30 protein-coding genes and 1 tRNA gene (2 of these 31 cut by a window edge) are annotated in these 57,671 nt (G+C 48.6%); 28 read left to right on the forward strand and 3 right to left on the reverse strand.

The features are described 5' to 3' along the window. The 14 genes from QNM19_RS22380 to QNM19_RS22445 form a co-directional block, all read left to right on the forward strand. Positions 1-1,211 carry the 3' portion of an IscS subfamily cysteine desulfurase gene (locus tag QNM19_RS22380; protein WP_049864543.1) on the forward strand. Its footprint begins 4 nt before the window's first position, so 1,211 of the gene's 1,215 nt are visible here — the last part of the coding sequence; the start codon falls outside the window, past its left edge; the stop codon is at positions 1,209-1,211. A gap of 53 nt (positions 1,212-1,264) precedes the next feature. Further along, complete coding sequence (gene iscU / locus QNM19_RS22385) at positions 1,265-1,648, forward strand: Fe-S cluster assembly scaffold IscU (protein WP_010384017.1); 384 nt, start codon at positions 1,265-1,267, stop codon at positions 1,646-1,648. A 9-nt stretch (positions 1,649-1,657) separates the two neighbouring features. Then, positions 1,658-1,981, forward strand: coding sequence for an iron-sulfur cluster assembly protein IscA (iscA, locus tag QNM19_RS22390; RefSeq protein WP_010384020.1), 324 nt, complete (start codon positions 1,658-1,660; stop codon positions 1,979-1,981). A 63-nt stretch (positions 1,982-2,044) separates the two neighbouring features. Then, the gene (hscB, locus tag QNM19_RS22395; protein WP_049864542.1) at positions 2,045-2,569 is read left to right on the forward strand and encodes a co-chaperone HscB; all 525 of its coding nucleotides are present in this window, start codon (positions 2,045-2,047) and stop codon (positions 2,567-2,569) included. A 60-nt stretch (positions 2,570-2,629) separates the two neighbouring features. After that, positions 2,630-4,492, forward strand: a complete 1,863-nt coding sequence (gene hscA / locus QNM19_RS22400) for a Fe-S protein assembly chaperone HscA (RefSeq protein WP_049864541.1) — start codon at positions 2,630-2,632, stop codon at positions 4,490-4,492. Position 4,493: 1 nt separating this feature from the next. Continuing rightward, positions 4,494-4,832, forward strand: coding sequence for an ISC system 2Fe-2S type ferredoxin (gene fdx, locus QNM19_RS22405; RefSeq protein WP_010384025.1), 339 nt, complete (start codon positions 4,494-4,496; stop codon positions 4,830-4,832). Positions 4,833-4,892: 60 nt separating this feature from the next. Continuing rightward, complete coding sequence (locus tag QNM19_RS22410; RefSeq protein WP_049864540.1) at positions 4,893-6,323, forward strand: NAD-dependent succinate-semialdehyde dehydrogenase; 1,431 nt, start codon at positions 4,893-4,895, stop codon at positions 6,321-6,323. A gap of 245 nt (positions 6,324-6,568) precedes the next feature. Beyond that, a complete protein-coding gene (locus tag QNM19_RS22415; protein WP_049864539.1) occupies positions 6,569-7,453 on the forward strand; it encodes an NTP transferase domain-containing protein in 885 nt (294 codons plus the stop codon). A 43-nt stretch (positions 7,454-7,496) separates the two neighbouring features. Then, positions 7,497-8,570: a phosphotransferase enzyme family protein gene (locus QNM19_RS22420; protein ID WP_049864551.1), complete on the forward strand. Its 1,074-nt coding sequence runs from the start codon at positions 7,497-7,499 to the stop codon at positions 8,568-8,570. 154 nt (positions 8,571-8,724) lie between these two features. Then, positions 8,725-10,101 carry a Gfo/Idh/MocA family protein gene (locus QNM19_RS22425; protein WP_284027229.1) on the forward strand — a complete coding sequence of 459 codons (1,377 nt, stop codon included), beginning with the start codon at positions 8,725-8,727 and terminating at the stop codon, positions 10,099-10,101. 98 nt (positions 10,102-10,199) lie between these two features. Beyond that, on the forward strand, positions 10,200-10,736 hold the full coding sequence (locus QNM19_RS22430; protein WP_284027230.1) for a nuclear transport factor 2 family protein: 537 nt from the start codon (positions 10,200-10,202) through the stop codon (positions 10,734-10,736). Between the two features lie 30 nt (positions 10,737-10,766). Then, the gene (locus tag QNM19_RS22435; RefSeq protein ID WP_284027231.1) at positions 10,767-11,021 is read left to right on the forward strand and encodes a hypothetical protein; all 255 of its coding nucleotides are present in this window, start codon (positions 10,767-10,769) and stop codon (positions 11,019-11,021) included. Further along, positions 11,021-11,641, forward strand: coding sequence for a nicotinamide riboside transporter PnuC (gene pnuC, locus QNM19_RS22440; protein ID WP_049865158.1), 621 nt, complete (start codon positions 11,021-11,023; stop codon positions 11,639-11,641). The genes QNM19_RS22435 and pnuC overlap by 1 nt, the downstream gene beginning before the upstream one ends. After that, positions 11,628-12,425: a phosphotransferase gene (locus tag QNM19_RS22445; protein WP_049865156.1), complete on the forward strand. Its 798-nt coding sequence runs from the start codon at positions 11,628-11,630 to the stop codon at positions 12,423-12,425. The genes pnuC and QNM19_RS22445 overlap by 14 nt, the downstream gene beginning before the upstream one ends. 87 nt (positions 12,426-12,512) lie before the next feature. Here QNM19_RS22445 and QNM19_RS22450 read toward each other — a convergent pair whose 3' ends face one another. Further along, positions 12,513-12,695, reverse strand: a complete 183-nt coding sequence (locus QNM19_RS22450) for a helix-turn-helix domain-containing protein (protein WP_010384046.1) — start codon at positions 12,693-12,695, stop codon at positions 12,513-12,515. Positions 12,696-12,916: 221 nt separating this feature from the next. Here QNM19_RS22450 and QNM19_RS22455 point away from each other — a divergent pair. Further along, positions 12,917-12,991 (forward strand) — tRNA-Arg (locus tag QNM19_RS22455). Positions 12,992-13,026: 35 nt separating this feature from the next. Here the strand turns inward: QNM19_RS22455 and QNM19_RS22460 are convergent. Together QNM19_RS22460 and QNM19_RS22465 are read right to left on the reverse strand one after the other, a co-directional pair. Continuing rightward, positions 13,027-13,986, reverse strand: coding sequence for a zinc transporter ZntB (locus QNM19_RS22460; RefSeq protein ID WP_049865157.1), 960 nt, complete (start codon positions 13,984-13,986; stop codon positions 13,027-13,029). A 65-nt stretch (positions 13,987-14,051) separates the two neighbouring features. Beyond that, on the reverse strand, positions 14,052-14,792 hold the full coding sequence (locus tag QNM19_RS22465; RefSeq protein ID WP_284027232.1) for a thioesterase II family protein: 741 nt from the start codon (positions 14,790-14,792) through the stop codon (positions 14,052-14,054). 979 nt (positions 14,793-15,771) lie between these two features. On the opposite strand from QNM19_RS22465, the gene QNM19_RS22470 reads away from it, so the two are divergent. The 13 genes from QNM19_RS22470 to QNM19_RS22530 form a co-directional block, all read left to right on the forward strand. Next, a complete protein-coding gene (locus tag QNM19_RS22470; protein ID WP_049865155.1) occupies positions 15,772-16,686 on the forward strand; it encodes an ABC transporter ATP-binding protein in 915 nt (304 codons plus the stop codon). Then, positions 16,679-17,449, forward strand: coding sequence for a hypothetical protein (locus QNM19_RS22475; protein ID WP_049865154.1), 771 nt, complete (start codon positions 16,679-16,681; stop codon positions 17,447-17,449). Before QNM19_RS22470 ends, QNM19_RS22475 begins: the two co-directional genes overlap by 8 nt. A 35-nt stretch (positions 17,450-17,484) precedes the next feature. Continuing rightward, a complete protein-coding gene (locus QNM19_RS22480) occupies positions 17,485-17,688 on the forward strand; it encodes an MbtH family protein (protein ID WP_049865153.1) in 204 nt (67 codons plus the stop codon). A gap of 93 nt (positions 17,689-17,781) precedes the next feature. Next, on the forward strand, positions 17,782-18,570 hold the full coding sequence (locus QNM19_RS22485) for a thioesterase II family protein (protein WP_049865152.1): 789 nt from the start codon (positions 17,782-17,784) through the stop codon (positions 18,568-18,570). 125 nt (positions 18,571-18,695) lie between these two features. Then, positions 18,696-19,721, forward strand: coding sequence for a 4-hydroxy-2-oxovalerate aldolase (gene dmpG / locus QNM19_RS22490; protein ID WP_049865151.1), 1,026 nt, complete (start codon positions 18,696-18,698; stop codon positions 19,719-19,721). Further along, positions 19,718-20,611, forward strand: a complete 894-nt coding sequence (locus QNM19_RS22495; protein ID WP_284027233.1) for an acetaldehyde dehydrogenase (acetylating) — start codon at positions 19,718-19,720, stop codon at positions 20,609-20,611. The genes dmpG and QNM19_RS22495 overlap by 4 nt, the downstream gene beginning before the upstream one ends. 253 nt (positions 20,612-20,864) lie before the next feature. Further along, positions 20,865-27,284 (forward strand): non-ribosomal peptide synthetase, encoded by a 6,420-nt coding sequence (locus QNM19_RS22500; RefSeq protein WP_284027234.1) that lies wholly within the window; start codon positions 20,865-20,867, stop codon positions 27,282-27,284. Beyond that, a complete protein-coding gene (locus QNM19_RS22505) occupies positions 27,281-31,810 on the forward strand; it encodes a type I polyketide synthase (protein ID WP_284027235.1) in 4,530 nt (1,509 codons plus the stop codon). Before QNM19_RS22500 ends, QNM19_RS22505 begins: the two co-directional genes overlap by 4 nt. Before the next feature lie 62 nt (positions 31,811-31,872). After that, a complete protein-coding gene (locus QNM19_RS22510; protein ID WP_284027236.1) occupies positions 31,873-37,380 on the forward strand; it encodes an SDR family NAD(P)-dependent oxidoreductase in 5,508 nt (1,835 codons plus the stop codon). Beyond that, the gene (locus QNM19_RS22515; RefSeq protein WP_284027237.1) at positions 37,377-38,708 is read left to right on the forward strand and encodes an FAD-dependent oxidoreductase; all 1,332 of its coding nucleotides are present in this window, start codon (positions 37,377-37,379) and stop codon (positions 38,706-38,708) included. The genes QNM19_RS22510 and QNM19_RS22515 overlap by 4 nt, the downstream gene beginning before the upstream one ends. A gap of 80 nt (positions 38,709-38,788) precedes the next feature. Continuing rightward, positions 38,789-54,412, forward strand: coding sequence for a non-ribosomal peptide synthetase (locus QNM19_RS22520; RefSeq protein WP_284027238.1), 15,624 nt, complete (start codon positions 38,789-38,791; stop codon positions 54,410-54,412). Positions 54,413-54,414: 2 nt separating this feature from the next. Then, a complete protein-coding gene (locus tag QNM19_RS22525; RefSeq protein WP_284027239.1) occupies positions 54,415-56,895 on the forward strand; it encodes a condensation domain-containing protein in 2,481 nt (826 codons plus the stop codon). Then, positions 56,892-57,671, forward strand: the 5' end (the start) of a protein-coding gene (locus tag QNM19_RS22530) for a non-ribosomal peptide synthetase (protein ID WP_284027240.1). The gene runs 3,783 nt beyond the window's last position; the window shows 780 of its 4,563 coding nt (coding positions 1-780); its start codon is at positions 56,892-56,894; the stop codon falls past the right edge of the window. The genes QNM19_RS22525 and QNM19_RS22530 overlap by 4 nt, the downstream gene beginning before the upstream one ends.

Here is a 57,671-nt window from a genome sequence, read left to right on the forward strand (position 1 = left end):
AATTACCGATATATTTAGATTATGCAGCGACCACTCCGGTTGATCAGCGTGTTGCAGACGAGATGATGCAGTGCCTGACTATGGATGGTAATTTTGGTAATCCAGCCTCACGTTCGCACCGTTTTGGGTGGCAGGCAGAAGAGCTGATTGACCAGGCGCGTAATGATATCGCTGATTTAATCAACGCAGACCCGCGTGAAATTGTTTTCACTTCAGGGGCAACCGAATCAAACAACCTGGCAATCAAAGGTGCGGCTAACTTTTATCAAAAGAAAGGTAAGCACGTAATTACCGTGAAAACCGAGCACAAAGCTGTGCTGGATACCTGTCGAGAACTGGAGCGTCAGGGCTTCGAAGTCACCTATATGGAAGTCGAAGAAAACGGTTTGCTGGATCTGAAAAAGCTGGAAGCCGCAATTCGCGAAGATACCATTCTGATCAGCGTTATGCACGTTAACAATGAGCTGGGTGTGATTCAGGACATCGCTACCATCGGTGAGATGTGTCGCGAGCGCAAAATTATGTTCCATGTGGATGCTGCGCAAAGTGCCGGTAAAGTAAAGATCGACCTGCAACAGCTGAAAGTCGACTTTATGTCTTTCTCTGGTCACAAAGTATATGGCCCTAAAGGGATCGGTGCTTTGTACGTTCGTCGTAAGCCGCGTGCACGCCTTGAAGCGCAAATGCACGGTGGTGGTCATGAGCGTGGTATGCGTTCAGGTACACTGGCAACCCACCAAATCGTGGGCATGGGCTCTGCTTTCCGTGTGGCCAAAGAAGATTTCGAAAAAGATCATGCCCACATCAGCACGTTGCGTAAGCGTTTGCTGGACGGCGTGATGGATATGGAAGAAGTGTATTTCAATGGTGCCATTGACCAGTCAGTGCCAGGTATTGTTAACCTGAGCTTCAACTTTGTTGAAGGTGAGTCACTGTTGATGGCGGTTAAAGACATTGCCGTGTCATCAGGTTCAGCGTGTACATCAGCGAGCCTGGAGCCGTCTTACGTATTGCGCGCACTGGGCCGCAACGATGAACTGGCACACAGTTCAATCCGCTTCAGCATCGGTCGTTTTACCACTGAAGAAGAAATCGATTATACCGTTAAGCTCATCAAAGACTCGATTGGTCGTTTGCGTGAGATGTCACCGCTGTGGGAAATGTTCAAAGATGGCGTTGACTTAGATGCAGTTGAATGGGCACACCATTAAGCAAATCCGTGTATAGCAAGTTAATACTATAGGCAGGTAGTGAGGAAAGAATTATGGCGTACAGTAACAAAGTAATTGATCACGTGGAAAACCCACGTAACGTTGGTTCATTAGACAAGAATGATCCGAGTGTCGCAACGGGTATGGTTGGCGCACCGGCATGTGGCGACGTGATGAAGCTACAGATCAAAGTATCAGGTGAAGGCATCATCGAAGATGCAAAGTTCAAAACGTACGGCTGTGGTAGTGCTATCGCATCATCGTCGCTGGTTACTGAGTGGGTTAAAGGTAAAACACTGGATGAAGCAGGTGAAATCAAGAACACCGACATCAGTGCTGAACTAGAATTACCGCCAGTGAAAATCCACTGCTCAATTCTGGCAGAAGACGCAATTCAGGCTGCAATTGCAGACTACAAGAGTAAACAGGCGAAGTAAGAGATAACTATGGCAGTGACACTGACAGAGTCGGCAGCAGGCCGAGTACAGACTTTTTTAGCCAACCGTGGTAAAGGCATTGGGCTGAGAGTCGGCATTAAAACGACCGGCTGTTCAGGTCTTGCCTATGTACTTGAGTTTGTAGATGAACTGGACGAAGGCGATGAAGTTTTTGAAGAAAGGGGCGTCAAAATCATCGTCGATGCTAAGAGTCTGGTTTATATCGACGGCACTGAGCTGGACTACACGAAAGAAGGTTTGAACGAAGGGTTTAAGTTCATTAACCCGAATCAAAAGGACGAGTGTGGCTGCGGCGAAAGTTTCACCGTATAATCTCTTTTGTGACTAACAACTCTAAAGCCCTGCCTTGGTAGGGCTTTGCTGTATTGGATGCGTATGCGATATTTTGACTTATTCGATTTACCGGTCAGCTATCAGGTTGACCTGGCAGCTTTAAACCAGCGTTATTTAGATCTGCAACGTGCCGTTCACCCCGATAAGTTTGCCCACCTAGGTGAACGAGAAAAACTATTGGCGGTGCAAAAAACGGCTGAGATCAATGATGCTCTGGCGGTACTGAAACACCCAGTAAAGCGCGCTGAATACATGTTGAGCGAGCGTGGCGTTGATATCCGTGCTGAGCAACAAACCTTGCAAGATCCGGCGTTTTTGATGCAGCAAATGGAGCTGCGCGAGGCGCTGGAAGAGATTGCACACAGTACCGACCCAGAAGCAGAAATCGAGTCCTTTGAAGCGCAAGCCAGACAATTGGAGCAGCAATATAGTGCTGGTCTGGGTGAGCTGTTGGTTAGTCAAGACGAAGCGGCCTTGCAGCGCGCGGCGGATCATATTCGCAAACTCAAGTTTGTTTATAAGTTGAAAGACGAGCTATCTCGGATAGAAGACAGCCTATTCGACTGATTCATGCGTTGTTGCTGCGTAGTACAGCGACAACCAGCTTCACCAAAGTGAAAGAGCATTATGGCATTATTGCAAATTGCTGAGCCGGGGCAGAGCGCGGCACCTCATGAACATAAATTGGCCATCGGGATCGACCTGGGCACCACGAATTCTTTGGTTGCTACGGTTCAAAGTGGCGAGGCCAGAACCCTTAGTGACCTTAATGGCGATGCGATGTTGCCATCGGTCGTTCGTTACCATGGTGAGCAGATCAGCGTCGGCCAGACGGCACAGCAAGAAGCCGCACTGGACCCGGAAAACACCCTGATCTCAGTGAAACGCTTTTTAGGTAAAACGGCGCAAGACATTACCAGCAGTTATGGTCAGCTGCCTTATACCTTTGTTGAGCATCAGGGCAGCCTGGCGGTTCAGACCTGTGCAGGTCCAATCAGTCCGGTGCAGGCATCGGCCGAGATACTCAAATCACTTCATCAGCGCGCCGTTGAGAGTTTCGCTGGGGAAGATGTGATGGGGGCCGTGATCACTGTGCCTGCCTACTTCGATGATGCGCAGCGTCAAAGCACCAAAGATGCCGCTGAAATTGCCGGCCTGAAGGTATTGCGCTTGCTTAATGAGCCCACGGCCGCGGCAGTGGCGTATGGTCTGGACTCAGGTCAGGAAGGGATCATTGCGGTTTATGATTTAGGTGGTGGTACCTTTGATATTTCCATTCTGCGCCTGAACAAAGGGGTCTTTGAAGTGCTGGCCACGGGCGGTGATTCAAGCCTCGGCGGCGATGATTTTGATGCGCTTTTGGTCACTGTTTTTCAACAGCAAACCGGGCTGACAGACCTGTCTGCTAAAGAACTGCGTTTGTTTATGAACAAAGCGAAGGCCTGCAAAGAAGCACTGACCAGCTATGAAACGGTGAACGTGAAGCTCCCTGTTCGTGATCAGGAGTTTACCGTAACCATTACCCGTGATCAGTTTGCCGAACTGGCAGACGCTCTGGTTAAGAAGACGTTGCGTTCATGTCGTCGTGCATTGAAAGACGCCGGCGTTGAAAAAGAGCAAGTACTGGAAGTGGTGATGGTCGGCGGTTCAACCCGTATGCCGGTGATCCGCAATGCCGTTGAAACCTTCTTTAGTAAGCCGCCATTGACGTCCATTGACCCAGATCGCGTGGTGGCCTTAGGTGCGGCAATCCAGGCGGATATTCTGGTGGGTAATAAACCCGATTCAGATATGCTATTGCTGGATGTTTTACCATTGTCATTAGGCCTTGAAACCATGGGTGGCCTGGTTGAGAAGATCATTCCGCGCAATACCACTATCCCGGTTGCTCGTGCGCAGGAGTTTACGACGTTTAAGGATGGTCAGACAGCCATGTCTTTGCATGTCTTGCAGGGGGAGCGTGAACTGGTTGATGACTGTCGTTCTTTGGCTAAGTTCAGCCTCAAAGGTATTCCCCCTATGGCAGCGGGGGCGGCTCATATTCGTGTCACATTTAAAGTGGATGCGGATGGCCTGCTAAGTGTTTCAGCCATGGAAAAATCAACAGAAGTACAGGCTGAGATCCAGGTTAAGCCATCGTTTGGCCTGAGTGATGACCAAGTTGCCCAAATGCTGAAAGACTCGATGAGTAATGCCAAAGAAGACATGCAGGCGCGTATGCTTAAAGAGCAGCAAGTTGAAGCATTGCGCGTACTCGAAGCCCTGGAAGCGTCGCTGGCGACCGACAGTGGCCTACTCAATGAGCAAGAGCTGAGCGCATTACGCGATGCGATGGCTGAGCTCGATAACGCACGACTAACTGCCACCGATCCTCAAGCGATCAAAGCGGCAATCGAACAGGTGGATGAGGCAAGCAGTGAGTTTGCATCACGCCGTATGGATGTATCAATTAAACACGCACTGCAAGGTCAGTCGGTAGACGAGGTGTAATATGCCACAGATTATCTTTTTACCCCACGAAGAACTTTGTCCGGAAGGCGCAGCCATCGAGGCTGAATCCGGCAAAACGGTACTGGATGTGGCACTGAAAAATGGCATCAGTATTCCTCATGCCTGTGAAAAATCATGTGCCTGTACAACTTGCCACGTGGTAATTCGTGAAGGGTTTGATTCGCTTGAAGAAAGCGATGAACTGGAAGATGACATGCTGGATAAGGCCTGGGGTCTGGAAGCAGAATCCCGACTGGGCTGTCAGGCAGTGATTGCCGACGAAGATCTGGTTGTGGAAATACCCAAGTACAACCTCAATATCGTCAACGAAGAACACTAATTCGTTGTTATCACAGGGCCGCATAATGCGGCCCTGTTCAGTTATGTAAGGAGCGCAGGTATGACGCATCACACTGAACAAGCGCATAGTTGGGTTAATGGCAACCCCTGGCAGTCAAAGCAACAGTTAACGGTGATTAATCCTGCCACTGAGTTGCCCATCGCCACGGTCTCTATGGCAGATCATACCGCGACCGAACAAGCTTTGAAGGCGGCGCAGGCCTGTTTTGACACCCTTAAGCAGCGCACGTCACAGCAGCGTGCTGCAGTACTGGAACGCTGGTATCAGCTTATTTTGGGCAATGAAGCTGCGCTTGCAGAGCTGATGTGCAAAGAGCAGGGCAAGCCGCTCAAAGAGGCTGTCGCAGAAGTCAGATATGCCGCAGGGTTTGTTCAGTGGTTTGCTGAGGAAGCACGGCGCGCCTATGGTGAAGTGATCCCATCACATAGCCCTGGTCACCAGCTCATGACCATTAAACAACCGGTTGGTGTGGTACTGGGGATCACACCCTGGAACTTCCCTCTGGCCATGATCACGCGCAAGGTGGCTCCGGCTTATGCTGCGGGTTGTCCGTTTATTTTAAAGCCTTCTGAAGAAACTCCGTTGAGTGCGATTGCACTGGCAAAACTGGCGTTAGAGGCCGGATTTGAAAGCGCGGCGTTTCAGGTGCTCGTGACCGATGATGCCAAGGCGCTAGTTGCTCCTTTACTGGCAAGTCCGGTGGTGCGAAAACTGACTTTCACAGGGTCGACTGCGGTAGGTAAAAAGCTTCTTGCACTCAGTGCGGATACAGTTAAGCGCACCTCAATGGAGCTGGGCGGGAATGCCCCTTTCATTGTCTTTTCCAGTGCCGACGTGCGAGAAGCTGTGGCTGGCTTGATGGTGGCTAAATTCAGAAATGGCGGGCAGACCTGCGTGGCGGCCAACCGAGTGTTTGTCCATCGTGATGTCCACGATGCGTTTATAGCAGCATTGATTGATAAAGTCGCTCAGTTGGTTGTTGGTGACGGTTTAGCGTCGGGCACCGATATTGGCCCGTTGATCAACCGCAAGGCCAAAGAAAAAGCACTGCAATTGGTTGAAGATGCGCTTGCTCGAGGTGCTAAGCAGGTCTATCGGGGAACACCTTGTGTTGGCCATTTTATGGCTCCAACTGTGCTACAGGGGGTCACTGAAGAGATGGATATTTACCATCAGGAAATTTTTGCACCGGTTGTCAGCATCATAGCGTTCTCGGATGAGCATTCAGTGGTGCGTCAGGCAAACAGCGTCAATGACGGACTGGCTGCTTACTTCTATTCTCAGGATGTAGCGCAGATCCATCGGGTATCATTGGCACTTGAATATGGCATGGTTGGGGTCAATGAAGGGGCGATTTCAAACCCGGTTGCGCCATTCGGAGGCGTGAAACAATCCGGGTTGGGAAGAGAAGGGGCCAAAGAGGGCTTACAGGAATTCCTGGAAAGCAAGTACCTGTGTCAGAAATTCTAGGATGAATTGTTCCGTTATATGGAACTTTAACCGCGCAGACGTGAGTATGATGCGAATAGAGCTACAGCTTTATTCGCAAAAAAAATTAAACTTATTTAATTATATCAATTGATTATGGTTTTTTCGCTTGACTTGAACCCGCATTGTTATCATGTACCTGTTATCTCACTTTTTACAACGGCTTTTAATTTCTGCTGAAGCTATGTACACTAGCCGTTTAATTTTTGAGTGGCTGGACATTATCTATGTATCAAGGAAAAAGCCCAACGCTGGTGATCCTGGCAGCAGGCTTGGGTACTCGGTTTGGTGGAAATAAGCAGATAGCGATACTGCCGGACTTTAACTGTACCATTATGGAGCTGAGCATTGAGGATGCGTATGCTGCGGGAGTGCGCCACGTTGTACTGGTGATTAACCGCCAGGTTCGTCCATTGATTGAGCAACAGATCCTACCGCGGCTGCCTAACGGATTGCAGGTCGACTTAGTTGAGCAAGCCGTCGATAATGTACCATCGTGTTTTGCCAGCAAAGCATTATTACGAGAAAAGCCGTGGGGAACGGGCCATGCATTATTATGTGCTAAGTCCTTCATACCGGGTGACGCTATTGTGATTACGGCGGATGATTATTATGGACCTGGTGCTTATACGCAACTCGTCGGCCATTTCGCTGAGCCGACACATCAAGATATGGCGATTGTTGGCTATCCACTGGGACATACTTTATCACAACAAGGTGGCGTAAATCGCGGAATATGCCAAACTCATAAAGGCCAGTTGCTTGAAGTTGTTGAATATCTGGATATTCAACAAAATAGTGGCGTGTTATCCGGGGTAGCACCGGATGGCAAACGGGCAACTTTAGCACAAACCGCGTTGGCGTCTATGACGTGTTGGGGCATAACACAAACGCTCTTGACGCAACTAGAGATCGGATTTTCCCTGTTTCTAGAAAATTATGACAGCGATGTCAAAAGCGAGTATTATTTGCCTGATTGTATTCAAAGCTGTATTCAACAGGACCAGCTTCAGGTCAGAGTACATAGTGCATCTGATCGCTGGTTTGGTATCACTTACAAAGAAGAATTAAAGAGTGTCTCAGGATTATTATATGAACTACGTCACGGATGAGCCTATCACCTGCCATCGTATTGAGAGCGGCAATGAGGTAACAATGAAAAATCGTGTAATTGCAGAGGTCTTATCGCAGCAATTTGGCCTGCAGGGAGAGTCTGTTTCTCTACGTCCGATCGGTAATGGACATATTAATACAACGATGTTGCTGAAAAACAAGCAACGTGCTTTGGTTGTGCAAAAACTCAATACTTGTGTTTTTCCAGAGCCTGAGCAACTCGTCACCAATGCCAGAAAAATTGAGCAGCACTTAGCACGCAAAGCCAATGACGGTGGCTATGAGCTGGCCATTATTCGCCACGTGCCGACTGTAAAGGGTGAGTATCTTGTTCACTTTGAAGATGAAGTCTGGCGTGCGCTGGAGTTTATCGGTGGCAGTTACAGTGAAGACGTAGTCGACAGTGAAGTCAAAGCGACAGTCGCCGCGAATGCATTTGGTCAATTTGCTGCGGCATTGGATGATTTTGATGCGACTCAGTTACACCATGTGATCCCGAATTTCCACAACCTTGCTATGCGCATAGAAAAGTTTGAAGAAACACTCCGGCAGGATCCTCAGAGTCGTGCAGCCCTGTGTCAGGAGGAAATTGCATTTTGCCGAGCGCAATTTTCGCTTGCTCAGGAAGTGATTGACGTTGAAGCGCAATTACCGCTGCGAGCCTGCCACAATGACACCAAGATCAACAATATGTTGTTCTGCTCTGAGTCAAATAATGCACGCGCTGTGATAGACCTGGATACCTGCATGCCTGGTTATTGGCTGTATGACTTTGGTGACATGGTTAGGACGTTCTGCTCTCCTGAGGCGGAAGATTCTACTAACCTGGCAAACGTGCGTGTGCGTGAAGAAATCTTTGCGGCGTTGGTGAAAGGATATAAAGGTCCGTTGTCGGCCAGCCTGACAGAGACTGAAAAGCACAGCTTTATACTTGGCGCGAAAGTGATGCCATTTATGATTGGCTTGCGCTTCTTGACCGATTATCTCGATGGTGACAATTACTTCGCTACTAAGCATTCAGAGCATAATTTACAGCGCGCGCAAAACCAATTTGCCCTTTATCAGGACATAGTTGCTAAAGAAGCTCAGCTGAGCGCCATTATTTCAGAACTATAATCTGTTTTAGATTCACACAAAAAAGCGCCTTGAGGCGCTTTTTTTGTATCAGGCACACATTTGTACCGATTAAATCTCTGTTTGTCGCAACGCTTTTGCAACCCAGGATACAATCCGTTAGCGTGCACAGGAAGTATCTTCGAGGACAATAATAATGACAAATTTAAATCGCCGGGATTTTCTTAAGGCGGCAGGTGTCGCTGCGGCTGCCGGAGTTGTTTCAGGTTGCGCGCAAAGTAAAGTCGACCCGACTCAGGTCACACCCGAACGCCAGGGGAAGTCAGTCATTGGACTGGTTGCCCCAAAAATGGATCTTGTTCGTGTTGGTTTTATCGGAGTGGGTCAGCGTGGTTATGGCCATGTAAAGCGCATGAGTCATATTGAAGGTGCCGAAATCGTTGCCTTATGTGATACGCATGAAGAAGTCTTGTTGCGTTCAGCGAATTATCTGGCAGAGCAGGGAATGAAGGCCCCGGCTTTGTATCAGGGATCCGAGTTTGCTTATCGGGAAATGCTTGCCCGGGATGATATTGACATCGTTATCATTTCAACACCGTGGCGTTGGCATGCGCCGATGGCTGTCGATACCATGGAAAGTGGCAAACATGCCTTTGTTGAAGTGCCACTGGCCCTGACGGTGGAAGAAATGTGGCAGCTGGTTGATACCGCAGAGCGGACTCAGAAAAATTGCATGATGATGGAAAACGTCAACTACGGCCGCGATGAGTTGATGGTACTGAATATGGTGCGACAGGGCGTGTTTGGGGACCTACTGCATGGTGAAGCCGCCTATATTCATGAGCTGCGCTGGCAAATGAAAGAGCTGGAACATAAAACCGGCTCCTGGCGTACAGAGTGGCATACCAAACGTAATGGCAACCTCTATCCCACTCATGGTTTAGGGCCGGTTTCTCAGTATATGAACATTAACCGGGGTGATCGGTTCGATTTTTTGACTTCCATGAGTTCACCTGCACTGGGCCGGGCTGCCTATGCTCAGCGTGAGTTTGCATCGGATCATCAGCGTAATCAATGGCGATATGTTGCCGGTGATATGAATACGACTTTGGTTAAAACGGTCAAAGGGCGTTCTATTATGATCCAGCACGATACCACAACGCCGCGTCCGTACTCCCGGCACAATCTGATCCAGGGGACCAATGGCGTATTTGCCGGCTTTCCGAATCGTATTGCGCTGGAGCATGGTGGCACCGGATCTTTTCATGACTGGGACGAGGATATGAGCACCTGGTACGCTAAATATGATCATCCTCTGTGGCTGAAAATGGGCGCAGAAGCCGAACGCAATGGGGGCCATGGTGGCATGGACTTTTTGATGTTCTGGCGGATGATTTACTGTCTGAGAAATGGCGAACCATTGGACCAGGATGTCTATGATGGTGCTGCCTGGTCGGTGATTTCGCCCTTGTCGGCATTGTCGGTGGCAAACCGCAGTGAGTCTGTTACCATTCCGGACTTTACCCGCGGTGCCTGGCAAAATGCTAAACCGTTAGGCATAGTTGGCGCCTAGTTGTGTGCCGGCACAGATCATCCTATCCGGGTATGATATAATCATTGAGCCCTTACCCAAGGGCCATTTGAGACTGATTTTCATACCCGGAGGTAGATTTGCGCGGCACATTCACCACACAGCTCACTTTCTGTCTTGTGTTACTCGTAACCTTAGTGGTTACTGGCTGTGGCCTGACAGACAATACCCGAGCGTCAGCGCGCGAATCGAGTGCGCTCAGACAAGTACTCAATGACTATATAGCGACCTATCAGGCGCGTCAGGATTTTGCCTTCTTTTTGTCATTTTATGCCGACGATATCCAGCTCGAAGACATGATTTATGGCTTTGCCGTCAAAGACAAACAGGCATTGGCCGAGTTTTTTAATTGGTCTGCCGGAAACGTCGAAATCCTGGATGGTGAACAGACGTATACACTCAGTGAGGTGATCTTAGACGAGCAGCAACGCCGTGCCGTTATTCGTGGCACCTATGCCCGCTTTGAGTATGAAGGTCGTGAAATGGGCCCCTGGCGTTTTACGACCGTATTACACTTTAACCCGGACAACAAGATCACCTATCAGCAGGATTGGATCAATTACAGGCCTCGCTCGGTAACGGACGGTGGCAGCAATTTAAATTATCCCGAAAACTAATTCCTTTATAACTCTGACGAGGACACTGTGATGCAACTCTCTGTCGAGATCAGCAAATACCCATTACATGCTGACTATATCCCTTTTATCAAAGACTTTATCGAGCGCCTGAATCAGCACCCGGAGCTAAAAGTACTGACCAATACCATGTCTACTCAGGTGTTTGGCGACTATGATGTGCTGATGAACACCCTATCCACAGAAATGAAGCGTTCGTTTGAGCAATACGGCAAAATTGTGTTTGTCTGCAAATTCATCAGTGGCGACCTGTCGCCTCAATCATGATGCAGTGGCTAGCTGAAACCCTAGCTGGGTTTACCGCCATGTCGGTATGGGAATATCTGGCCGTGGTCTTATCCGCCGGTTACCTGTTGCTGGCGATAAGGGAAAACTCATGGTGCTGGCCTGCGGCGTTTATCAGCACCTTTATCTATACCGTGATGTACTGGAATGGTGCATTGCTGATGGAGTCATTGCTGAACTTTTACTACATGTTCATGGCTGTCGTTGGTTGGTGGATGTGGCGCAGTGGCAGACAGGATAAGTCCCTGGAGATCGTGTCCTGGTCCTTGTATCGACATAGCGCCATTATTTTGGGCACTTTACTTGTCGCACTGGGTATCGGCTATGTGATGGATAAGTACACGCATGCTGAGCTGGCTTATCTCGACAGCCTGACGACCTGCTTTGCAGTGGTAACCACTTACCTGGTTGCCCGTAAAGTGCTGGAAAACTGGTTGTACTGGGTGGTGATTGATGCGGCGTCTATGTATCTTTACTATCTTAAAGGCTATTACCCCACTTTGGTGTTATTTGGTTTTTATACCATTGTAGTCTGCTGGGGTTATGTGCGCTGGTACGAAGTGCATCAACAAAAAGAGGGCAAACCGCTTGCCGCACTGTGATGCTGAGTTAAGTGCGCTGATCAAGCAGGCTTTTCCTGATATTACCATCAGTGCACTGCGTCCACTCAACAAAGGGTTAAGTAACAAAAATTACTATCTGGAGCAGGCGCAACAGGGTTTTTTGTTAAAGCACTATTCAGGCGTAATACCCGTTCATGCGCTGCAAGCGCAGGCACAGCTAGCCCAACTCGGCGTAGCGCAGCCACTGGCAGGCTATCATGTTCAGACCCGGCTGGCGTTGTTTGAATTTTTACCACAGCGAGATGAGCCACTGTGCCTGAGCGATAACTTATTAGCGAAGCTGCACACGTTACATGGCTTTGTGCGGCCCCAGTTAGCGCAGCTTGACCTGAGTGCGGCACTCTCTGAGGCCGCTCAGGTGCTCGAAGGGATATCTGACGTGTCTACTTTAGGCCAAAGGCTGATGCAGTTTGAGCCTGATATCTGCTTTTGCCACAATGATTTGGTCAAAGACAATATGCTGGTAACTGCACAGGGGCCGGTGTTTATCGATTTTGAATACGCGCAATACAACGACCGATATTTTGATTTGGCGGCTTTGTGTGTCTCTTTTTCGCTGTCTGTACGAGAAGGTAATCAAATGTTGAAGCGCTATTTCAGCCTGGCACAGCGGCTGTTGCCAGAATATGCCGAGGATAAGCTAAAGTGCTATGTAGAGGTTTACCTGGTGCTCTGTTTTGCCTGGTATCAGCAACGTGGGCTCGCCTCCTATGCTGACCCTTTGCTGGTTCTATTAAAGGCATGGCGACACAGGTCGCTTTGAACAGGCCAGTTGGCCCGAACATCAGTCGGGCATTTTATTAGCCTGGATACGAAGCAATATAGGGTAGGGGCGTCGCTTCTGTCGTGCTTAAATGCCGCCCAGTCGTTTTGCCAGTTCTTTATATTTTTCTACGTCATCTTTGTCAAAAATGGGTTCGCCCTGCTCATCCTGTTGTTTGGCAACTAACAGGTTTTCGCGTGCCAGTCGCCTGACGCGCTCCACTTTAACATCTAAAAATTCAGCAACTTGTTCAGTGGTCATTGGAGTCATAATACGGTCCTCTCAGGATGATGTCGTGTTAATACAGGAGACCAATTTTCCGTGTATTAACAGGTCGTCATTATTGTTATTGTTCTAAGCATAGTTAAATATCGTGAATTTCGCTCTGTGTGAAGTCTTTTTTCGAGTTTTAGACCATAAATTAAGCATATAGACAACAATGACTAGTATTTGTGTCTGGATATGATTATTATTGGCACCACTAAGATGCTGCTCTCGTGGTGAAATGGATATCACGTGGCCCTCCGGAGGCCAAGTTCTAGGTTCGATCCCTAGCGAGAGCGCCATTTTACACCATCCCGATGATTCTAATTTCCACATTTCATATCCATTTCCGACGTTTAAATAAAACGCCTACAGCAACGGTTAATACCACTAATGCAAGTATGAAAATCGTGAATGCCCAGGGGTTCTCTGTGCCTGGAATACCTCCAATATTGACCCCCAACAGACCGGTTAAAAATCCCAACGGCAGGAATAAGGCTGCGACCACGGACATAATGTACATGCGCTGATTCAGCTGCTCATTAAGTTGGTTGGTGATGCTTTGTTGCAGGACTTGTGCCCGTTCAATACAAGCTTCCAGTTCTTCAATATAGCGACTGAGGGTGTTATTTGCCTCGCCGAGCAAGCGGCGCTGCTCAAGACTCAGAAAGTTCACCTTAGTGTCCATCAAATCGTAGATAGCCTGACGTTGCGGTTTGATATAACGCTTTAAGGCAATAACCTGACGCCGCAGTAAGGTTATTTGGTGGTAGTCGGGCTGGCATGCCTCTTTGTCCAGCTGCTCTTCAAACTCGTCCAGCTGTTCCTCGACCTGCCATAGTGTATCTTGCATACGATGTGTCAGGCGGTCAATCAAAGCACAAGTCAGGTCGCTAATTGAGCTTGCTCCTGTGCCATCCAGCAAAGCATCACGTAAGTCTTCGATAGAGATCAGCACGCGCTTTCGGCAGGTGATCAACAGGTTTTTACTGACAAAACATCGCACTGAGACCATATCTTCCGGGTTTTGTCTGGGGTTGAGGTTGACGCCGCGCAGAAATAACAGCAATCCGTGACTTGCACGGGTCACACGAGGCCGGGTTTCCTCTGCAAGTAATGCCTGCCACTCCCACTCTTGCAGAAAATCCAGCTGGCTCAAGAAGTGCTGAACTGCGTCCTGGGTGTAGTCAAAGTGCAGCCAAAGCGGCACTTCGTCTTTGAGTGCCTGTGTTAAATCTGATGCCGGGGTTACGCCACCCTGACCGTCCAGCATGAGCGCATGAAGTAAGCCTTCCATTTTATTACCTGTATACACATAGATGTGTTTATCTTTGGTCAACTTACTCGCTTAGGCAAATCAAATTACAGTATTTTGCGAAGTACCTGATTGACCTGACTGATCACTTCCTCTTTGCACTGATTGATGAAAAAGTGGCCGCCATTAAAGTAATGAATGTCAATTTTGTGCTTACTCAAATCCTGCCAGCCGTGTAGCTGTTCGGCACTGATTTCGATGTCATCGTAGCCATGAAATACGGTGATAGGACAGGGCAGGCTGACAGGCTGGGCCTGATAGCATTCGGCAATCTGAAAATCGGCTCTGAGTAGAGGGATAAGCAATTCCATAAGCTCTTTATGCTCTAACAGTTCTTTGGGTGTACCGTTGAGCTTAAGTAGTTCAGCCACAAACTCATCGTGTGGTAAATGGTATGTTTGCGTTTTATTTGAGTTGGTATGGGGCGCCCGACTTCCTGACGCAATTAAGTGAACGGGTAACGGTGCACCTAGTGCAACCAGGCGTTTCGTTGTCTCAAAAATTACTCGACTACCTAAACTATGACCAAAAAACGCGAAGGGTTTTTCTGTTATATATGCCTGGTGAGTAAGAAGTTCATCGACTTTATGCTGCATGTCAGTGTAGGCAGTCTCGGTCATGCGTGCGCCACGACCAGGAAACTGAACAAACACTAATTCAACTTCATTTGGCAGTAAACCAACCCAGGGCATAAAAATAGCTGGTGAGCCACCTGCATAAGGGAAACAAAATAACCTTAATTTAGCGTTGGGGTTTGGTTTGGGTATTACAAAAAGCTTAGTATTCATATTACTACATACGGTTATTGAGAACTTTCTGTCCCTATCCTATCAGACTATCTTCAGTTTAGTCATTACATTAAAAGAACATTCTTGATGTCAGGAAAGTTTGGTTTTACACAAGGTTACTAAGTGTTTACTAACGTACCTCTTTTGGTGTTTTTATGGCGGGTTAAGTCTAGATTTTAGCTCTACAATTTACATTTTTGTTTCATTGGTTCCGTTTTTTTTGTTTTTTATGATGAAAATAATAGCGTGCCCTTCGTACTTTTACGCTGCTTTCTCGCTTTGTTGCGCATATTCGTATTAATTCATTCATTCTTATGCAGCAATTAAGTTGTGTTTGTTTTTAAGCCATCGTTCCGGGCTTTGTTTGCAAAAAGCCTATGCATGATGTTGCTTTGATTGCCTTTTGGGAACTGGGTTTGTTCAGTTTTTCAATATAAGCTTATGTGTTTTATGTTGTTTTTTATTTGTACAATTACTCTAACCGCCCTGCGAATGCGCCCTCTGAACGGGGCCCATTCGAGGTGGTTTTTGATGCAAATTACCCAGCCTACAATTGCTGTAGTCGCTCGGTAATTGTGCAAGTGTTAAGTGTGGAATTTGGAGTTTACTGTTGGTTTACATTTAATAATGGAAAAATTTTCTTTTAATTTTAAAGTGTGTTTGTTAATATCTTGGTGTCAAATATGTTGTTTTAAATTTCAATGTGTTGGCATAAAAACCTAGGTGTAGCTTAGTTGTTCGGTTATGTTGTTTGTGTAATCTTTTTTATTCGCAAAGTTACATGAATATTACGCTTTTTTGGTGTTAATCGTTTTCTGAACAATGAGGGATTATTCGCACTTGTGAGAGCGCGTTAAGTGCATTTGCTGTCTGTGTAATAGAGATAGTGAGTAAGTGACACCAGATAGATTGCACCTACATGAATAGTAGTTGCTTCACCTTTAAAAAATAACAATAAAACGGTGGATGGAGGGAATCCTTGGCTGTACTTGAAGTAGAAAAGATTAGCAAGCGCTTTGCTAGTCATGAGGTGGTAAAAGGCGTTTCGTTCAAAGTGGAACCAGGAGAGATTTTTGCGTTTCTTGGTCCGAACGGAGCCGGTAAAACCACTACAATAAAAATGATCACAGGCCTGATTGTACCAGATGGTGGGACAGTGCTCATTGATGGGAAAGACACCAAAAGTGACTCACGGGCGTTAGAGCAATTGGGCTCGGTGCTGGAAGGCAACCGAAACTTGTATTGGCGGTTAACAGCCTTCGAAAACCTGGTGTATTTCAATGTGCACAAAGGCACTTCACTAAAACAAGCCCGGCAAGTCGCAGATCAATTGCTAGAGAGATTTGGCTTATCAGACAAGCGAAATACCCTAGTTCAACATCTGTCTCGGGGTATGCAGCAGAAACTTTCCATTGCAATTGCTGTGGCTCACAATCCTAAATTGCTATTGCTGGATGAGCCTACTTTGGGCTTGGATGTCAACGCCAATATTGATGTGATCCAGCTTATGCAAGAGCTCAGAGATGAAGGTGTTGCCATTGTCCTCACTACGCATCAACTGGATGTCGCTCAAAAACTCGCGGACCGGGTTGCCATCATAGACAAAGGCAACATCATCAAAGAAAGCGGTAAAGATGCACTGATCCAAGAGTTCATTCAGGATGATTATATCATTGAGTTGACCGAGCTCATTAGTCAAGAAGTTGCGGACAGTATTACCCAACAGTTTGATGCTGTGGTAACCGACCGATCGATCAGGTTCAGTGGTGGCTCAGCGGTACTCTTCCAATTGATAGAACATCTCAAGCCATTGGAAATTAAAATGGTACAGCGTCTGGAGCTGGACTTAACTCAAATATTCCTTCAACTAACGGGGCATGCGATCGATGTATAGCTTTTTACATGTGGAGTTTACTCGCGCGTTTTTGAGTTTAGTGCGTTATCCGGCAAACTTTGTATCCACTTTATTTATCAATGTATTGATGTTTTATGGTCTGTTTATTGGGGCCTCTTTTCTCGCAGGGCGCAGCACATTTGGTGACGCCTTAGATGCTATGGTAGTTGGCTATGCGGCTTGGGTTCTGGTAAATCGGTCGTTTGGTAAAACCCCTCAACTTATTGAAGCCGAAGCAGCAACGGGTGTGCTGGAAAGTGTGTTTCTGTCACGTTACAACACGAGCTTGATTTATGCTGTACGTGGGTTGGTTGAAGCGACTCTAGATATGGTCATGATAGCTATCCTGATCAACCTCATTATTCTGCTGACAGGCAGTCAGATCACGTATTCGTTTGCCGTTGTTCTGCCGATTATATCAATTGTCCTGGCATCGATTGGGTGTAGTTTAGTGGCTGGAGGGTTTGCGCTTCAGTTTAAACGGATCAGTGCAATTTTACCTTCTTTTCAATTTGCCTTGATGTTTTTGATGTTTGCTCCTTTTGAAACCTGGGGTGAGCAAACCGAGGCTGCGGTAATGTTTTTGCCTATGGTGCCAAGTGTTGTGCTACTGCGAGAGTTGATGGTGTATGAAATGGCCCTCGATTATAACTTGGTGTTGATTGCATTTGCCAATGGTGTGACTTATCTGCTCATCGGCGCAACATTGTTTAACCTGATGATTAATCGGGCAAGAAATAAAGGTATTGTTGGTGGTTACTGAGTTATCACCATTAAGTATTAAGTTAAGGAGTAATTATGAGTAACAGTTCAATTAGTGAAACCTATAAAGTAGTAAAAAATCACGAAGAACAATATTCAATTTGGCCAGCGCACAAAGAGAATGCACTTGGCTGGTCTGATGAAGGTACCTCTGGCTCAAAAGAGGAGTGTCTGGCCCATATTAAATCGGTATGGACAGATATGAGACCACTGAGCTTACGCACCATGCAGGCTGAATAACAGTCCTAAAAAGTGCCCCAGCACTGAATACATGGCTACCTCGGGAAAGGCTATGCATGTAGGGGCGATAAGAAAGTATCCGAAGGACGGGCAATGAATAATAATAATATAGCAGCGCCTCAGTCGTGCTGGTTTTCAACAGTTTTGAAGCAACAACAGCCTCGTATGAGACTGTTCTGCTTTCCTTTTGCTGGCGGCGGTGTGAGTGCTTTTCATGACTGGAAAGGGTGGATGCCGCCACAGACAGAGCTAGTAGTGATGGAGCTGCCTGGGCGAGGACGTCGTTTCAATGAAGCGCTGATGGATGATATGTCCGAAATCGTCACCTCCATGGCTAACGAGTTCTTACACTACACAGATGTTCCTTATGTCTTTTTTGGTCATAGCTTAGGTGCCTTGATCGCCACTGAGTTGCTTCAGACACTGAGTGAGCGTGGGCTACCTATGCCGCATTTGTTCATTTCTTCCGGGATGCGCGCGCCACAATTTAGAGCCCGTCAAACACTTCATACACTTGAAGAAGATGCATTTATTGAAGCACTAAAGCACTACAACGGCACGCCGCATGAGTTGCTGAACAACCCAGAATTGATGGCGTTGTTCCTGCCTGTGCTGAGAGCCGATTTTTCGCTATCAGAAAATCATATTTATCGGGCTACACCGCCTTTTGATTTTCCTCTGCACTTAGTTGGGGGAAATGAAGATTCCAGCGTAACCCGTGAAGAGCTGAATGGTTGGCAAGCCCTGAGTAGTCATGAAATCAGGGAAACATGGTTTCCTGGAGATCATTTTTATCTGCAGGGTTCTAGCAAGCCAGCTTTATTGCAGCATGTTCGTATGATTTTGAGCGGGCTATTGTGTGATATAAAGCAACCTGCCTAAGTATATAATTTTTTATAATAAAAACAATAAGTAAGGAACGCTGGGGTGAGTTGGGGATTCATCAATCTGATTGTAGATACTTACCCGTTTCCTTTTCCGATAATAAAAATAACTAGGTTAATAAAATGACAATAATGATATACGATCCAACGCTAAGGGATGGAAATCATGCCATTTCCCATAGCCTGTCCCTGCAAGATATTGCGAGCTATTGTCGTAAGGTCGATCAGTGTGGCATCAGTGTGATTGAGGTCGGCCATGGAAACGGATTGGGGGCGTCTTCATTACAATTGGGTTTAGCCAGCCACTCTGACAGAGCGTTACTGGAATGCGCACGCGACAACATAAGCAACGCACAGCTTGGTGTGCATATGATCCCCGGTTTTGCAAAAATTAACGATATCAAAGTTGCCGTTGATAGCGGCGTTGATGTGATCCGGATAGCTGCGCATTGCACTGAAGCCGATTTAACCAAAAGTTATATTGAGTACGCGCGCAAGCACGACAAAACGACACAAGGCGTTCTCATGATGACGCACATGGCCGATGCTGCAACATTGCTGGTAGAAGCTCAAAAGCTACAGGCGTATGGCTCGAACTCAATTGTGCTAATGGACTCGGCAGGTAATTACGTCGAACGTGATGTGCGAGAGAAGGTCGGTTTGCTAGTCGAGAATCTGGATATTCCCGTTGGTTTCCACGCGCACAATAACCTTAGTCTTGCAGTGGCAAATTCTTTAGCTGCTGTGGAGGTTGGTGCCACTATGGTTGATGGCACTTTATGCGGATTTGGTGCGGGGGCTGGCAACACACAACTTGAAGTGTTGTGTGCCGTATTACAGCGCCATGGCTATGACACTGGGGTTGATTTATTCCGCTTGTGTAGCGCAATTGATGAGCTACAGGATCTCCGAGTAACCAATGCTCCAACCATCAAAACTTCCAATCTAATCAGTGGTGTATACGGTGTATGTTCAGGCTTTGAAAAGCATGTTGCTCGCGCGGCGGCTGAGTTCAATGTTTCTCCCAGTTCTATCTACGAAGAATTATCCAAACAACATGTGCTAGCTGGACAGGAAGACATGATTATTGCATCAGCCAGTCGATTAGCAAAAGCCGCTCACGGTAACAATGGGGAGGAGCACGCATGAAACTAAAAACCGCTATTTTAGGCAGTGGCAACATCGGTTGTGACTTGTTGTGCAAAGTGGCCAAATCCGACTCATTAAGCTGTACTATGTTTGTTGGGCGTAGTCCTGAATCAGAAGGCTTAAAGTTTGCGCAGCAGAAGGGTTTTGACACCTATGCAGAGGGCATTGATGCATTAATGAATAACCTGGAGGAGTTTGACCTGGTCTTTGATGCAACTTCTGCGTCGTCGCATATGGCCCATGCGGGTAGGTTAATTAATGCAGGCAAAACGATTGTCAATTTGACACCTGCACCTGTGGGGATTTTGTGTGTGCCAACCCTGAATGAAGATGCTGTTGTTGCCCAAAATAATATTAATATGATCACCTGTGGGGGACAGGCGTCCCTTCCTCTCATTGCTGCTATCCATCGTGCACATAGCGATATTGATTATATCGAGGTTGTGTCTTCCATCGCAGCCAAAAGCGCCGGTGCAGCAACTCGCCTTAATCTGGACCAATACTTAAATACCACTGAGCAGGCAATCAAAACGTTTACTGATTGCTCGAATGTGAAAGCGATTTTGAATATTAACCCGGCTAAACCCAGCGTCAATATGCAAACTGCGGTATCGGCAATGATCAAAAATCCAGACATCCAAAAGATAAAAATGGAAATCGATCGTGCTGTAGAAATGGTTAAGCAGTATGTCAAAGGGTATGAATTAGTGGTTGAGCCTTTCATTGACGGAGATCGGGTGTTCACCATGATCAAAGTAATCGGGCAAGGCGACTATCTGGCACCGTACGCCGGCAACCTGGACATTATCACTTCCTCTGCAATCAGTATTGCAGAGCGAATTGCAGCAAGAAATGCCGCAGTACAAGATGAAGTAGCCATTGCTGGATAACAAGTAACGACTGTAAGTTGGTACTTACTATTGGCTTTGCAGTCGGTTCCTGGATATTCAAAAAAATAAAGTCGTAATTTGTATAGAAAGCACACCTGATTACCCGCTTTAGTGACTCGTGATCTGATACTTGGCGCATGCTTGCTCCGAGGTCGACAGACAAGGGGTTGCCTGTTCTTAAAATAGGGATGGCAACCATCAGACTAACGCGGCTGAAAGGAGTCAGGAGCTCCAATGATGGAAGTAAACGCCCATGCGCACAATACATCCGATATCAGTAAACACTGATAGATTATCTACTGGTCAAGCGTCTGTATTACCTCAGGCTATTGAACACGCCGCTCAGCGCTTTGCTGAGCAAATCGCGTTGCGCGACAATGAGCAAACGCTGACGTTTCAGGGGTTAAACGCAAGGGCCAATCAACTGGCCAGAGTGTTGCTAGACAGAGGGGTCAGCTCAGGTGATCGCGTGGGCGTTTATCTGAACAGAAGTGTGGACACTTATGTCGCATTGCTGGCCGTTCTCAAATTGGGCGCAGCCTATGTTCCTCTGGAGGCATCATTGCCAGACGAACGTCTAAAAGCGGTTGCAAAACAAGCCCAGTTTTCACTTGTAATTTGTCAGCAACCTTATTTGCGCCTGGCTAAAAAATTGGCCAATAAAGTCTGTAACTTAGATGAACCAGCACTAATTTCACACCACAGTGAAGACAATTTAGCAATCGCCGTCGCACCGGAGCAAATGGCGTATATTATTTTTACTTCAGGCTCGACAGGACAGCCAAAAGGGGTGGCAGTATCACATGGCAGTGTGATGGCGGTGTTGGCTGCAATGCATCAAATTGATGGTATTGAGGAGCAGGATTGTTGGCTGAGCCTGGCTACGCTGGCATTTGACATCTCGGTCGTTGAAACCTTTTATCCGCTGGTGTTTGGTGGCTCTGTGGTTATTGGCCAGAAAGACTGGATCTTCTCACCACAACGAATTCATCATGCCATCAAACAGCATGGGGTGACTATTATCCAGCAGACTCCATCTGCGTGGAAGTTAATGATGTCCGCTGGCTGGCCGGAGCAACTCAAAATAAAAATGATTTGCTGCGGTGAAGCTCTCACCGTCGGACAGACCAGAGCACTGCTGGAAAACGCGACCCGGCTGTGGAATTTTTACGGGCCAACAGAAGCCACAGTGTATGCCTGTTATCATGAAGTTGATAAGCAGCAGCTGGATGTTGCTGATGCTGCCGCCGCAGTACCAATTGGCCGTGCGTTACCTGGTTACGATTTATATGTACTGGACGAACAGTTGCGACCCACTGAGTCCGGCAATATTGGCAATTTGTACATTGGTGGTCCAGGTGTTGCGCAGCAATACTGGCAAAATCCAGTACAAACAGCCGACAATTTTCTACCAGACCCGTTTTCAGGCACATCCGGACAACGTATTTATCATACTCACGATCGTGTACGGCAGGATGAATACGGTCAGCTCATTTATGTTTCTCGCAGTGACAATCAGGTAAAGATCCACGGTTACCGAGTTGAACTCGGTGATATTGAATCTACCTTGATGCAGCATGATTCCGTCGTACTCACTGTGGCTCAGACGATTGAAAATGCGGGAGGAGAAAAGCAGCTGGTTGCTTATGTTGAGCTCTGCGAGGGCGCTGCCATTGATGCAACACAGCTTCGAGAGTATTTGCGTGGGGAGTTGCCTTACTACATGGTGCCTGGCGCCATCGAAATACTCGATGCTATTCCATTAACTGCCTCGGGCAAGGTGGACAAAAAGTCACTTCCAGCACCTACCTGGGTTGCTTCACAGCGTGATATTGTGGCTCCACAGGGCGAACTGGAAAAACAATTATTACGTGCCTGGCAATCGGTGTTGGGCAGAACTGATTTTGGTGTATGCGAAAGTTTTTTTGAACTGGGTGGTCATTCACTGATGGCGATTACGTTGATCAAAGCGATCAGCGAGCATACCCAGTGTCAGATTAGTTTCCTCGACATTATTCGTTATGCCAATATCAGGATGCTGGCTGAACGTATCGCATCAATGTCATCTGCCGAAGAGCCTCAGTCAGAAGCACTTCAACACACACTGACGCCTGACCCGGCACAGCGGTTTAGCCCTTTCCCTTTGTCACCAATCCAACAGGCATATTGGATTGGTAGTACGGGGGGGATGGCATTGGGTAGTGCTGGTTGTTACAACTACCTGGAAGTGGATTTGCCAAATGTGTGCCATGAGCATCTTCAACAGGCGGTAAATCAACTTATTATCAGACATGACATGCTTAGAGTTGTGTTCACCCCTGACGGTCAGCAGCGCGTAATGCCGAGTTGTGAACCATACGAAGTAAAGTTTTATCCACTTGCTTCAGTCAGCAATACCGCACGCGAAGAGGCTCTTACCCAGATTGCCAATGAGATGACCTTCAAAGACGGTGAATTTGATCAAAATCGTATTTTTGATGTCAGGCTAAGTCAGCTGACCAATAGCCAGTATCGTTTACACACTATGCTGAATATTATGGTGCTGGATGCCACCAGTATGCACATTTTCTTCAGTGAACTGGCTAAGTTGCTGGAAGCGCCTCAGGCTCCGCTGGCTGAATTAGATGTCACGTTCAGAGATTATATCCTGGCCGAACGTGCTTTGCTTGATCATCCAATGGTAACCAAATCGAAAGCCTATTGGCAGTCTCGCCTTGATAGCTTACCTGCAGCACCTAACTTACCTTTGGTAAAAGAGCCTTCTAAGGTTGAGAACCCCTTTTTCAGTCGCCGCATGTTTACGGTGGCGAAGCCCGCCTGGCGCGCTTTACAGGATATTTCCGCCCATCAGGGGATCACGCCATCTGTTCTGTTGCTGAGTACCTTTTCCGATGTGCTCAGTCAGTGGAGTCAGTCGAGTGAATTTACACTTAACCTGACCTTGTTTAACCGCCATGATCTGCATGCTCAGGTCGACAGCATGATCGGTGATTTTACCTCAGTGAACCTGCTGGCTGCAGCACCGGATATGAGCAAGAGCTTTGCCGAGCGAGCACGTATTATCCAGCAGCAGCTATGGAGCGACCTGGAACACAAGCATTACTCCGGAATTGAAGTATTGCGCGATTTAAACCAGCGCAGCGGAGGGCGTGAACAGCGCCTTATGCCAGTTGTGTTCAATAGCGAATTGGGCCTGAACCAGGTGTCTGAAACCTCAACAATTGCAACTCTGCTGAGTGATCGACGCTACGGTATCTCACAAACGCCGCAGGTATGGCTGGATATGGGTGTCTTTGAGGTCGATGGAGAGCTGGTTGTGACGCTCGACGCGCTAGATGAAATATTCCCCTGTGGTATGTTGGATGACTTATTGGCGGCTTATCGTGAAATGTTGGCGTGGCTGACAGATGACGCTGCACACTGGTTGCAGGTAAAGCGCCCGGCATTGCCGGCGTCTCAGCAGCAAGTGCGTGATGAAGTCAACAGCATCAAGATGCCGCTGCCAACTCAGTTACTGCATCAGACATTTGAAGAGCGCGCCCATGTAAACCCCGAGGCGACAGCATTAATCAGTAGTGAGCGAGTTATTCGTTATGGTGAACTTAACCAGGCTGCTAACCTGGTCGCTGGTCAATTAACCCAGCATGGTGTTGCGGTAAATGAATTGGTTGCTGTGGTTATGAATCGCAGCTGGCAGCAGGTTGTTGCTGTACTTGCCATTTTAAAATCGGGCGGTGCCTATCTGCCTATTCAGGCTGATTTTCCGCAATCACGCATTGAAATGTTGCTCCAGCAAAGCGGTGCCAGGCAGATTGTGACAGAACCGGGTGTGCAATTACCTGCACAGTGGCAACAAGAGTATCACGTCACCTATGTGGAAGATGCGGCGCTGAAACAAACCGGGTTGAGTGATCCTGAGCCCCAGCAGCAGTTAAATGACCTGGCTTATGTGATTTTTACATCCGGTTCAACCGGACAACCCAAAGGCGTGGCCATTGATCACCTTGGGGCTGCAAATACAATTAACAGTATTAATGACAAGTTCAATGTCAACGAGCGTGATACTGTGCTGGCTTTGTCGTCGCTCAACTTTGACCTGTCAGTCTATGACATTTTCGGTTTGCTGGCGGTAGGGGGTCAGCTTGTTATCCCTGATGCCGCGCTGGACAAAGACCCTGCCCATTGGCATCAGCTGATCCAGACTTATCACGTTACCTTGTGGAATACCGTCCCGGCACTGATGCAAATGTATGTTGACCATTTGGATCACGTCAGTTTGTCCAGTGATGTACCAATCAGACAGGTGATGATGAGTGGCGACTGGATCCCGGTCAGTTTGCCAGAGCGTATACGCACTCACATGCCAGCGGCTTCGATTGAAAGTATGGGGGGAGCGACAGAGGCCTCTATCTGGTCAATCGCGTATCAAATCGATGAAGTTGAGTCGAACTGGAAAAGCATTCCTTATGGCAAGCCGCTTGCAAACCAGACCTACCATGTATTGAACGCGGATCTTGCGCCTTGTCCGAACTGGGTAACCGGTGAGCTGTATATAGGTGGGATTGGTCTGGCTCAGTGCTACTGGGGGAACAAAGAAAAAACGGACAGTCACTTTATCCGTCATCCAGACAGTGGTGAGCGACTCTACCGTACGGGTGATTTGGGTCGATACTTCCCGGATGGCAATATTGAATTTCTCGGCCGGGAAGATAACCAAGTCAAAATTCAGGGTTATCGAATAGAACTGGGCGAAATTGAAGCGGCTATCAATCAGCATCCGCAAATTAAAGAGTCTTTGGTGATTGCACACGCAGTTGCTGATAAAACCACTCAGGGGAACAAGATCCTGGCGGCTTATCTGGTGTGGAATGGTAATGAGGAGCATACAGCCGAATCCTCTGAAAAATCCCTGGAGAAAACCCGCTTTAAACTGCAGCGCGAGGGACTGCGTCATGATTTGAGTGATGTACAAGGGGTCTCTTTGCGCCCGTTAAGTACTGCTCACCTGGCGCAACATTTGGGATATGGCCTGACTTATCGTGAGAGTTCTATTGACCTGAATGCAGTCTCTAATCTGTTATGCAGTTTGAGTGAAATTCGCCAGCTAGACACACCGTTGCCAAAGTACTTCTATGCCTCATCAGGTGGGTTGAATCCGATCCAGGCTTATTTATCTGTATCAGAGGGGAGTGTGCCCGGTTTAGCGCCTGGCGTGTATTATTACGATCCGGTCCAGCATCAATTACAGATAGTACAGTCGGATATCTCAGCGGTCCATGCACAACCCGAAGGAGTTGCAAGGCTCTTACTCGTCGGTCGCCGCGCGGCAATTGAACCGGCGTACGGCCAATATGCCGAATACCTATGTCGTGTTGAAGTGGGTTACATCCAGGATCTGCTGGATTTAACTGCGCATGCAAACGAGCTGGCAATTCAAGAGCGTGAAGCTGGTAATGAAGCAGTACTGTCTCTGATTGGTTGCAGTACTGACGACTGGTTATTGAAATCACTTGATATCGGAGTGGCGTCTCCCAGTTCTCTGAGCGCGCCGGTCAGTGCTGCTGAGGCGTCAGGGATAACTTTGCCGTTACCAACATTGCCTGCGCACTTTTCATTGCAGCTGCTTGAGCGTCAAAGCTATCGACAATTCCAGGACGCGCAAATATCGCTGGAAACTTTGTCTAACTTGTTAACCTCTATGCCTGAATGTGCTCATCCAGATACTCGGGTTTATCTTGGGCTTAAAGCCAATGCTGTTGACGAGTTAGGCGCCGGCTTTTACCAATACGATAGAGCAGCGCATCAATTAAGCTTGGTTCGTCTGAGCGACAATATCGGTGACGGATTGTATGGCGGAGACAATGAACAAACCTTCGAGGCCTGTTCCTTTGCTATTTATGTGGTCGGCGCATCACATCATACTCAGGCGTTGTCAGATGCCGGCCGTGTTGGTCAGCGTTTGTCTGCGGTGGGTGTCAAGCTGGCGCTGGGCATGTGTGCCATAGGTGGGTTCAACCAGCAGCCGATTGAGCAGCAATTGGGTTTACAGCCCGGTCATCAAATACTACATAGTTTGCTCGGTGGCGCTATCCATATTGAACAGACTTTGAGCTGGATGCAAGCGCCTCAACCGGTACAGAGCGAGGATTTTGGTGCTCTCAAACAAAGTCTTCAAGAAGCCTTGCCGGAGTATATGGTACCGAGTGTGTTCACCACATTGCAGGCACTGCCATTGACTGCAAATGGCAAGGTAGATCGTAAGCGCTTGCCTGCTCCTGACTTCGAACAGCAACAAGAAACAAGCTATACCCCACCGGGTAATGCAATTCAGAGTGCTTTGGTTGAAGTCTGGCAGCAAACATTGTCTTTGCAGAAAGTGGGGATCCACGATCACTTTTTCGAGTTGGGTGGCAGCTCAGTACAGTTAGTAAGTACCCGGCATAAGATTAAGCAGCAGCTGAATATGGATATCGATGTGGCGTCTTTATTCCGCTATTCAACTATCGACAGTCTAGCTGAACATTTGCAGAGTCAGCAGGGGCAGACGGCAAGTCAGACGGCCGACAGTGCAGCAAACAAACATAAAAATAAAGCTCAGCGACACAAAGCAATGGCGCAAAAAGCACGCCAGGGACAACGTCGCACGAAACGACTCAAGGACACTGCCAAATGATCGATCTAGAACAAGAATTTCAATCAATCGCGATTGTGGGTATGACAGGGCAATTCCCCGGTGCCAAAAATCTGACCGAGTTCTGGCAGAATATTTGTGCAGGGAAAGAGTCGATTGCGAGACTGGATGAAGCCACTTTAGCAGCCCGAAAAGTGCCTGAGCAGCGTTATCGTGACCCTCGATTTGTTAACTGCGATACCAGCCTGGAAGGAATGGAGTGGTTTGATGCGCAGTTTTTCGACCTGAATGCCCGAGAGGCAAATGCCACTGATCCTCAGCATCGCATGCTGCTTGAGCAGTGCCATCGCTTGTTGCGCGTTATTGCGACTGACCCCACTCGTTACGAAGGGGATATTGGTCTTTTTACGGGTGTGGGGATGAGCCAATATCTGCTGCACAACCTGATGAACCAGCCAGACATTCTGGATTACTTAGGGGAAGGTGCATTAGAAATAGGCAACTTTCTTAGTTACGCAAGCTCGCGTGTGGCGCATAGATTGAACCTAACGGGTCCTGTAATGGCACTCGATACAGCGTGCTCCTCTTCCCTGGTTGCTGTCCACCTTGCATGTAAAAGTCTGCTCGCATACGAGTGTGATACTGCATTGGCAGGTGGCGTGCAATTAAATCTGCCACAGCGCAGTGGTTATTTGTATAACGAAGGCGCTTTTCATTCTGCTGATGGGCATTGTTATACGTTTGATGCGCGTGCCAATGGTACTGTTTTTTGTAGTGGTGTAGGCCTGGTAGCGCTGAAGCGACTTGAAGATGCACTTGATGATGGCGATAACATCATTGCGATGATCAAGGGCTCGGCCATCAATAATGATGGTTCGGACAAGGTCGGCTATACCGCTCCGGCTGCAGCGGGCCAGGCAGAGGTTATTGCAAAGGCACAAGCGTTTGCTGAAGTTGATGCGCAGAGCATCGGCTACATTGAAGCGCATGGCACAGCAACGGCACTGGGCGATCTGATTGAGTTTAGCGCGCTGACAGAGGCATTCTCCGGGGTGGCACAAGGCAGCTGTGTACTTGGGTCTGTGAAGCCTAATATTGGTCATACGGAAACGGCTGCGGGTGTGGCTGGCCTGATCAAGGCCGCGCTGATGTTACAACATCAACAGCTTCCGCCAAGTGCAAATTTTGTTCAGCCCAACCCAGAAATTGACTTTGAAAACAGTCCTTTCAAGATTAATACAAGCTTACAGCCATGGTTACCAGGCGCGTACCCGCGTCGTGCCGGGATCAGCTCATTTGGTATTGGTGGCTCTAATGCTCATGTGGTGTTGGAGGAGTTCAATGCATCACCTGCCAGCGAACCGCAGCAAGATAATGCTGAGTTAAGACCTCAGTTGCTGTTGCTATCGGCGAAAAATCATTCCGCCTTGGACACGCTGCGTACGTCAACGCGTTTATATTTGGAAGAGCGTGCTGTTGAGCTGGCCGATTTTAGCTGGTCACTACAGCAAGGTAGCCCGGCTTATGCATCTCGTCATTTTGTGGTGGCAAAGTCCCAGGCCGAAGCCGTTGCACAGTTAAGTGCGCCAGCTGCGACATCGACGTTAAGTGTCGAGTTACAAAATGACCTCAACCCGATTTTCATGTTTCCCGGGCAGGGGGCACAGCACTTAGGTATGGCAGCTGAGTTGTATCGTCATGTGGCGGTTTTTCGTAACGCCTTAGATGAATGTGCGGAGCACCTATTACCCTGGCTGGAAATGGATATACGCACAGTCTTGTATGCAAACGACAACGAAGCACAGCGCCTTGAACTGCTGAACAGTACAGCTATTACACAGCCAGTGCTGTTTGCTGTGGAATACAGCATGGCACAAGTATGGCTTGCTTTGGGTATTCAGCCGACCTGCATGATAGGACACAGTCTCGGTGAGTTTGTTGCGGCGTGTCTGGCTGGTGTTTTCGATTTACCAACGGCACTGATGTTGGTCAGCAAACGGGCTAAGCTAATGCAGGCATGCCCGCGTGGTGAGATGTTGGCGGTTGCGGCCAGTGCACAACAAGCTATGGCGCTTCGTGCTCAGTTACCTGCAGACGCAGTTTGTGATTTGGCTGCGATTAATGCACCTGACAGTTGCGTTTTGTCCGGTGATGACGCAGCTATCAGCACATTGGTCCAGATGTGTGCGCAAAAGCACATCAAAGCGCAGCGCTTACACACATCACATGCTTTTCACTCTGCGATGATGACACCGTGTCTACGGGAGTTTGAACAGATCATGAGCAGTGTGACTTTGCGTGCGCCAACAATTCCTTTTATCAGTAATCTGACTCAGAGTGAGATCAGTGCCGAGCAGGCGACAGATCCACAGTACTGGTGCCGCCACTTGCGTGAAACTGTCAATTTTGCAGGTGGATTATCCTGTATTTTACGGGATCCCAATGCGCTGTTACTGGAAATCGGGCCAGGACAACAGCTTAGTCAGTTGGCACTGCGTCATAGCGCTATTGATGCACAACGCGTCGTCAACTCACAGGTCAGTAAGAACCAGGAGATAGACAGTGATAGCGCCTTCATTCAAGCGGTTGGACGATTGTGGCTGGCAAACTTGCCAATAGACTGGGACGCATTTTACTCCGAGCAATTGTTTTCCGATGGCCAACAGCCAGCCAAAGTGGCATTGCCTGACTATCCATATCAACCGCAACGATACTGGGTTGATCCGCAAGGTGAGCAGGGGCAAGTCAGTCAGACCAAGCGCCAATCTCTAGATGACTGGATATACGTTCCTCAGTGGCAGCGCCAGGCATTACCTCTGTTGCAGGGCGAACAGAAACAGGCCGTGTTAGTGGTCTCGGATCACAGCGATTTGGCTGCACAATTAAAGTTGCAACTGGGAGACCAGGGCACTTTGTTGAGTTTGCCAGAAAACCCGGCATTGGCCACGGGTATGCAGCCATGGCGAGACTATTTTCGGGAACTGGAACAGCTCGGGGCATTTCCTGAACAAATCCTCTATTTAGCAACACAAATTGAGCAGTCACCAGAACCACAGTTAACGGATTTTTATGGTTTGTTATTTATGGCGCAGGCGCTGGCTGAACACAGTAATTTGAAAACGGATTTGATTGCGATATCACGTGGCGTTTTCGAGGTATGTGGAGAACCGGTTACGGCACCTCACAGAGCGATGCTGTCGGGAGTGACCAAGGTACTTGGTCAGGAAGTATCAGGTCTGCGTTGCCGTCATTTGGATCTGAGTGAGGAGTCTGATGTAGCAAAACTGGCACATCAGGTACTCGCTGAATGTCGAGTAAGTGACTTGGCATCTCAGGTGCTGGACGATGTGGTGGCCTTGCGGCAAGGACATCGTTGGACCCGACGCTATGATCCTTACCCCATTACTCAACCAAATACAGCCTCGTTGCCGTTTAAAGTAGGGGGGGCTTACCTGATTGCTGGCGGTTTTGGCGGACTGGGAAGTACGATTGCACACTTTTTGGCAAACGAGTATCAGGCAACTCTGATCCTGACCAGTCGCCGTGAAATGCCTGTTCGCAGTGAATGGGCTGCACACTTGGCCGATCCACAAAGCCCATGGCATTCATCAATGACGCAGATCCAGGCGTTGCAGCGCGCAGGTAGTAAGGTCCTGACAGTCTGTGCTGATTTATCAGAACCAGCCTCCGTCCAACGGGCTGTGGCTCAGGTGAAGGCTGATGTTGGTCAGATCCATGGAGTCATCCATGCCGCAGGTGTTGCTGGTAGTGGTATCGCGCAATTGAAAACGCCTCAGCAGGCTGAGCAGGTGCTGGCACCGAAAGTCACAGGTGCCTGGCATCTGCTCGCCCAGTTTGCGCCTGATGAACTTGAATTTTTTATATTTAACTCTTCTTTGTTTGCGCTGACTGGCGGCATTGGCCAGGTCGATTACAGTGCAGCTAACGCGGCGTTGGATGCATTGGCATGCTATGCGCGTCAACAGGGATTCAATGCCTACAGCGTCAATTGGGATGGCTGGCAACAGGTTGGTATGGCCGCTCAGCTGGAGGGCTGGGACAGCGACTTAGGGATCAGCCCGGGAGAGGGGATTGAGCTGCTTAAACGCGTTTTGGTATCGCAGCAAGCTCAGTTGGCTATTGCCACCCGAGATCTGGATTGGTTGATCGCCAATGCGGTGAAACCCGTGAACCCTGAGGCCCCGCTGACAATCAATGAGCGTCCGGATATTGATACTGAATATCAGGCACCACTAGATGAATGTGAGCAGAGCTTGTCTCAAATCTGGCAAAAATACCTCGGGCTTAAATCTGTCGGAGTGGCAGACAACTTTTTTGAATTAGGTGGTAACTCTTTGATCTTGAGTGAAGTACTAACCGATATCAATCAGTCATTCAATAAGCAGTTAACAATCACGGACTTGTTCCGATTCACCTCGATTAGGAGTCTGGCTGAGTTCATCAACAGTCAACAAGATAGCCACGATAGCGCCGATGAATTGAGACAAGAAGCGCAGCGACGCAAGCAACAAGGCAAGCGTAAGCGAAAACGCCGCGGCGGTGAATGACGCACCGGCGGTAATCACATAAAGAATTATAAAAACAGAATTAAGGACAGGTATAACAGCCAATGAGCACGTATAACAACAATAACAATTTAGAGGACGCCATCGCGATCGTCGGTATGTCATGTCGGTTCCCGGGTGCGGACACGGTTGATCAATTCTGGCACAACCTGGTTAACTCCGTTGAGTCCATCAACACCTTGAGTCCGGAAGAGCTGAAGCAAAAAGGTGTGAGTCAGGAAACGTTGGATAAGCCTAATTTTGTCAGAGCATGTGCAGAGCCAGCTCAGCCAGATGCTTTTGATGCAGGCTTCTTTGGCATTAGTCCGGAAGAAGCGAAGATCATGGATCCGCAACAACGTTTGTTTCTGGAGTGTGCCTGGCAAGCCATAGATTCAGCTAACATCAGCATTGATAACTATCGCGAGCGATTTGGTGTCTTTGGTGGGGTCAGTTTGCCTTACTACATGATCTATCATTTGCCACATTTACAGCCAAACTACTTTAACCCGTTAGATGGTAAGTTTTCGCAGAATATGTTCATTGGACTTGGGAATGATAAGTCTTATGCGTGTAGCCGGGTTTCTCACAAGTTGAACCTGACGGGCCCCAGTGTGAATGTCGATGCTGCTTGTGCCACCTCACTGTTTGCGGTTCATCTGGCCTGCAAATCTCTACTTGAATTTGAGTGTGATGCGGCGGTGGCTGGTGGTGCTAAAGTGTTGGCACCAACTGGGCTGGGTTATTTGTATGAAGAGGGAGGCACGACGTCTCCCGATGGTAAGATATATTCGTTTGATGCCCGCGCAAATGGGACCGTTTTTTCAAGCGGTGCCGGTGCAATTACACTGAAACGGCTTGAAACAGCGTTGGCAGATGGGGATGAAATCCATGCTGTTATCCGGGGAACGGCTATCAGCAATGATGGTGCGGATAAAATGGCTTTCACCGCACCGAGTTTCTCAGGTCAACGTCAGGCCATCATAGACGCACATACGTTTGCAGATATTGAAGCAGATTCCATCTCTTATGTTGAAGCGCATGGTACGGGCACGCCAATGGGAGATCCTATTGAAATTAGTGCGCTGACAGCCGCTTTTGCTCAGTCCACAGAACGCACTGGCTATTGTGCGCTTGGTACATTAAAGCCTAATGTGGGTCATATGGAAGCCGCAGCCGGTGTGGCGGGTATCATTAAAACCGTGATGGCGCTGAAGCATAAACAGATCCCTGCCACATTGAATTTTGAGCAACCGAATCCGGCCATTGATTTTGCCAATAGTCCGTTTTACGTGTGCGACCAATTAACGTCGTGGCCGTCATCTGACACGCCGCGTCGTGCCGCAGTGAGTTCATTTGGAATGGGTGGACAGAATGCGCATGCGGTGCTGGAAGAGTTTGTTGATTCGCGCGTGTCTGAGCCAAGTGACAACACGCAATTACTGCTGCTATCTGCCAAGTCAGAAGGGTCAGTCGAGCAAGGGTGTGTGAATCTAGGCGACTACCTTAATGATAACGCTCAGATCGAGCTGGCTGATGCGGCCTTCACCTTAGCAAAAGGTCGGTGTCAATTACCGCGCCGTCGTGCCATTGTTGCTAAAAATCGTGCCCATGCTCTGTCATTACTATCTAATCCGGACAGCAGTGAGGTTTTGTCCGGCGCAGTGAAAGGGGATGCCGCTAAAGTTTCATTTATGTTTCCGGGGCAGGGGTCACAACATCTCGCGATGGCACATGCTTTGTACCAAAAGGAAACGGTATTTCGCGATGCATTCAATCAATGTGCAGCGCTATTTAAACCACAACTTGGTTTGGATCTGGCTTCTATCATCTACACCAGTGACGCACAAGATTTACGGATTAACGAGACGCGTTATACCCAGCCGGCTTTATTCGCTGTTGAATATGCTCTGGCGCAACAATGGCTGCATTGGGGTGTGAAACCTGACGCTATGATTGGTCACAGTATTGGTGAGTACGTCTGTGCCTGTGTATCTGGCGTGCTGTCTTTAGCTGATGCTATTCGTCTCATCGCCGCCAGAGGGCGACTCATGTACTCAGCAGAGCCAGGTGATATGTTGTCCGTTGCGTTATCCGCACAGGATGTCACCCGTTATCTGATTGAGGGTCTTGATATTGCGGCGGTCAATGCACCTGAACTCACCGTTGTTTCGGGTCCCGCAGAACAGATCGCTGCGATGTCACAGCGCCTGGCTGCTGATCAGGTGAGTCATCAGAAATTACACACCTCCCATGCATTTCATTCTGCCATGATGGCACCTATTTTAGCTGACTTTGAAGCTGAGTTTGCGGGCATCACTTTGCACGCACCCAGTATTCCATTTATCAGCAACATCACCGGTGACTGGATCACGGAGCAGCAAGCTACAGATCCTAAGTATTGGGTTAATCATCTACGCAGTGCAGTGCTATTCAGTGATGGCGTAGCCAAACTGATGGCCCAACAACATCTATTACTTGAAGTCGGGCCTGGACAGACGCTTTGCCAGCTGGCAAGAAAGCACGGTGAATACAAACCAGCCATTATTGCGAGTCAAAACCGGGTACAGTCGAGTACCTGTGCGCAACATGATTTGTACACGGCGGTAGGCAAACTCTGGCTCGCCAATGGCACTGTAGATTGGGATGCATTTTACGGCGCTGAGCTACGCAAAAAAGTGAGGCTGCCAAGCTATGCATTTGAGCGAACCAAGTTTTGGCTCAAGGCACAAAACTGGAATGAGCAGGTGCCACAATATAATGAGGGCCGACAAGCGTTTAAAGATTGGTTTTATACGCCAAATTGGCATCGTCACAGCGCGGTAGTCTCATCGCCTGCACTGTATCAGCAGTTGCATGAGGGTCAACATTGGCTGGTGTTTGCCGATCAGGAAGCATTGGCACAGCCTGTGCTCCTGGCTTTGCAAGCTGCAGGAATAAAAATAACCTTGGTTGGAGCGGGCGAGGAATTAAGCCTGGTCGCAGGCGACATGTCGACCATAGATCCGGCTCAGGCATCACATTATCATCATCTGATAGAGTGGCTTGCAGACAGTGATACGCCTGTTTCCCGCGTTGTGCATATGTGGAATCTACACTCTGCGGTCAGCGAAGACGTGGAGCAGCAGAACCAACTGAGTTTCTACAGTTTGATTTATCTGGCCCAGGCATTGCAAAAATTGCCTCATGACATTGGGTTGGATCTGGTTTCAAATGGTGTTCATGAGGTATTGGGTAGTGAGACCCTGACACCACTCAAGGCCAGCATGATTGGGCCATGTAAAACTATCCCGTTAGAGTATAGTGCGTTGACCTGTCGTCATATTGATTTGGCTTATGGTGCATCACCACAGGATATTCGCCTGCTTGTAGAGCAATTATTGACGGCTCAACCCGCAGACTCCGACGAGATGGATACTGTGGCTATCAGAAACGGGCACTATTGGACGGAATGTTATACAGAAACGCCGTTAGCTGAGGCGCTGCCAGCTGAACTGACACCAGGCGGTGTTTATTTGATCACGGGTGGATTGGGTGGCATAGGCCTGGTGTTTGCTAACTATCTGGCTAAAACCTGCCAGGCAAAATTGGTGCTTACTACGCGCCAGACATTACCTGCCCAGGCAGACTGGGAAGCCATCGTGGCTGATCCCTCTCAACCACAGTCCCTGATCAGCAAATTAAAGTCGCTATTGGCACTCATAGCGCAGGGCGCTGAGGTGCTGGTGGTTGCGGCTGATGTTAATCAGCGAGAAGAGGTCGAAACAGTTTTAGCACAGACGCTCGATAGATTTGGACAACTCAATGGGATGATGCATTCAGCCGGGATCGCGGGTGATGGCATCATTGAATTAAAGACCAAAGAGGTGTCGGATCAGGTTCTAAAACCCAAAATCCAGGGCACGCAGAACTTATTAGACGTGACACGCTCATACTGGCAGCAGCATCCGGCAGATTTTATTGTGCTTAACTCATCAGCTTATGCGGTGACCAGTGGCATTGGCCAGGTTGATTACTGCGCGGCCAATAATGTGATGAACAAGCTCGCGCTGAAGGCCCGCCAACAGGGGTTACCTGTGACCAGTGTGTGTTGGGGTCCCTGGGCGAATGTTGGTATGACTGCGGGTCGGTTTACATCAACAGTAGAAGCACAAAATGTTGCCTGGTTAGATAGTTATACGCCAGTATCACACCCATTGCTGAAGGGGCATCGTACGCTTGCGGATGGCCAGCTTGAGTATGCGATTGAAGTACCAGTTGACCATTGGCTGGTGGAAGAGCATCAGGTTGCGGGACGTCCGGCGTTGCCGGGTACCGCGTTACTGGACTTGATCAACACTGCCGCGCAAATGAGCTTAGCGACGACTGGCGCGTTCACGGGCGTACAGCTGCAAGATATTCATTTCCTGGAACCGGTTTGGGTTGAACAAACACCTAAGCAGTTAATTTTGACTTTAACAGAGCTGTCAACAGGCTACGAAGTGTCACTATTTGACAACCAAGATGTGGCTAAGAAGCCATTACTACTTGGTCGTGTCTTAACATGCAATGCGCCTCAGTCGTTGCCAACCTTGGCGACGATGCAAACTCAGTATGCTGAGCAAACACTTTCTTTTACTGGCTCACCGCAAAGCGCGCTGCCAGGAAAGGAGGCCGTTGTTCAGTTCGGTCGTCGCTGGCATAGCATTCAGCAGGTAGGGATGAGTGAGCAAGGTGCGGTGTGTGAGTTTGCGTTAGCTGATGATTTGTCCTCTGACTGTAACGAATATCGACTGCACCCAGCCCTGTTGGATCTGGCGACTGGGATAGTCAACATCCATTGGTTGAAAGCACTACAAAACGACCCTCAACAGCAATATTTACCTGCCGGGTATCAGAATATTCAGGTCTATGGTGATTTGCCGTCACATATTTACTCTGTGAATCGTCTGAACGCGACATCAACGGAGCAGCTATTGAGCCTGGACATCGATATTTATGATGCTGAGGGCTCCTTACTGGTCCAGGTAGCGGGTTTCCGCCTGGCCAGAATTGAAGCACAGCGCTTCACTGAGAGTGCATCAGACACGGTGCAAGCCAGTGCTGATGACGAATTTGAGGGCATACAAGTTGAAGAGGGTATCACTGCTTTTGAGCGTATTTTGATGCAACCGGGCTTAGGACAAATCGTGGTGTCGCCACAGGATCTTAACTTGTTGCTCGCGCAAGCCGGTGAAGCACCAACAGGTCCTGAGGATGTCCAGGACAAGCTGGAACGTCCAGATATTGACACCGAGTACCAGCAGCCGAGTAACGAAACCGAACAGCAATTAACGGATGTATGGAGTGCATTACTTGGCCTGCAACGCATCGGGGTTAATGACGACTTCTTTGAACTGGGTGGAGACTCACTGATCGCAACTAAGTTAGTGAGCGCCATTCGCAGTAACCTGGATGTAGACGTCACACTAGGTCAGGTATTTGGTAAGCCTACGATAGCCCAGCTAGCTGAACATATTGCCCTGAGTCAGTGGGCGAGCGCTGGTAATGAGACAAATGAAAGTGAAACAGAACGAGAGGAAGGCGAATTATGATCAAGGCCGAACAAGCTCAATTCCAGACAGTTATTATTGGCGGCGGACCTGCCGGAACAGGCCCCCTGGTCTATGGAGGCTGGAGCGGTCGTCTGGCGGAGCTACTGGATCGAGGCGTTGCCTTAGTGGAACAGTCCAGCGAATTGTGTGTTGGGAAACTGTCAAAATATCAGGTGACAGCCAATACCGCTGCCAGTGATTTTATTGATTTTTTAATGCCTGAGGCGGCGGCAGCAGTGTTTCCAAAAACACGAGGCTCGGATGTGTATCAAACGCTGTTGAACCAGAAGTCGGAGTTACTGCCTTTGCCTGAAATTGGCAAGCTACTAAAAATGGCCGGTGAGGATCTGGCTGAGACTTTTTCTGCTTATCCGCAATCGGAGCTCTTTTTAGGCTGGTCAGTGAGTAAAGTTCAACAGCTGGCAAATGGTCAGTATCAGGTGCAGTTACTGAATGCACAAGGAGAGAATCAAACCATCCAGGCTAAGCAAGTGCTATTGGCAACCGGTGGCACACCTACAGCTTATAAACAAACGGGCAAGCGGGTGCATGAATTAGCGCAACAAGCGGGTGCTGAAGCCAACCCATTGATCATGTCTTCAGAGGAACTGCTAACGGAAAGCGGACTACAAACGGCTGATATGTGGCTGAATCATTATGATGATCCACAAGTGGTTATCGTTGGCGGGTCTCACAGCGCATTCTCGTCAGCCTGGCTATTAAACCGCCTCGAGGACAGTGACTTCGAGCCTGATGATGGTCAAATCAAGATAGTACATCGGGCACCTATTAAGGTCTGGTATGAGTCGGCTGAGCAAGCCAGGCAAGACGGGTATCACGATTTCTCGGAGCAGGATATCTGTGCGAGCACTAAGAATGTGTTTTACCTGGCTGGTTTGAAGGGAGATGCGAAACAGTTGTATCGCGAGATAGCTGGCCTGGATGAGCAGAACAAGTGCGATGGCATTGAGCTGTTGTGTCATGCCTCTACAGAGCAGGCGCTGTCAGATAATCGTATCGACTGGGAAAATGTTGCATTGGTGATTTTCGCGGGTGGTTATGATTTTTCTGATATCAAAATTGAAAACCCGCTGGGGGGAGACATCTCACTGCAAGGTCATTTTACCGGGCGCTATGTTAATGAGCAGCTCATGGTACTGGATTCATTAGGCAACCCTATCGACGGCCTCTTCGCTGCGGGCCTGGGTACAGGGTTCTCACTGACTAAATATGGCAGTGGAGAATCAAGCTTTAAGGGACAAGAACACAGTGTTTGGTTTTGTCATCACGATATGGGTGAATCTTTGTTCAAGTTGTTTGTGGATTAAGTGTAGCCGTGCGGCTAAATAACATCACCAGCGAAAGCATGCTTACCAATAAATTATAAAAATATAAGCGAATCAAGTTAATGAAAATATCTAAATTGCTACTTACTCTCTCTCGGCAGGACATCAAATTGTGGGTGGAAGACGGAGGGCTGAAATTCAGTGCACCGGAAGGTCGTTTTACGGCTGAGTTGAAGCAGCAAGTAAAAGCGAACAAAGCCGAAATTATCGCGTTTTTACAGCAAACGAGCTTATCCCCTTCGAGCGCTGAACTTCCTGTGGTTGAGCGGACCGAACGCATGGCGCTGTCGGTTAACCAGCAAAGCATCTGGGCTGCATGTCAAGTACAGGATAACCTGTCAATTTACAATGTAGTATCCAGTGCCATTATGGAAGAAGAGGTTGATGCTGAAGTATATTCCGCTGCGTTGCAGCGAGTGATTTCAGGTCATGAAGTGTTCCAGACACGTATTCTGCAAGAAGCCGGCGTACCTTATGTACAATTGGTATCAGACCAGAAAGCTCGCTTAATTACTAAAGACTTCAGTAGTTTGAGTCTGGAACAGGCTGATCACGCTGTCAGACAAGTGATCGACGTTGAAGAGTCTCACCATTTTGATTTTGCCAATGAACCACTGGCTCGATTCCACTTAATCAAATTGCCTCAGCAGCGCTCTATCGTTGTTTTTAACATTCACCATATCATTTGTGATGCTTATTCTTTGGGTCTGCTAGCTGAGTCGATGGCGACGTGTTATCAGGCAATGCGTGATCAGCAACCGTATGAACAACCAGACTATCCGCGCCAATATGCAGACTTTGCTCAGTGGCAGCGTGATTTAGTCGAACAGGGTAAACTTGATGGCCAGCTGACCTATTGGCGGGATACCTTATCAGGCTTGGCACCGTTGTTAGAGGTTGAAACTGATTTCCCGCGTACCTCTGCGCGCAGTCATCATGGTAAAACCTTGTCAGGCACCATATCTGCACCGGTTGCAGCGCGACTGAATGAGGTTGCCAGACAGCACGGCGTGACTTTTTACAGTCTGATGCTTGGGATATACAACATCTTACTCAGCATCTATTCTGGTAGTCGTGATATTGCTGTGGGGACGCCGGTTGCAAACCGTACACACCCTCAGACACAAAAATTAGTCGGTTACTTTGTCAATACCATAGTAATGCGCAATCAGGTAGACCCGGCACTATCGTTTGCTGATTTCATTAAGTCTGTGAAGGAGCAAGTCTTCAATGGACAGGCAAACCAGGACCTGCCTCTGGTTAGTTTGCTGCAAGAACTCGACATTGAAACCAGTAACAGTTTCTCGCCTTTGTATCAGTTTTCTTTTGTATTTAACAATGCAGAGCAAGTAACCAAAGCGCTAGCAGAAGAGAATCAGCAGTACACTGACAATGATGGGATTGTATCTCATGCTGCGATTGATGATCTGAGTCTTCAGATCAAAGATTGGGTTGACGGACTGAATGTCAAATTGACCTACAAAACGGATCTGTTCCTGCCACAGACTGTCGAGCGAATGATTGCGCATTTCATTTATCTGGCAGAGTGCGTTGCTGAATCGGCAGACATTAGTGTATCGAGCTTGTTGTCTGGCTTGCCTCCTGTGCAACGCGAGCTGCTGAGCGACTTCAGTGGAGTTGGCGCGTTTGAGTTCAGCCAGCAACTTATCCATCAACAGTTCAGTGAACAGAGTCTTCGCACTCCGACCCAGCGTGCCGTTGAGATGGGCGAACAAGTGCTGACTTATCAGCAATTAGAGCAACGTGCCAATCAGATAGCTCATTGGTTACGTGAGCAAGGCGTAAGACCCGAGCAGGGCGTAGGCATTTGTGCACAGCGCTCAGTGGATGTGGTGGCAGGCTTTCTGGGTATCCTGAAAGCTGGTGCGGTGTTTATCCCAGTTGATCCACGCTTACCTGCAGCACGCAAGGCTAGTATTGTTTCTGCATCTGGCATGCAACTGCTGCTGGTTGATCAAGAAAATAGTGAAGATGCCAGCACTTTGGGCGTGCACAGTCAGGTACTGAATTCAACACTGGCTGCGGACTATGCAGACACGGTCCCCACTGTGCCGCTTAGTGCACACAATGCCGCATACTTGCTCTATACATCAGGTACCACCGGCAAACCCAAAGGCATTACCGTCAGTCATACAGGGATTGTTAATCTGGCTAAGTCGCAAGCTGAGTTGTTCCGCTTATCAACGCAAAGTCGCGTATTACAGTTTGCTTCAATGGGCTTTGATGCCTGGATTTCAGAGGTATGTGTCACGTTATATGCGGGCGCCACACTGTGTTTGTTCCCGCAAGATGAGCTAATGCCAAGTCACGCACTGAACCAACAGCTTATCGATCAAGCTATCAGCCACTTTACTATGCCACCGTCAGCATTGGCCATTTTACCAAGTGAAGGCATGACAGGCGTTACTGTGGTCTCTGCAGGTGAATCTTGTTCTCCTGAGGTTGCGGATAAATGGAGTGAACACAATCACTTCATCAATGCATATGGCCCCAGTGAAGCAACAGTGTGTACCTCAGTTTATCACTATCAATATCAACAGTCAGAAGTCAGTGTCAGCATTGGTAAACCGATTAACAATACCAGTGTCTATGTCCTTGATGAGCAAGGTATGCAAGTGCCTATTGGGGTGAGAGGTGAACTCTATATTGCCGGTGAAGGTTTGGCACGCGGGTACACAGACAACCCGGCATTGAGTGCCGAAAAGTTTTTGCCAGACCCATTTAGTCACCTGCCCGGTGCCCGTATGTATCGCAGTGGCGATATCGTGCGTATGCGCCATGACGGTAACCTGGAGTTCCTGGGTCGTAATGATAAGCAAGTCAACATTCGTGGATTTCGCATCGAATTAGATGAAATCACACGTACGCTACAAGCGTGTGAACAGGTTCGAGATGGTGTTGCCGTTGACGTTGCGCTGGCATCTGGTGATACGGCTGTGGTTGCTTATTATGTGGCTCAGACTGACACAAATGAAGATAGCACAGCTATTAAACTTCAGCTAAAACAGCAATTACCAAACTACATGGTACCGCTGGCATTTGTACCTTTGCCTGAGCTGCCGCTCACCATCAACGGTAAAGTGGATAAATCACAGCTGCCTTTGCCGGAGTTTTCTTCTCAGGCGCGCAATGAGCGGGCAATGAGTGAGCTTGAGCAACAAGTTGCAGATTTATGTTGTGAAGTGATGCAGCTAGAATCAATCGACCCGGATCAGAGCTTTTCCGAGCTGGGGGGACACTCTTTGATGATCAGTCTGTTCACAGCACGACTGAAAGAGAAAATGAATGTGGAGCTGCCCACACGGATATTGTTTGAAAATGATTCCGTGGCGCAAATCGCCAAGTTGATTGACAGTGGTTTATACCAAAGGCGTTCGGTCAGGCAACCCATAGTTAAAGCATCGAAAAGTGAACGTACTCAGCTGTCATTAATGCAGCAGCGTCTGTGGTTTGTCTGTCGAATGAACAGCGACAGCCCGGCTTATCATATTCCGGTGATCATTCGACTGACAGGCAGTTTGGATAAACAGGCATTGCATGATGCCTTACTTGAAATCCAGGGCCGCCATGATGTATTGCGAACTACGTTTGTCGAGATGAACGGTATTCCTTCGCAGTTAGTGCGCAAGAAAGCCAAACTGACCTTACCTCTGGTTTCGTTGTCAGAGCAGTTGCAGCAAACGCAAGACGAGCAGGCGCGGATGGCCATTTGTATGGCCCAAGTGGGTGAGGAAATTGAAAAGCCTTTTGAACTATTAAATAAGCCGCTAATACGTGCAGCGTTGTTTGAGTTGCAAGAGCAAGACCATATTCTGTGCGTTACTTTACACCACCTGATCTCCGATGGCTGGTCTGTTGGTAACTTTATGAATGAGCTCAATGTGTTACTGCAAGCTAACAAGCAACAAGAAGCCGTACCACTCCCCGAGCTGACAGTACAATACAGTGATTTCGCAGCATGGCAACGTAACCTGATTCAGGATAAGGTGCTGGACACGCAGCTGAGCTATTGGCAAGAGCAGCTGAACGGTATCCCCACTTTGCTAGCCTTGCCAAGCGACAAGCCCCGCCCGGCAGTGCAGAGTCATCGTGGTGCGACTCATACCGTCACTTTGCCAAAGTCTCTGAGTAATGAGCTAAGGCAGTGGACTCAGCAGCATGGGGTTAGCATGTTTATGGGCCTATTGGGGGCGTTTCAATTACTGCTGGCCCGTTATTCCGGGCAACAGGATATTGTGGTGGGAAGCCCCGTCGCAAACCGGACGCACACCGAAGTGGAGCCCCTAATCGGTTTCTTTGTTAATACCATAGTACTGCGTAATGAGATTGACGAAGATAGCAGTGTGGATGCGTTTATTGAGCAGGTTAAAAATACCTGTATTCAGGCGTTCAGCCACCAGGATTTGCCCTTTGAAATGTTAGTTGAACACCTGAATCCGGAGCGTTCACCAAGCCACTCACCACTGTTTCAGGTTATGTTTAACCAGGAAGACACCATCAATGCAACACCGAATGATGTCGGACTGGCTATGCAGAATGTACGCAGTTTTAATCCAACTGCGAAATATGATCTCAATGTCGCGTTTAGCCAGCAGGGAGATCAGATTGAGTTTTACTGGGAGTACTGCGTAGATCTGTTTGATCAGGAAACGATTGAGCAGATGAGTCGCCATTACGAAAATCTGTTGATCGGATTTTGCCAGCAGTCAAAGACGGTACTGCGTGACATTGCGCTGATGGCCGATGATGAGACTCAGCAGATGCTGGTGGACTGGAACAGTAATAGCTTGGCGCTGCCAGAAACGCCAATGATCCATCACTTGTTTGAACAGCAAGCGGTGACGTGCCCAACGGCCGTTGCGCTGGTTACAGAAACGCAGGAGTTCAGCTATCAGGCATTGAATCAAGCGGCAAATCAGCTGGCACATTATCTGGTTGAGCAGGGCGTTGCGCCCACAGACAGAGTCGCAATTTGTTTGCCCAGAACCAGCCAGTTGGTGATCGCCACGCTAGCCTGTCTGAAAGCAGGGGCGACTTATGTGCCCATTGATCCAAATTACCCGGCTCATCGCATTGAATTTATGATGACGGATTCGCAAGCGAGTGTGTTACTGACCAGTGAGCAGCATGCCCATGCGGACTTGCCAGAGGCGCTGACTCGTGTGGATCTGGATACAGATTGGGTTGCACAGCAGCTGGCGCGACAGAGTACAGAAAATCCTGCACTGACAACCTGCTTAGCAGATCAATTGGCATATATCATCTATACCTCAGGATCAACGGGTCAGCCAAAAGGCGTTTGTATTGCTCATCGCTCTGCCGTGGCCATGCTGCAGTGGGCACAAGACTACTTTAGTGTTGCTCAGTTGCGTCGTGTGCTGGCGACCACATCGGTGTGTTTTGACCTCTCTATATTTGAAATGTTTGCCCCGCTATCAAGCGGCACCACAGTGGTACTTCGGGAAAATATCCTGGCACTGGTCGATGATACCCAGGTGGATGTCTCGGTGATAAACACCGTGCCGTCTGCGCTGGAACAATTGATAGCACTTAAAGCGTTACCAGCCTCGACAGAGCTCGTACTGGTTGCCGGAGAGGCACTTAAACTATCAACCGTGACCGCATTTTATGACGCTTATCCAGATCTGCGTTTGTTTAACTTATATGGGCCGTCGGAAGACACCACCTACTCAACTGTCGCAGAGGTACGTCCGGATGATAAGTATGGCGTGACGATTGGTAAGCCAATTAACAACACGCATGCGTATGTGCTGGATAAATATATGCGTCCAACCCCAGCGGGGGTTGCTGGTGAGCTTTACCTGGCGGGGGCTGGAGTCACTCAGGGCTACTGGCAACGTGCTGAGCTGACGGCACAAAACTTTATACCTAACCCATTTGCCTCCGAGCAGGGGGACCGACTGTATCGTACGTCAGACATAGTGACCTATACCCGGGAGGGCGAGATCCGCTATCTCGGACGAGATGACAGACAGATTAAGATACGTGGTTACCGTATTGAGGTCGGAGAAGTTGAGCACCTGATTTTGCAACATGATTCCGTGTCACAGGCTGTGGTCGTTGCTAAATCGCCTACTCATAGTGATGATGACACGGTTGCAGCGCAGCAGGGCAATACGTATCTGGCTTGTTACATGGTGGCAAATTCGTCATCCTCGGCGTTTTGCGAGCAGACACTGACAGAGTATCTGTTGCAATACTTGCCGGAATACTTTGTACCAAGTGTGTTTGTGACGTTAGACAGCTTGCCGTTGACACCGAATGGGAAAGTGGATCACCGTGCCTTACCTGAGCCTGACATGGCGAAAGACGTTGAGCAGCAAGAGTATGTTGCTGCGGAAACTCAGACCGAGCAGGCATTGGTAACCATTTGGCAGTCGCTGTTGCAAAAAGAACAGATAGGCATGGTCGACAACTTCTTTAGCCTGGGTGGTCACTCATTGCTTGCGATGCAGCTGGTGAGTCAGGTTCAGCAAGCGTTATCTGTGCGTATTCCATTAAACACCTTGTTCAACCATCCCACGATCCGAGCGTTGGCACAATTTATTGATCAGCAAGAAACTGACAGTGCCGAAATAGAAGCATTGCCACAATTAACGCATGATGCCAAAGATAAATTTGAACCGTTTGCGCTGACTGATGTTCAGCATGCGTACTGGCTAGGTCGCTCTGTGACGATGAAGATGGGTAACATAGGGACCCACACTTATCAGGAGTTTGACTTTGACAGTTTAGATGTGGCGCAGATGCAGCAAGATTTTAACTTGCTTATCCAGCGTCATGACATGATGCGTATGATAGTCAATGATCAAGGTCAGCAGCAGGTGCTTGAGCATGTTGATGACTATGTACTGGATTATCAGGATATTTCATTGCAAAGTGCTGAGCAGCAGCAGGCCATATTGCTTGCCCGCCGGGATGAGATGTCTCACCATGTTTTCGAACCAGCAAGCTGGCCACTGTTTGATATTCGAGTGATAAAAATTAGTGAGACGCAGTATCGTCTTTACTGGAGCTTTGATGGCTTGTTGTTTGACGGTGCCAGTCACCGTATTCTGGGCCGCGAGTTGTTACTCTTAAATCAAGGCAGAGCGGATCAACTTCAACCTCTTGAGGTGACTTTCCGTGACTATGTGCTGGCAGAGGAACAGCTGAAGGACAGCCAGGCCTATAAACAGGCCAGAGATTACTGGCTGGCCAGGGTACCAGAGCTTCCTCTTGCCCCGGGTCTGCCGCTGGCGAAAGACCCTGAACAAGTTGACAAACCGGTCTTTAATCGCCGTCGTTTCATGCTGTCTGGCGAGCAGTGGACTAGCCTGAAAGAACTGGCGGCAACGCTTAATGTAACGCCGACAGTATTGCTGGTTAGCGCCTTTTCAGAAATCATTATTCTGTGGAGTAAGCAGCCTCGCTTCAGTTTAAACCTGACTTTATTTAATCGTTTGGCAATGCATGAACAGGTGAATGACATTATTGGTGATTTCACCTCTTTGACTTTGCTGCAAGTAGAGCATGATAGTAGTCAGTCATTTGCACAACGATGCCACACGTTACAAGCACAGTTATGGCAGGATTTGGAACACCGTTTGTTTGGCGGTATAGAAGTACAGCGCGCATTGAGAAGTCATTACGGTACCGAAGCCAGCACAGAGATCCCGGTCATATTTACCAGCTTACTGGGACTCAGTGGCGACGGTCAGGATGATGCTAAACAGGCTGGTAAAATGAGCCAGGGCTTTGGTGTGTCACAAACCTCTCAGGTGTGGCTGGACCACCAGGTTGGTGAAATTGACGGACAATTGGAATTGAACTGGGATGCCGTGGAGGAGTTGTTCCCAAGTGGCATGCTAGATGAAATGTTTGAGTCTTATCAGGGCTTAATTTTCGGTCTGGTTGAACAGGCATCTTTATCTCAGCAAAATACGGTCGTTGAGTTGCCTGAGGCCCAATGGGCACGACGCCAGCAGGTAAATGCGACCACTGGCGCAGAATCGGGCCTGCTGATGCAACAAGCGTTCGAGCAGCAAGTTCAGCAAACGCCTGATGCCATAGCGGTGATCCAGCAAGCAACCACAGTGAGCTATCAACAGCTGGATAATGCTGCAAATCATCTGGCGACTCAGCTCCAGGCTCATGCCAAACAGAGCAAACCGCTTATTGCCATAGTGATGGAGAAAGGCTGGGAGCAGGTCGTGGCTGTTATGGCTGTCCTTAAAGCTGGTTATGCTTACCTGCCAATTGACGCAAACAACCCGACACAGCGGATTGAACAGCTGCTGGAGCTAGGTGACGTTGAACAATTGATCACACAGCAGCAATTTTCAGCCAGGTTGCAGCAGGCTAAATGGGCCAATAAATATCACTGCCACAGTATCACTGAAGATCTGCTGAGCGTGTCTCAAATGGCAAAGCCCACGATAGAGACAACGCCACAGTCTCTTGCCTATGTGATCTTTACTTCCGGCTCTACTGGCACACCAAAAGGTGTGGTGATTGATCACCGTGGTGCTGTTAATACCATAGATAGCATGAACGATGACTTTGCAGTGACAGCACAAGATAAGATACTTGGCTTATCTGCATTGAACTTTGATTTGTCCGTATACGATATTTTTGGTCCCTTGTCTGTTGGCGGCACTTTGGTGTTACCGGCAGCCACTCTTGCTAAAGATACAGAACACTGGCATCAACAGGTGCTGCAACATGGTGTAACTTTATGGAATACCGTGCCTGCTTTGATGCAACTATATGTGGATTATGTCGACACGATTGGTGCACCATTACCAGTATCGCTGCGCCAGGTGCTGATGAGTGGAGACTGGATCCCGCTCTCGTTACCATCGCGTATTAAAGCTTTGTCCCCAACGACTCAGGTATGCAGTTTGGGTGGTGCAACGGAAGCCTCTATCTGGTCAATTAGCTATCCAATTGATGAGGTTGCCGCTGACTGGCACAGTATCCCGTATGGTAAGCCTATGCGTAACCAGACTTTCCATGTAATGCGAAGCGATTTTTCCCATTGTCCGGATCTGGTTGCCGGAGATCTGTATATCGGTGGCATTGGTGTTGCAAAAGGGTATTGGCAAGACCAGGAAAAAACGGCTGCGAGTTTCCTGACGCATCCTGAAACCGGCGAAATCTTGTATCGCACCGGTGATATGGGACGCTACCTAACAGATGGCAATATTGAATTCTTAGGTCGGGAAGACGCTCAGGTTAAAATTGCCGGGTACCGTATTGAGTTAGGTGAAGTTGATGCCGGTATTGTCCGTCACCCGCGTGTTGCACAGAGCTTGACGTTGGCTGTTGGTGAAGAGCAAAAGAGCCGCAGACTGGTGAGCTATGTGGTGCTAAACCCATTGCCAACTGAACCGGATACCTGTCCTGAGATGATCCAGGATCCGCTTGAGCGGACCCTGTTTAAACTTAAAATGCCTGGCCTGAGAACCATTGAGGCAGCTCAAGCCGAGTTAGCTTTACCTGAAGTGTCGGGTACATCTGTATCCTTAAATTGGCAGGATATCGCTCAGGCGGCTGATGACTTTGATGTGATGGACATGACACAGCTGTCTGCGCTGTTACAGTGTGTTAAGCAGCATCAGGTTGAAGGGGCGACGTTACCTAAGTACTTCTACCCTTCAACGGGTAGCTTGAATGCGGTGCAATTGTATCTCTCACTACGCGACGGTGCTATCTCGGGTATTGCACCAGGCACCTATTATTACGATCCAAGCAAACATGCTTTAGTACAGCTGAGTAACGTTGTCACTCAGGCTGAAGATACACCAATGAGCTTGCATCTGGTGGCAGAAACTGCCGCTATCAACCCTCTGTATGGCACTTTAGGGGCTCGTCTGGCCACTGTTGAAGCCGGGTATATTCAGGGTTTACTTGTGGCTGCAGCTGCAAGTCAGCAAATCAGCTTATCCGCAGTACAATGCACAGAACTAAAACAAGTTTGTCAGCTCAATGACAGTCACCAGGTGGTGATCAGTTTGTCAGGCGGTTATCGTCGTACGAACCTGGATGCCTTGACTGAGCAACCTCGTGTGGTGACAGCATCTGCGCCTGATAGTACGAACCTGGCGATGCCGAGCGTTGAAGTGCCTACAGCCATCCAGCTGGAGTTACTTCACCGTCAGTCATTCCGTCAATTTGATGAAGCACAGAATGTGTCTTTAAATGCGTTGGCTCAAGTAGTTGCGACGCTGAATGCCATGCCGGATGCCGCTCAGTTAAGCTGCTATTTATACGTGAAGCCAAACCGGGTCGATGGTCTGGACGGGGGCTACTATCGTTACTGTCAGCACAGCCATACATTGGCACCTGTGGTGGGTCAGAATGAAGATCCTCATTTCCGCTTCCTGGGAGTGAATGAGGCGATTTATCTGGGAGCAGCTTTTGCCCTGTTCCTCATCGGCGAGGAGCAGGACTTACTGAACGCTGGTGCAGTCGGTCAGCGTTTGTTGAGCAGTTGTACGACACAATCGGTTGGCTTATGTCCAATAGGTAAATTTGAACAGCATGCGCTGTCAGAAGTGATGGCACTGACGGAGCAACGACAGGTACTGCATAGTTTCCTTGGTGGCCATATTAGCAAAGCGCAACTGAGTAACTGGGCGCAGGAGCAAGATCAGGCAAATAGTCCTCAAGCTTTGTTACAAACCTTCCTGGGTCAGCAGGTACCTGAATATATGGTGCCTAAGACGATCATGCTGATAGACCAAATGCCACTGACAAACAATGGCAAAATAGATCGTAAAGCGTTGCCTACGCCTGATTTCTCAGAAGAGCTGAACAACAATTACGTCGCACCGCAAAGCAACACTGAACGTGTGATCTGTGGCGTCTGGGAAGACGTCCTGGGGATGGCGCAAATTGGTATTCATGACAGTTTCTTTAGTATTGGGGGTAACTCGTTGACGGCGATGGAAATCATCGGCCGGATGCAAGAGAAAACGGGTGTCAGAGTACAATTACATCTGTTGTTTGAGCAGCCAACAATACATGAGATTGCTGCGCTGATAGACGAACAAAGCAAAGATGCGCCAGAGCCGGAAGAAGTGCAGCAAAGCTGGGGTGAGTTGGTGCACGATGCTGAAAATCACTTAGCCCCTTTCCCGCTCACTCATGTTCAGCAAGCCTATTGGTTAGGCCGTTCGGATGCGTTTGAACTGGGTAACATTTCTTGTCACAGTTACTCAGAAACGGATTTAAACAGCTATGATCACGCAGAGTTTGAAGCGGGTTTCAACCGTCTCATCCAGCACCACGACATGCTGCGTATGGTGGTGACTGACGATGGCCAGCAACGCTTTGTCGATCATGACTGTTACTACCAGGTCGATTATCAGGATTTGTCGGTGGTCGCAGAGGATGAGGCACAAACACGTTTGATGGCGCAGCGTGAGCGGATGTCTCACCAGGTCCATGATACCAGCCGTTGGCCTTTGTTCGAACTGGCAGTATTCAAAGTTTCGGAACAACAATATCGGATGTTCCTGAGTATTGATCTGTTGTTGGTTGATGGTAGTAGTATGGGCATGCTAGCACGCGATATTGCTCAGCTTGATCAACCGCTTATTAAGCCAGCGTTTACTTTCCGTGATTATGTGATTGCTGAGCAGCAGCTACAACAAACGGCTTTATATCAGGACGCACAAAGCTACTGGCATGAGCGTATCGCGACGATGCCGAATGGGCCGCAATTACCACTGGCTGTTGATCCTGGACAGATTGATAAACCTCGGTTTGTGCGTCATGAGTTTACATTGCCACAAACCCAATGGTCTCAGATGAAGCAGCGTGCGCAGAGTAAGGGCATTACCTCCGCGGTCCTACTGGCGAGCGTATTCTCAGAGGTGCTGGGGTATTGGAGTAAGCACGGTCAGTTCTGTCTGAATCTGACGTTATTTAATCGTCACCCATTTGATCAGGATGTCTTTAAGCTGCTCGGAGACTTTACCTCTTTGATCTTACTTGAGATCGATTGTGTCGAACGACTGAGCTTTGCACAGCGCTGTCAGATTGTACAAAAACGTCTTGCACAGGATCTGGAGCATCGTATGTACAGTGGTGTTGAGGTGCTTCGCAAAATGCAGCAGCAAGATTCATCTGTGAAAATGCCGGTGGTATTCACCAGCTTGTTGGATGTGGGTGGACCTAAAACTGAAGAGGAGACACAAGATCAGGCGGATACCAGCTATGGTATTACGCAAACCTCTCAGGTTTGGCTGGATCATCAGGTCAGAGAGCGCGGTGGTGCATTGCACATGAACTGGGACGTGGTTGAAGGTCTGTTCCCAGAAGGCATGATTGAGGCGATGTTCGAGTGTTACCAGGGGCTACTGATGCAGCTTGCTGAGAATGAGTCACAGTGGTCGGCACCGCTTTCCTTATTACCTGAGGCACAGCAGCAACGTCGTGAACAGGTCAACGCGACAGCACAGTCGTTACCGGGTGGTCTGTTACATCATGGTTTTGAACAACAAGCTGCACGCACACCGGATGCGATGGCATTAATTACCAGTGAGCACCAAATCAGTTATCGGGTGCTGAATGCCAGCAGTAATGCGTTGGCGATGCAGCTCATGAATGATGGGGTTGTACCGGGAGATCGGGTTGCAGTTGCTATGCATAAAGGATGGCAACAAGTGGTAGCTGTGTTTGCCATTCTTAAGGCGGGCGCGACCTATTTGCCGGTTGATGCGCAATTGCCCGATAGCCGCATTGAGCAAATACTGACGCAGGCAGAAGCCAGACTCGTATTAACGCAACCCGAGTTGATCTCGCGACCGTGGGTAGACAATCAGGCGACACGAGCGGTTGATGCTACTTTGCTTAATGCAACAGCAATGAGCAATCCAGCACCTCTGCAACAGGAAACAGATCTTGCTTATATCATCTTTACTTCTGGATCGACCGGCACACCGAAAGGGGTCATGATTGATCATCGCGGCGCTGTGAACACCAATGGCTCTATCAATCAGATGTTTGATGTGTCTTCGACAGATAGGGTATTAGGCCTGTCTTCATTGAGCTTTGACCTGTCGGTATACGATATCTTTGGTTTATTAAGCACTGGGGGCGCTTTGGTGCTGCCCGATGCGGAGCTGGCTAAGGACCCGGCACATTGGTCACAACTGATGCGTGAGCACCAGGTTACAGTCTGGAATACAGTACCGGCATTGATGCAGATACTGGTGGATTATTGTGAGCATACAGATCCATCTGCGATGGCACATGTTCGTCAGGTCATGATGAGTGGTGACTGGATCCCGTTGTCTTTACCTGATGCCATACGCTCACTAAACGCTGACACTGAAGTGACCAGCCTGGGTGGGGCGACCGAAGCGTCAATCTGGTCAATTTACTACCCGGTGGAGCAGGTATCCCCTCAATGGAAGAGTATTCCTTACGGGAAGCCATTAGCAAATCAAACCTATCATGTTTTGAAGCCAGATCTGAGACCTTGTCCGGACTGGGTACCTGGTGAACTTTACATCGGCGGGATCGGGGTTGCGCAAGGCTACTGGCGTGATCAGGAGAAAACGGACAGCCACTTTATCATTCACCCAGATACGCAAGAGCGCTTATATCGCACCGGTGACTTCGGACGTTACTTTGCTGATGGCAATATTGAATTCCTGGGTCGCGAAGATAATCAGGTTAAAGTACAGGGTTACCGAATTGAACTAGGTGATTTGGATGCCGCCCTGAGTCGCCATCCTATGATTGCGAATTCGGTGACATTGGCCCATGGCCAGAACCAACAGAATAAGCAGCTGGTGAGCTACGTCGTGCTTGATCAACCTGAAGCGGACCCGGCAGACACCGTGGACACCATTCAGGATCCGCTGGAGCGTACTTTATTTAAGTTGAAGATGGCTGGGTTGCGTACCCTGGCGCAAGACAGCGTGCTTGTTCCTTTGCCTCTGAACGGCCTGGTTGATTTGTCTGCCCCGGTGCTGAAGCAAAGCTGGGCAAACCCCGTCACAGGCCAAGATTCAGCAAGCCTGACAATCGAGCAATTGTCTGTGGTGTTGTCTGGTGCTAAACAATATCCAGTAGAAGGCGCCTCTGGGCCGAAATACTTCTACCCTTCGACGGGTAGCTTAAATGCGGTTCAGTTGTATCTGAGTGTTGCGGATGGGGTGATTAAAGGCCTGGAAGCTGGCTGCTATTATTATGATCCGCAAGGTCATCAGTTGGCCAAATTGGCTGATGGCAGTGCGCTTACAGAAGGTCAATGTGAGCTACATCTGGTGGTTGAGTCTGAGGCAATAGCGCCACTGTATGGACGCCGTGCTGATGATCTGGCAACGGTCGAAAGTGGTTACCTGGCGGCATTACTGAGTGCCTCGGTGCAGGCGCAAGGCGCTACCTTGAGCCCGGTTGGGGTGCGAGAGGATCTGGGATCACAACTGCAGTTGAGTGACAGTTGTCACTGTGTGATGAGCATGGCACTTGATCAGACACAGGTTCCATGCGGGTCTGTGCAAATGGATACTCAGGCTGCCTCTTCAACGCAGGTTGGCTTACCTGAAGTCTCCTTGCCACAAAGTGGCACTGTCAGCCTGCTGGGTCGTCAGTCGTTCCGTCATTTTGATGACAATATCGTCATCCCTCTGGCGGATCTGGCCACCGTACTTGCTACGGCAGCAGCGGCCAATCCTGATAGCCAGCTTGGAATATACCTGTTTGTTAAGGCCAACCGGATCGACACTCTGGCACAGGGCTATTACCGTTACTGTCCAAAGCAACATGGTTTGATCCTACTTTCAGACAATGAAGATCCACATTTCAGATATTTGGGTGTTAATGAGCAGACCTATTTGCACAGTGCGTTTGCGGTTTACCTGGTTGGTGATGCTACGGCAGGCAGAGTCGCAGCTGGAGTCGTTGGTCAGCGAATTATGACTACCTGCTCAGAGCAAATGATTGGTCTTTGCCCAATCGGATTCCTGAATGATCAAGGCCTGGCAGAGAGCTGGTCTGCTGAACCTGCACACAGCATTGTGCATAGTTTCCTGGGGGGACGTCTGTTCCCTCAACAAGTTCAGCAGTGGGATCAATTGGATCAGGATGAGCAGGGCTTGGTTGGCACATTACAAACTTATCTTGGGCAAAAGCTGCCTGAATATATGGTGCCGAAAGTCATCATGCCATTGCCACAACTTCCTTTGACAGCAAATGGCAAAATTGACCGTAAGGCCTTACCAGTGCCTGACTTCTCCAGTCTGACAATGGAAAATCACGTCGCTGCGCAAAGTGTGCAGGAAAAAGCGCTGGCCGAAATTTGGCAGGATGTGCTGGGGATCAGTAACCCGGGTATCCACGATAACTTTATGGCCAAAGGCGGCAACTCTCTGTCAATTGTGCAACTACAAACACGGATCCGTGCTCAGTTTAAGATCGCGCTGGATCTGCGTCAGTTGTATGAAAGTCAGACGATAGCGGAGCAGGCCAGGTTTATTCAGGCTTCGCTGCAAGACAGCGGCCAAGGTGATCGTGATGATATTCTCACCGTTGCGGATATTAAGGCGATCTCTTTAAAGCAGCAATTGAAACAACGTATTGCTCGTCTCAGCGATGAGCAAGTAACTAGTTTGTTGAATCAACAAACTGATCTTGAAGGTGTATAACTATGACTCAGCATGCAAATAATATAGAACAACAAAGAGCTGAATTGCTGGAACGTTTGATCGAACAGGCAGCGCATGACGCACTGCCACTGCCGGCCGGGGAGGCCGGCCACCCTTTGTCTTACGCGCAACAACGTTTATGGTTTGTGGAACAATTAGAAGGGCCTCAGGTCACTTATAACTTCCCCAGCGCAGTAATGATCACAGGGCCGTTTGATCCCCAGTTGTACCAACAAAGTATGCAGCAGGTGGTATTGCGTCACCCAATCATGACGGCAACTTTCTTTTCTGTTGATGGGGTACCTCGTCAGCAATTTCATCCGGATCATCGGGTACAGTTGCCGCTGGTTGATTTGACTGAGCTGTCAGAGGAAGCACAGCAAGCAGAACTGAAAGAACTATGGGAGCTGGAAGCGAATGCAACTTTCTCTTTGTCTGATGGGCCTTTGTACCACTGTTCGGTGATCAAGTTAGGGCCTGAACAGCACGTTCTGTTAATGAATTTACATCACATCATTACCGATGGCTGGTCAAGCTCATTGTTTAACCGTGAAGTGAGTGAATACTATGAAGCGCTGGTTGCCCAGCGTGAGCCTCATCTGGTGCCTTTACCATTGGAATACAGTGATTATGTTTACTGGCAGCAGGATATGCTGGAAAGTGATGCCAGAGAGCAGCTTGCCAGTGCTTGGAAAGCGCATCTTGGTGGCATGGAAACCTTGCAGTTGCCACTAGACCGACCGCGTACAGAGCAGTTGAGTACTCGAGGTGCTCATCATCAGGTGGTTGTGCCTGATGAGCACCTCACCGCGCTTAAAGAGCTGGCTCAGGCGCAGGGTGCTTCTTTGTATATGGTCTTACTGGCTGCGTATAAAGTGATGCTTTATACCTATTATAAGCAAACCGATATCGTCGTAGGTACTTCCAGTGCTAGTCGCAAAGTGCCGGAAATGGAGCAGATGTTGGGCCTGTTTGTCAATCAGCTGGTGCTGCGTACGTCTTTGGGCGGTAACCCAAACTTCGAAGACATTGTACAGCGGGTAAAGGACACCTTTACATTTGCTTCTGCCCATCAAGACTTACCGTTTGATGTACTCGTGTCCGAGATGGATGTTGTGCGCCAACCTGGCCAGTCTGTCCTGTTCCAATCTTTGTTCTTGTTTAACAACTTCCCGAAAGCACCGCTGGATCCGTCTGTTCCGGTTCAGATGGAAAGATTGAACATAGATATTGACTACTCGCGTTTTGATTTGTCACTGACAGCTGAAGAAGAAGACGCGTTAACCATTAAGTTTACCTACCGTACCGATCTGTTTGATCGAACCACTATTGAAACCATGAGCCGACGCTACCTGTCTGTCATCGCGGCCATTGTAGACAACGCCAACCCATTACTAAGCCAGATTGATGGAGCACTGAATATGGAACAAACAACAACAACTGAGAAAAACAAAGCATCCAGATTTAAACGCGGAAGAAGAAAAGCGGTCAACGCGTCTTTACAGGAGATCGTGAAAATCTCAGATGCGCCTGGCACATTCCCGGTGGTGATTGAGCCTGCGACCAGCCATGTTGATCTGGTAGAGTGGATTGCGTTGAACCGGTCGTTAATCGAAAGCAAAATTGCGCAGGCCGGCGCCATTTTATTCCGTGGTTTTGGTGTTGATACTCCGGTGCAGTTCGAGCGTGTCGCCGGCGCATATTGTCCTGAGTTGTTTGGTTCTTATGGTGATTTGCCCAAAGAGAACAAAGGCAAACAAATCTACAAATCCACTCCGTATCCAAATGACAAGACAATTATGTTTCATAATGAGGGCTCTCATACTCAACAATGGCCAATGAAACAGATGTTTGCCAGTATGTTAGTAGCGGATCAGGGCGGAGAAACGCCAATCGTAGACTGTCGCGAAGTTTATCGTCGTTTGGAGCCCAGCGTGGTGGCTAAGCTTGCAGATAAGAAGCTGATGTATGTAAGGAATTTCATTGAAGGGCTCGATGTTTCCTGGCGTGACTTCTTTAAGACAGATGATCGAAATGAAGTTGAAAAGATCTGTCAGGAAGCAGAAATAGAATGCGAATGGGTAAATGACGAACATTTACGAACCAAGAAAATAGCCAACGCGGTGTGTTTGCATCCAAAAACAGGCGAGAAGCTGTTCTTTAACCAAATCCAGTTGCACCACATCTCATATATGGATCCGGTTGAGCGGGATTCTTTGTTGACCATCTTTAAGTCAGAGGACTTACCACGCAATGTTTACTACGGTGATGGTACTGAGATTGAACCCGAAGTAATCGCTCAGATTAATGATGCTTACGAGCAGAGCGCTGTTGCTCAGCCCTGGCAAAAAGGTGATTTTCTGGCCGTGGACAACATGCTGGTTGCACATGCTCGGTTGCCATTTAGCGGTGAGCGCAAGGTTGTGGTCGCGATGGGAGAGCTATTTGCTGCGGCAGACTTAACGCTGGGAGAGCATGCATGAGTCAGATGTACCCGCAACAGCACGAAGAATACCCGTTATCAGTACAGCAAAAGCGTATCTGGGCGCGACAGTCTGAGCAATCTCCCGTCAGTTATGCAGTGATCACTGTTCAGGGTGAACTCAACATACAGCGACTACAGAATGCGCTCAATGAGTTGGTTGAAGCCCACGAAGCGATGCGCACCTATTATCGACGCCAGCCCGGGCTACGATTTGGTGTGCAATGTGTCTCCGATACGGGACAGGTTTCGCTGGATGTGTTGCGTGTCGATGACCCCTGGCACAGTGAAATGGTGCTGCAGGAGGTCATTCAGCAGACAGTCCCCGCACTTACAGCTCCCTGGTGTCAGTGCCGACTTTATCAGGGCCCCTCGGATCAGCACAGCGTGGCATTACTTCTTCCTGCTATCAATGCCGATCAGCGCAGTATGCAACTGTTACTTAAAGAATTGCTTGAGCGTTATAGCGGTAAATGTGGTGACGATGAGGATCGCCTTCAGTTCCTGGATGTTGTGGACGTATTGGAAGAACAGCTTGAGCAACCTGAGTGCGCCATACTGACTAACCGGATAGCGAAAACACTCGAGCACAACGGGCAATTCGCACCACTGCGTCTGATCAACAATGTTCAAACCCAACAATCCGGCTGGGCGCGATTATCTCATCAGATTGCCGCGTCATGCCTGAGCAGTTTACGCACCCAATGTGGCCATCAGGGGTGGTCTGTTGCCGGGGTAATATTAAGCGTCTGGCAGCAGGTGCTCAATGATCTGTGT

Origin of the sequence: Pseudoalteromonas ardens (genome assembly GCF_030125445.1) — a bacterium.
GTDB classification, from domain to species: Bacteria; Pseudomonadota; Gammaproteobacteria; order Enterobacterales; family Alteromonadaceae; genus Pseudoalteromonas; species Pseudoalteromonas ardens.

Bases quoted from the DNA above. Each gene is read 5' to 3' on its own strand.
- iscU (WP_010384017.1), top strand. From the start codon at position 1,265: ATGGCGTACAGTAACAAAGTAATTGATCACGTGGAAAACCCACGTAAC.
- iscA (WP_010384020.1), top strand. From the start codon at position 1,658: ATGGCAGTGACACTGACAGAGTCGGCAGCAGGCCGAGTACAGACTTTT.
- hscB (WP_049864542.1), top strand. From the start codon at position 2,045: ATGCGATATTTTGACTTATTCGATTTACCGGTCAGCTATCAGGTTGAC.
- hscA (WP_049864541.1), top strand. From the start codon at position 2,630: ATGGCATTATTGCAAATTGCTGAGCCGGGGCAGAGCGCGGCACCTCAT.
- fdx (WP_010384025.1), top strand. From the start codon at position 4,494: ATGCCACAGATTATCTTTTTACCCCACGAAGAACTTTGTCCGGAAGGC.
- QNM19_RS22410 (WP_049864540.1), top strand. From the start codon at position 4,893: ATGACGCATCACACTGAACAAGCGCATAGTTGGGTTAATGGCAACCCC.
- QNM19_RS22415 (WP_049864539.1), top strand. From the start codon at position 6,569: ATGTATCAAGGAAAAAGCCCAACGCTGGTGATCCTGGCAGCAGGCTTG.
- QNM19_RS22420 (WP_049864551.1), top strand. From the start codon at position 7,497: ATGAAAAATCGTGTAATTGCAGAGGTCTTATCGCAGCAATTTGGCCTG.
- QNM19_RS22425 (WP_284027229.1), top strand. From the start codon at position 8,725: ATGACAAATTTAAATCGCCGGGATTTTCTTAAGGCGGCAGGTGTCGCT.
- QNM19_RS22435 (WP_284027231.1), top strand. From the start codon at position 10,767: ATGCAACTCTCTGTCGAGATCAGCAAATACCCATTACATGCTGACTAT.
- pnuC (WP_049865158.1), top strand. From the start codon at position 11,021: ATGCAGTGGCTAGCTGAAACCCTAGCTGGGTTTACCGCCATGTCGGTA.
- QNM19_RS22450 (WP_010384046.1), bottom strand. From the start codon at position 12,695: ATGACTCCAATGACCACTGAACAAGTTGCTGAATTTTTAGATGTTAAA.
- QNM19_RS22460 (WP_049865157.1), bottom strand. From the start codon at position 13,986: ATGGAAGGCTTACTTCATGCGCTCATGCTGGACGGTCAGGGTGGCGTA.
- QNM19_RS22465 (WP_284027232.1), bottom strand. From the start codon at position 14,792: ATGAATACTAAGCTTTTTGTAATACCCAAACCAAACCCCAACGCTAAA.
- QNM19_RS22475 (WP_049865154.1), top strand. From the start codon at position 16,679: ATGTATAGCTTTTTACATGTGGAGTTTACTCGCGCGTTTTTGAGTTTA.
- QNM19_RS22480 (WP_049865153.1), top strand. From the start codon at position 17,485: ATGAGTAACAGTTCAATTAGTGAAACCTATAAAGTAGTAAAAAATCAC.
- QNM19_RS22485 (WP_049865152.1), top strand. From the start codon at position 17,782: ATGAATAATAATAATATAGCAGCGCCTCAGTCGTGCTGGTTTTCAACA.
- dmpG (WP_049865151.1), top strand. From the start codon at position 18,696: ATGACAATAATGATATACGATCCAACGCTAAGGGATGGAAATCATGCC.
- QNM19_RS22495 (WP_284027233.1), top strand. From the start codon at position 19,718: ATGAAACTAAAAACCGCTATTTTAGGCAGTGGCAACATCGGTTGTGAC.
- QNM19_RS22500 (WP_284027234.1), top strand. From the start codon at position 20,865: ATGCGCACAATACATCCGATATCAGTAAACACTGATAGATTATCTACT.
- QNM19_RS22505 (WP_284027235.1), top strand. From the start codon at position 27,281: ATGATCGATCTAGAACAAGAATTTCAATCAATCGCGATTGTGGGTATG.
- QNM19_RS22510 (WP_284027236.1), top strand. From the start codon at position 31,873: ATGAGCACGTATAACAACAATAACAATTTAGAGGACGCCATCGCGATC.
- QNM19_RS22515 (WP_284027237.1), top strand. From the start codon at position 37,377: ATGATCAAGGCCGAACAAGCTCAATTCCAGACAGTTATTATTGGCGGC.
- QNM19_RS22520 (WP_284027238.1), top strand. From the start codon at position 38,789: ATGAAAATATCTAAATTGCTACTTACTCTCTCTCGGCAGGACATCAAA.
- QNM19_RS22525 (WP_284027239.1), top strand. From the start codon at position 54,415: ATGACTCAGCATGCAAATAATATAGAACAACAAAGAGCTGAATTGCTG.